The sequence below is a fragment of the Nonomuraea cypriaca genome, from assembly GCF_015645445.1.
Lineage (GTDB): Bacteria > Actinomycetota > Actinomycetes > Streptosporangiales > Streptosporangiaceae > Nonomuraea > Nonomuraea cypriaca.
The window spans coordinates 1-51,429 of the sequence record NZ_JADOGI010000051.1 but is presented as its reverse complement, the minus strand read 5'-3'; the positions used below and the strand labels follow the sequence as shown (position 1 = coordinate 51,429).

Annotated in this window: 46 protein-coding genes and 1 pseudogene; 25 read left to right on the top strand and 22 right to left on the bottom strand. The window is 69.2% G+C overall.

What is annotated here, in order from left to right:
* A partial coding sequence (locus ITP53_RS18820; protein WP_195896710.1) for a flavin reductase family protein occupies positions 1-602 on the bottom strand: 602 nt, incomplete at its 3' end.
* Positions 603-1,837: 1,235 nt separating this feature from the next.
* Between ITP53_RS18820 and ITP53_RS18815 the strand changes: the two genes are divergently transcribed.
* From ITP53_RS18815 to ITP53_RS18805, 3 genes are all read left to right on the top strand, one after another.
* Positions 1,838-2,587 (top strand): GntR family transcriptional regulator, encoded by a 750-nt coding sequence (locus ITP53_RS18815; RefSeq protein WP_195896709.1) that lies wholly within the window; start codon positions 1,838-1,840, stop codon positions 2,585-2,587.
* A gap of 200 nt (positions 2,588-2,787) precedes the next feature.
* Entirely contained in the window at positions 2,788-3,390 is a 603-nt protein-coding gene (locus ITP53_RS18810) for a GNAT family N-acetyltransferase (protein WP_195896708.1), read from the top strand.
* Positions 3,391-3,562: 172 nt separating this feature from the next.
* Positions 3,563-4,243: a copper homeostasis protein CutC gene (locus ITP53_RS18805; protein WP_195896707.1), complete on the top strand. Its 681-nt coding sequence runs from the start codon at positions 3,563-3,565 to the stop codon at positions 4,241-4,243.
* A 25-nt stretch (positions 4,244-4,268) separates the two neighbouring features.
* Here ITP53_RS18805 and ITP53_RS18800 read toward each other — a convergent pair whose 3' ends face one another.
* The gene (locus tag ITP53_RS18800; RefSeq protein WP_195896706.1) at positions 4,269-5,417 is read right to left on the bottom strand and encodes a DUF6986 family protein; all 1,149 of its coding nucleotides are present in this window, start codon (positions 5,415-5,417) and stop codon (positions 4,269-4,271) included.
* Positions 5,401-6,702, bottom strand: coding sequence for an FAD-dependent oxidoreductase (locus tag ITP53_RS18795; RefSeq protein ID WP_328814993.1), 1,302 nt, complete (start codon positions 6,700-6,702; stop codon positions 5,401-5,403). Before ITP53_RS18795 ends, ITP53_RS18800 begins: the two co-directional genes overlap by 17 nt.
* Before the next feature lie 314 nt (positions 6,703-7,016).
* Here ITP53_RS18795 and ITP53_RS18790 point away from each other — a divergent pair, with 314 nt between their 5' ends.
* The 3 genes from ITP53_RS18790 (at position 7,017) to ITP53_RS18780 (ending at position 10,125) form a co-directional block, all read left to right on the top strand.
* Positions 7,017-7,493 (top strand): hypothetical protein, encoded by a 477-nt coding sequence (locus ITP53_RS18790; protein WP_328814992.1) that lies wholly within the window; start codon positions 7,017-7,019, stop codon positions 7,491-7,493.
* A 152-nt stretch (positions 7,494-7,645) separates the two neighbouring features.
* The gene (locus ITP53_RS18785; RefSeq protein ID WP_195896705.1) at positions 7,646-8,302 is read left to right on the top strand and encodes a hypothetical protein; all 657 of its coding nucleotides are present in this window, start codon (positions 7,646-7,648) and stop codon (positions 8,300-8,302) included.
* 80 nt (positions 8,303-8,382) lie between these two features.
* On the top strand, positions 8,383-10,125 hold the full coding sequence (locus tag ITP53_RS18780; RefSeq protein WP_195896704.1) for a proline--tRNA ligase: 1,743 nt from the start codon (positions 8,383-8,385) through the stop codon (positions 10,123-10,125).
* A 132-nt stretch (positions 10,126-10,257) separates the two neighbouring features.
* On the opposite strand, the gene ITP53_RS18775 is transcribed toward ITP53_RS18780, so the two are convergent.
* Entirely contained in the window at positions 10,258-10,746 is a 489-nt protein-coding gene (locus tag ITP53_RS18775; protein ID WP_328814988.1) for a ferritin-like domain-containing protein, read from the bottom strand.
* 20 nt (positions 10,747-10,766) lie between these two features.
* Positions 10,767-11,225 (bottom strand): hypothetical protein, encoded by a 459-nt coding sequence (locus ITP53_RS18770; protein ID WP_195896702.1) that lies wholly within the window; start codon positions 11,223-11,225, stop codon positions 10,767-10,769.
* Positions 11,226-11,536: 311 nt separating this feature from the next.
* Here ITP53_RS18770 and rimP point away from each other — a divergent pair, with 311 nt between their 5' ends.
* From rimP to truB, 8 genes are all read left to right on the top strand, one after another.
* Complete coding sequence (gene rimP / locus ITP53_RS18765; RefSeq protein ID WP_195896701.1) at positions 11,537-12,031, top strand: ribosome maturation factor RimP; 495 nt, start codon at positions 11,537-11,539, stop codon at positions 12,029-12,031.
* Between the two features lie 11 nt (positions 12,032-12,042).
* Positions 12,043-13,047 (top strand): transcription termination factor NusA, encoded by a 1,005-nt coding sequence (nusA, locus tag ITP53_RS18760; RefSeq protein WP_328814985.1) that lies wholly within the window; start codon positions 12,043-12,045, stop codon positions 13,045-13,047.
* Positions 13,031-13,330 (top strand): YlxR family protein, encoded by a 300-nt coding sequence (locus tag ITP53_RS18755; protein WP_195896700.1) that lies wholly within the window; start codon positions 13,031-13,033, stop codon positions 13,328-13,330. The genes nusA and ITP53_RS18755 overlap by 17 nt, the downstream gene beginning before the upstream one ends.
* A 125-nt stretch (positions 13,331-13,455) precedes the next feature.
* Positions 13,456-16,572, top strand: a complete 3,117-nt coding sequence (gene infB, locus ITP53_RS18750; protein ID WP_195896699.1) for a translation initiation factor IF-2 — start codon at positions 13,456-13,458, stop codon at positions 16,570-16,572.
* A gap of 120 nt (positions 16,573-16,692) precedes the next feature.
* Positions 16,693-16,989, top strand: a complete 297-nt coding sequence (locus ITP53_RS18745; RefSeq protein ID WP_195896698.1) for a DUF503 domain-containing protein — start codon at positions 16,693-16,695, stop codon at positions 16,987-16,989.
* A 39-nt stretch (positions 16,990-17,028) separates the two neighbouring features.
* Positions 17,029-17,493 (top strand): 30S ribosome-binding factor RbfA, encoded by a 465-nt coding sequence (gene rbfA, locus ITP53_RS18740; RefSeq protein ID WP_195896697.1) that lies wholly within the window; start codon positions 17,029-17,031, stop codon positions 17,491-17,493.
* Positions 17,490-18,551, top strand: coding sequence for a DHH family phosphoesterase (locus tag ITP53_RS18735; protein ID WP_328814981.1), 1,062 nt, complete (start codon positions 17,490-17,492; stop codon positions 18,549-18,551). The genes rbfA and ITP53_RS18735 overlap by 4 nt, the downstream gene beginning before the upstream one ends.
* The gene (gene truB / locus ITP53_RS18730) at positions 18,551-19,423 is read left to right on the top strand and encodes a tRNA pseudouridine(55) synthase TruB (protein ID WP_195896696.1); all 873 of its coding nucleotides are present in this window, start codon (positions 18,551-18,553) and stop codon (positions 19,421-19,423) included. Before ITP53_RS18735 ends, truB begins: the two co-directional genes overlap by 1 nt.
* Before the next feature lie 7 nt (positions 19,424-19,430).
* On the opposite strand, the gene ITP53_RS18725 is transcribed toward truB, so the two are convergent.
* The gene (locus ITP53_RS18725) at positions 19,431-20,450 is read right to left on the bottom strand and encodes a TRM11 family SAM-dependent methyltransferase (protein ID WP_195896695.1); all 1,020 of its coding nucleotides are present in this window, start codon (positions 20,448-20,450) and stop codon (positions 19,431-19,433) included.
* A gap of 104 nt (positions 20,451-20,554) precedes the next feature.
* On the opposite strand from ITP53_RS18725, the gene ITP53_RS18720 reads away from it, so the two are divergent.
* The 6 genes from ITP53_RS18720 (at position 20,555) to ITP53_RS18695 (ending at position 27,576) form a co-directional block, all read left to right on the top strand.
* A complete protein-coding gene (locus tag ITP53_RS18720) occupies positions 20,555-21,481 on the top strand; it encodes a bifunctional riboflavin kinase/FAD synthetase (protein WP_195896694.1) in 927 nt (308 codons plus the stop codon).
* Between the two features lie 375 nt (positions 21,482-21,856).
* On the top strand, positions 21,857-22,126 hold the full coding sequence (gene rpsO / locus ITP53_RS18715; protein WP_195896693.1) for a 30S ribosomal protein S15: 270 nt from the start codon (positions 21,857-21,859) through the stop codon (positions 22,124-22,126).
* Between the two features lie 313 nt (positions 22,127-22,439).
* Complete coding sequence (locus ITP53_RS18710; protein WP_195896692.1) at positions 22,440-24,773, top strand: polyribonucleotide nucleotidyltransferase; 2,334 nt, start codon at positions 22,440-22,442, stop codon at positions 24,771-24,773.
* 49 nt (positions 24,774-24,822) lie between these two features.
* Entirely contained in the window at positions 24,823-26,133 is a 1,311-nt protein-coding gene (locus ITP53_RS18705; protein WP_195896691.1) for a M16 family metallopeptidase, read from the top strand.
* A 50-nt stretch (positions 26,134-26,183) separates the two neighbouring features.
* Positions 26,184-26,921 (top strand): 4-hydroxy-tetrahydrodipicolinate reductase, encoded by a 738-nt coding sequence (gene dapB, locus ITP53_RS18700; RefSeq protein ID WP_195896690.1) that lies wholly within the window; start codon positions 26,184-26,186, stop codon positions 26,919-26,921.
* A gap of 181 nt (positions 26,922-27,102) precedes the next feature.
* Positions 27,103-27,576, top strand: a complete 474-nt coding sequence (locus tag ITP53_RS18695; RefSeq protein ID WP_195896689.1) for a GNAT family N-acetyltransferase — start codon at positions 27,103-27,105, stop codon at positions 27,574-27,576.
* 153 nt (positions 27,577-27,729) lie between these two features.
* Here ITP53_RS18695 and ITP53_RS18690 read toward each other — a convergent pair whose 3' ends face one another.
* Entirely contained in the window at positions 27,730-28,467 is a 738-nt protein-coding gene (locus ITP53_RS18690; RefSeq protein ID WP_328814974.1) for an aminoglycoside N(3)-acetyltransferase, read from the bottom strand.
* Between the two features lie 270 nt (positions 28,468-28,737).
* Between ITP53_RS18690 and ITP53_RS57655 the strand changes: the two are divergent.
* A pseudogene (locus ITP53_RS57655) lies at positions 28,738-29,637 on the top strand (MFS transporter); the annotation flags it as partial.
* Between the two features lie 429 nt (positions 29,638-30,066).
* Here ITP53_RS57655 and ITP53_RS57650 read toward each other — a convergent pair.
* Both ITP53_RS57650 and ITP53_RS18680 read right to left on the bottom strand, forming a co-directional pair.
* Complete coding sequence (locus ITP53_RS57650; protein ID WP_236050963.1) at positions 30,067-32,055, bottom strand: tetratricopeptide repeat protein; 1,989 nt, start codon at positions 32,053-32,055, stop codon at positions 30,067-30,069.
* A 192-nt stretch (positions 32,056-32,247) separates the two neighbouring features.
* Positions 32,248-32,406 (bottom strand): hypothetical protein, encoded by a 159-nt coding sequence (locus ITP53_RS18680; RefSeq protein ID WP_195896686.1) that lies wholly within the window; start codon positions 32,404-32,406, stop codon positions 32,248-32,250.
* Positions 32,407-32,602: 196 nt separating this feature from the next.
* Here ITP53_RS18680 and fxsT point away from each other — a divergent pair, with 196 nt between their 5' ends.
* Positions 32,603-35,122, top strand: coding sequence for an FxSxx-COOH system tetratricopeptide repeat protein (gene fxsT, locus ITP53_RS18675; protein ID WP_328814971.1), 2,520 nt, complete (start codon positions 32,603-32,605; stop codon positions 35,120-35,122).
* Positions 35,123-35,128: 6 nt separating this feature from the next.
* Here the strand turns inward: fxsT and ITP53_RS18670 are convergent, their stop codons facing one another.
* From ITP53_RS18670 to ITP53_RS18640, 8 genes are all read right to left on the bottom strand, one after another.
* Entirely contained in the window at positions 35,129-36,406 is a 1,278-nt protein-coding gene (locus ITP53_RS18670) for an HEXXH motif domain-containing protein (protein ID WP_195896684.1), read from the bottom strand.
* Positions 36,407-36,411: 5 nt separating this feature from the next.
* Complete coding sequence (locus ITP53_RS18665; RefSeq protein ID WP_236050962.1) at positions 36,412-37,647, bottom strand: FxsB family cyclophane-forming radical SAM/SPASM peptide maturase; 1,236 nt, start codon at positions 37,645-37,647, stop codon at positions 36,412-36,414.
* A gap of 101 nt (positions 37,648-37,748) precedes the next feature.
* Entirely contained in the window at positions 37,749-40,487 is a 2,739-nt protein-coding gene (locus tag ITP53_RS18660; RefSeq protein ID WP_195896683.1) for a hypothetical protein, read from the bottom strand.
* Positions 40,480-41,496: a hypothetical protein gene (locus ITP53_RS18655; protein ID WP_195896682.1), complete on the bottom strand. Its 1,017-nt coding sequence runs from the start codon at positions 41,494-41,496 to the stop codon at positions 40,480-40,482. Before ITP53_RS18655 ends, ITP53_RS18660 begins: the two co-directional genes overlap by 8 nt.
* Positions 41,493-41,615, bottom strand: a complete 123-nt coding sequence (locus tag ITP53_RS59325) for a hypothetical protein (protein WP_268961075.1) — start codon at positions 41,613-41,615, stop codon at positions 41,493-41,495. The genes ITP53_RS18655 and ITP53_RS59325 overlap by 4 nt, the downstream gene beginning before the upstream one ends.
* Positions 41,616-41,691: 76 nt before the next feature.
* A complete protein-coding gene (locus tag ITP53_RS18650) occupies positions 41,692-42,699 on the bottom strand; it encodes an adenosine deaminase (RefSeq protein ID WP_195896681.1) in 1,008 nt (335 codons plus the stop codon).
* Between the two features lie 60 nt (positions 42,700-42,759).
* Positions 42,760-43,635 carry a 1,4-dihydroxy-2-naphthoate polyprenyltransferase gene (locus tag ITP53_RS18645; protein WP_195896680.1) on the bottom strand — a complete coding sequence of 292 codons (876 nt, stop codon included), beginning with the start codon at positions 43,633-43,635 and terminating at the stop codon, positions 42,760-42,762.
* 16 nt (positions 43,636-43,651) lie between these two features.
* Positions 43,652-44,260 (bottom strand): GNAT family N-acetyltransferase, encoded by a 609-nt coding sequence (locus tag ITP53_RS18640; RefSeq protein ID WP_195896679.1) that lies wholly within the window; start codon positions 44,258-44,260, stop codon positions 43,652-43,654.
* 318 nt (positions 44,261-44,578) lie between these two features.
* Between ITP53_RS18640 and ITP53_RS18635 the strand changes: the two genes are divergently transcribed.
* Positions 44,579-45,601: a hypothetical protein gene (locus ITP53_RS18635; RefSeq protein WP_195896678.1), complete on the top strand. Its 1,023-nt coding sequence runs from the start codon at positions 44,579-44,581 to the stop codon at positions 45,599-45,601.
* A 498-nt stretch (positions 45,602-46,099) separates the two neighbouring features.
* On the opposite strand, the gene ITP53_RS56110 is transcribed toward ITP53_RS18635, so the two are convergent.
* Positions 46,100-46,243 (bottom strand): PHP domain-containing protein, encoded by a 144-nt coding sequence (locus ITP53_RS56110; RefSeq protein ID WP_207756106.1) that lies wholly within the window; start codon positions 46,241-46,243, stop codon positions 46,100-46,102.
* Positions 46,244-46,504: 261 nt separating this feature from the next.
* On the opposite strand from ITP53_RS56110, the gene ITP53_RS18625 reads away from it, so the two are divergent.
* Positions 46,505-46,921 carry an ASCH domain-containing protein gene (locus ITP53_RS18625; RefSeq protein ID WP_236050961.1) on the top strand — a complete coding sequence of 139 codons (417 nt, stop codon included), beginning with the start codon at positions 46,505-46,507 and terminating at the stop codon, positions 46,919-46,921.
* Here ITP53_RS18625 and ITP53_RS18620 read toward each other — a convergent pair.
* Both ITP53_RS18620 and ITP53_RS18615 read right to left on the bottom strand, forming a co-directional pair.
* On the bottom strand, positions 46,888-47,364 hold the full coding sequence (locus ITP53_RS18620; RefSeq protein WP_195896676.1) for a GntR family transcriptional regulator: 477 nt from the start codon (positions 47,362-47,364) through the stop codon (positions 46,888-46,890). The genes ITP53_RS18625 and ITP53_RS18620 overlap by 34 nt on opposite strands.
* Before the next feature lie 39 nt (positions 47,365-47,403).
* A complete protein-coding gene (locus ITP53_RS18615; protein ID WP_195896675.1) occupies positions 47,404-47,919 on the bottom strand; it encodes a GntR family transcriptional regulator in 516 nt (171 codons plus the stop codon).
* A gap of 79 nt (positions 47,920-47,998) precedes the next feature.
* On the opposite strand from ITP53_RS18615, the gene ITP53_RS18610 reads away from it, so the two are divergent.
* Positions 47,999-48,373: a hypothetical protein gene (locus tag ITP53_RS18610; RefSeq protein WP_195896674.1), complete on the top strand. Its 375-nt coding sequence runs from the start codon at positions 47,999-48,001 to the stop codon at positions 48,371-48,373.
* Between the two features lie 788 nt (positions 48,374-49,161).
* Here the strand turns inward: ITP53_RS18610 and ITP53_RS18605 are convergent.
* Both ITP53_RS18605 and ITP53_RS18600 read right to left on the bottom strand, forming a co-directional pair.
* Positions 49,162-49,833, bottom strand: coding sequence for a JAB domain-containing protein (locus ITP53_RS18605; protein WP_195896673.1), 672 nt, complete (start codon positions 49,831-49,833; stop codon positions 49,162-49,164).
* A gap of 394 nt (positions 49,834-50,227) precedes the next feature.
* The gene (locus ITP53_RS18600) at positions 50,228-50,944 is read right to left on the bottom strand and encodes a GntR family transcriptional regulator (RefSeq protein ID WP_195896672.1); all 717 of its coding nucleotides are present in this window, start codon (positions 50,942-50,944) and stop codon (positions 50,228-50,230) included.
* Positions 50,945-51,429 lie beyond the last annotated feature (485 nt).

Here is a 51,429-nt window from a genome sequence, read left to right as displayed (position 1 = left end):
GGGTCGGTGAAGCGGCCGTACGCGCCGCGGAAGAAGACCAGCGGGCCGCCTTCCGCGTGCGTGTCGAGTTGCAGCACCCTGGCCACCACGATCATGTGGTCACCGGCGGGGTGCTCGGCTTCGACCGCACAGTCGATCCAGGCCAGCGCGCCGTCGAGCACCGGGTTGCCGCCGGGGGAGCGGGTCCACTCCAGGCCGGCGAACTTGTCGCCGCCCCTGGTCGCGAGCTGTGCGCACACGGCCTGCTGCTGCTCGGCCAGCACGTTCACGGTGACCGCCTGCGCGTCGCGCACCCGGGGCCAGCTGGTGCTGGTGTGCGCCACGCAGAACGCCACCAGCGGCGGGTTGAGCGAGACCGAGGTGAAGGTGTTGGCCGCGAGACCGCACGGCCGGCCGCTCACCGGGTCGAGCGCCGTGATCGCCACCACGCCGGTCGCGAACCTGCTCAGCACCTGCCTGAACCGGCCGCTGTCGAGGTGACCGTTCGGACTGTGGTGGGCGGCGGGGCCGGGCGGGGTGACGGCTCCGTTGCGGACCCTGCGGGGCGTCGGAAGGCCGCGACAACCGTCCGGCGTGACGAGCCGGGCAGCGTGTGTGCTCATGGGGTCCGCCTCCTAGTTCCACGGACGGCGCCCATTGTAACCAAGCGCTTGCTTGGACGGTAGGAGCGCCGCGAAAACCTGTCAACCCGCCGCACCGGCGATCCGGAAGGACCGCCGGGATGCCGGAAACCTGCATGGTCATCCACTCCAGCGGAAAACCTCCCGCTAGTTGACCTTGGTCCGGGAATTGGATTGGTACCAGAAAACCCCACCAGTCCCACCATCACGAAGCTGCCCCCAGGTTGGCCTCCGAGGGTCGATGATGAGGCGTAGGCGTCAACGTGGACAGCTCGGGACTGGGTGACAGACGTGAGCGAAACAGACTCGGTAACAGGAGTGACCACACACCTGCGACCACCGATCCCCCCTGCCCGCCAACCACCGGCACCAACCGGTGGATCGACGGCACCACCCGGCAGATCATCGGTGCGACACAGCAGGCCATCGGCCACCTGGCCAGTCATCGGCACCACCCAGCAGGCCATCGGAACCACCCAGCCGGTTACACCTTTCCGTCGCGGCGCCCGGCCCCGCACACCGGAGGAGCGTCTCCCTGGACGGAGCCCAGCCATGGTCGGCGGGCGGGGCCGGCTTGGCCGGCCGTAAAAGAAGAAGAGGGTCCCGCGCGCGGCAGTCGCAAGAGAAGAAGGAGAAGACCTTTGCACCGAGATCCTCCAAAACCTCGCGGGAAAGCGCGCCCTGGCGGGCGTGGGGGACCCGCCAGGACGCGCTTCCTGCCCCGTGTGCGGCGGCGCCAGGACTCCGGCGAGGGATGGAGTCCTAGACCGTTGGTCCGCGCACGGAGTCGATGGGGGAGTTCGAAGGCTCCTGCCGCCGGTAACGTGCGGCGATGCGTCGAGCTGCACCAACCGGGTCATCAATGGGGTGCGTGACGGGGGCGCCACCCTCCTCATTCCAGACAAAGGATCCGTCGTTGCACCACACGGTCAGCTCAGTCAACACCGAAAGCACGGACATGCCATTGCTCTGGTAGGTGTGGGTTAACCGCTGGCGACGCAACGCGTAACGCAGTAAACGTGTTGCATCACCGGGTTCATGCCAGGGCAGGTATGGCGTACCCGTGCGGACCGGCAACACTGGCCTCCACCCCCTCACCGGCCTTTAGATGGATTTGTACCAACGAATGGATGATGGGCCGGGCGAGGGGGTTTGGTCAAGGGGTTGTGGCCTGCTAGAACCAGATCGTCTAAATTGTTGGAACAAAAGGGGTGAAAGTGGCAAGGTCGGTGCTGTATCAGCAGGTGGCTGCGGAGTTGCGACGCGCCATCTACTCGGGTGTCCTCGGCCCCGGGGCGCAGCTTCCGACCGAGGCACAGCTCATGGAAGACCATGGCGTGAGCAGGAACACCGTACGACTGGCTCTAGGGGAGCTGGTCAACGAGGGGCTTGTTACGCGCACGCCGCGACGCGGAACCGTGGTCAGAGACCGTAGACCGCTGCTGATCCATCCGCAGCGGGAGCTGGAGCCACAACCCACAGGGGAACTGCGGGAGGCCTTCGCCTATGCCGTGGCGGAGGAAGGCCGCGCGCCAAGCCAGTACATCGAGGTGCTGACCGTGTCTCCCGTCGAGGAGATCGCCAGCAGGCTGGAGTTGGCGGATGGGGAGTTGGCGGTGGTGAGACGCCGTCTGCGGTTCGTGGACGGACAGCCGTACAACACCAACGACTCCTACTTTCCCCGCGATCTCGTTGCCGACTCCGAGATCGCCAGGCCCGGTGACATCGCGCGAGGGGCGAACCGGGTGCTGGAAGAGCTGGGTCATGCGCAGATACGCGTCGTCGACGACATCTGGGCCCGCATGCCCAACCAGGAGGAGGCCGAGCGCCTCCAACTCGAACTCGGCACGCCGGTCATGGTCTACGTCCGAGTTGGATACGACGGGGCCGACATGCCAGTGCGTGTCGCGGTGTCGGTGCTGCCCGCCGACAAACATTTGATCAGATACGAGCTCGATCGCCGCTAGAGGGCTCGCATGAAGGGGTGATCCCGCCGGCCGGGTGCAGCGAGAAATAGCCGCCTCGCTGGCCTAGGGGAGTCGTGCATACTCCCCTAAATCGCCATTTATCCATATATATCGGGTTGAGGTCCGATTTCGCCCCCGCGCGACATTGCGTCATCACGCTGTGTACATGCGCGGACACCCAACGCAACGGGAGTTCAATTATGCACACCAACACCCTGCTTCACCCCCTCGCGCTCCGGCGAGCCGAACCAGCCGACCTTCCCGGCGTACTCACGCTGCTCGCGGACACCGCCGAGTGGCTCTACGCACGGGGGGTACGGCAGTGGCCCCGCAACGGGTTCGGCCCCGAGCGGATCGAGCCGCTGATAGAGGAGCGGGTGCTGTACCTGCTCGACGACGAACTCAGGTACCTCGATCCCGACGAGTCTGCCCCGCCGGTGGCCACCATAGCCCTCGACGACCACGCCGACCCGGAGTTCTGGACGTTCGCCGACGAGCCGGGCGCGGCTCTCTACATCCACAAACTGGCGGTGGCCCGGCCGTGGTCCGGCAGCGGCCTCGGCGACGCCCTCCTCGACTGGGCCTGCGCCGCCGCCCACACCTCCGGCCTGCCGTGGCTGCGCCTCGACTGTGCCAAGGGGAACCCTCGACTGCAGGAGTACTACCGCAACCGCGGCTTCCAGCACATCCGCACGGTCGACCTGCCGCATCGCTCCTCGGGCGCCCTCTTCCAGCGCCGCTCGGAGGAGGCGCCGACCACGGTCTTCCGTGACCTGACGGTCGCGGAGCTGATCAGCGCCTGATTCCCCATGGCCCGGCCTCCCCGCCCGAGGCCGGGCCCCCACCATGCCCCCGAGCGGCATCACCGCCTGAAGGGCCACGCTTCCTCCCGGTGGGGAGTTCTGCGGTCGAGTAGGGCGGGATTTCGCTCCTTTTGCGACGGAAAGGGGCAGAGCACCCTATAACCTCTCCACCATGACCGGATCCCTGCTCGAGGTGATCGCGCTGAACGTGCGCGACGCCGTGGCCGCTGAACAGGGCGGAGCCGACCGGCTGGAGGTCGTCGCCGACATGGCGGCCGACGGGCTGACCCCCGCTCCCGAGACGGTCGCCGCCATCGCGGCGGAATGTCCGTTGCCGCAGATGGTGATGCTCCGTTGCGACGCCAACTTCGCCGCGGACCCCGACGTGCTGAGCCGCCTGAGCCGTGATGCCAAGGCGCTGGCGCAGGCGGGGGCGGCCGGGTTCGTGTTCGGTTTCCTCGACGGCGCCGGCGCGGTCGATCTGGGCGCCACCGAGGCGCTCATCCACGCCGTCTCGCCGCTCCCGTGGACCTTCCACCGGGCGGTCGACCACGCGGCGGACATCCAGGCGTCCTGGCGGGCGGTGCGCCTGCTGCCCAACCTCGCGACCGTGCTCACCTCCGGCTCGCCGACCGGGGTCGGGCAGGGCCTGCGGGTGCTGAAGGCCAGGGCCGGGGCGGGCGACGGCTCCATCATCCTGGCCGGCGGCGGACTCAAGCCGGCGCACGTGCCCCCCCTGCTCGACTACGGCATCCGCGCCTTCCACGTGGGATCGGCCGTCAGGGCGAGCTGGTCGGACCCGGTCGAGTGGCGTCTGGTACGCCAGTGGCGCGCCTTGGTAGAACGCGACTGACCGATGAGGACCGCAGCGGAAGAAATCAGGGGAGGGACAGAGCCGCGTCGGCCCGGCGCAGGGCGGCCACGAGGGTGCGGATGGTGGCGGGTTCGTCCATGACGCCACCCCCGGCCTCCCGCTGCTCCTCCCACGCCCGCACCCGCTCCCGATAGGAGTCGTAGCGGGCCAGATGGAAGGCGTAGACGGTGGCGTACCTGCTCACCAGGTGCGCGGGATGCATGTCCCACCCCTGGTAGAAGCCGTGCCGCAGCGAGTGCCTGACCAGCTCCGCGTGCCGCCGCCACAGCGCGTGCACGTCCCGCGTCAGGTCGGAGGCGGGTGAGGCGGCCAGCGAACCGTCCGACAGTTCGACCGAGGTGCCCGCGAACGCCGTCTGCATCACATGACGGGCATGGTCGCAGGCCGGATGGTCGAGCCGCTGCTCGTGCGGTGGCAGGCCGAGGGCGGCCGTGTAGTCGAAGACCCCGAAATGCGCCGCCGCGAGCCGCCCGCCCAGTGACTCGGGCAGGTCCCCGCGCAGGAACGCCAGCGTCTGCGGCGCCTCCACCTGCATCTCGAACCGCAGCCGCACCCCCAGCCGGCCCTCCAGCCGTTCCAGCACCCCCACGAACTGCCCGAGATATTCCTCCATGAGGACTTTGGGAAAGGTCACGATGAACCCCGCCGGCAGTTCGCCCACCCGCGCGACCACCCCGGAGAGGAACCCGTCCAGCGTGCGCACCGCCCGCTCCGGATCACCGTCGGCGAACGACTTCACCCGCGGCCCCCACCGTCGCGGCAACACCCCGGCGGCGTGCGCGTGGGTGACCGCCTCGACGGCCCGCGCCACGTGCTCGTCCTCCACCTCGGACGGCCGTACGCCGTACCCGTCCTCGAAGTCGATCCGCAGGTCCTCGATCGGCTCGTACGAGAGCTTGCGCAGCACCCGTTCGTGTACGCCGGCCGCCAGGCCGGCGGGCAGCCCGAAGACGGCGGCCAGCTCGGCGGGCTCGGCCAGATGCGCCTTGACCAGGGACGACGCCTGATCACGCCACTCGGCGACGGTGTTGGCGGTGAACCGGTCGGCGGGGACGTACACGGTGTGGACGGGCTGCCGGCCGGGCTCGGCGGCGGGGTAGCGGGCCCGCTGGATCCGGTACGCCTCCTCGAACCCCTCAGGGACGGCAGGCACGGAGCATGGCCTCCAGACCCACGAGCTTGACGCGTTCGCCGCGGTCGAGCGACCTGGCCAGCTCGGCCTCGGCCGCCTCGATGGACAGCCACTCGTCGTACGTCACCGGCCGCACGCCCTTCGACTCCAGCAACGCGTCGATGCGCCCGTGTGGGACGCGTTCCGCGCCTTCCAGGTCGGAGAGCAACGTGCGGACCGTTTCTGCGGCGTCGGACTTGTTGGTGCCGATCACCCCGGTGGGACCCCGTTTGAGCCAGCCCGACACGTATTCGCGGTCACGCACCCGGCCCGCGTCGTTCGGCACGGTCATGGTCTTCTTGGAGAACGGCACCCCGGGCAGCGGCACGCTCTGGTAGCCGACCGAGCGCAGCACCATGCCGACCGGCAGCGTCTCGAACTCGCCCATGCCCTCCACGCGCCCGTCCTCCGACAGGCGGGTGCGTTCGAGCCTGAGCCCCTCGACCCGCTCGGCGCCGAGGATCTCCACGGGCCGCAGCCAGAAGCGCACGTCGAGCCGGCGCGGCCGGCCGACCGGCTGGCGGGCGGCCCACGACTGCAGCACCTTGATGTTGCCCTGGATCTGGCGCGGGAAGTCGCCGCCCAGGACGGTGGCCTCCTCGGGGCGTACGCAGACGTCGGCGTTCGCCAGTTCGCCCAGCTCGCGCAGCTCCTTCAAGGTGAACTTGGCGTGCTCGGGACCACGGCGGCCGATCATGTGAATGGCCTTCACCTGGCTCTCCGAGAGGCGTTCGAGCACGTCGTGGGGCACGTCGGTGGAGCTCAGCTCGTCGGCGGTCTTGGCCAGGACGCGTACGACGTCCACTGCCACGTTCCCCACACCGATGACCGCGACCTCGGAGGTGTCCAGCGTGAACTGCCCTGGATCGACGTCGGGGTGACCGCAGTACCAGTTGACGAAGTCGGTCGCCGCCACGCTCCCCGGCAGGTCCTCGCCCGGGATCCCGAGCTTCCTGTCGACCATCGCCCCGGTGCAGTAGACCACCGCGTCGTACGTGCTCAGCAGGTCGTCCACGGACACGTCCGCGCCGAGCCTGACCCCGCCCAGGAAGCGGACCTGGGGCAGTTCGAGCACCCTGCGCAGGTAGTTCGCGATCGACTTGATCGAGGTGTGATCGGGCGCCACGCCATACCTGACCAGCCCGTACGGGGTCGGCAGGCGCTCGACGACGTCTACCTCGACAGGCTCGGAAGACTGCTTGACCAGGGCCTCTGCCGTGTAGATCCCGGCGGGGCCCGACCCGATGACCGCCACGTGCAACGCCACGCTGCCTCCTAAGACCCGGTTGCCCGAGACATGCGTCCCACCAGATACAACCGGCAAGTGTGATCGATGTATCCCCGATCGCCGGTGCGGATGAACCCGTACCTGGCGATTACCACGCCAACGTAGTCCTCGGAGGGCCGCTGGGGGGCCGCTCGGTCGTACGGATGAAGGACGGATGAAGGCGGGAACGGCTGGGGTCACAGGGCGACCCGTCGGCGTGTCCCGGGTGGTTGACCAGGCGCTCGCTTGGTAGTACAGCGTATCGGCGGCAAGTACTTGCGAGAAGGGCGCGCGCCAGATCAGAGTGGATTCTCGTGAAGCGAAAGCACGCGCTGCGACGGCCGAAGGACGGACCGCTCACCGGCACCGGCGACGACCTCTCGCTCACGAGTGCCCGAAGATATGAGGCGTTCGGCCGGGTGATGGCGGCGCTGGCGACCGAGGCCGACTTCATCGAGTCGTGCCGCGATCTCACCTGGTGGCGCGGCTCCGACCACAGCTGGCACGTCGAGTGGCGCGACGGCCCCTATGCGTCCGAGGTGGCCTCCCTGCTCGCCGAGCAGGTGCGCGACCCCGACTACGACGGCTCACTCGTCACCGAGGCCGGTCCTGGCAGCGACGGTTCGGCGGTGCTCGACGTCATGGGCGTGCGGTTCGAACTGCGCGCGATCGACCCGATGGGGCGGGCCGGCGTACGCACCCGCCCGGGACTCTGGCGCCTGAGCGAGGCCCTCGACACCACCCGCCGCACCAACGCCCGCCACCCGTGGGAGGAGCTCCTCGGCGGCTGAGCCGAACGGGTCCGCAGCGGAAGATCAGCAGAGGGCAAGAGATTGCCCGATTTTGAGACGAATGCCCGAATTTTGCCTTTTTGGGAGGTTCGCATAATCTGACAGTGGTCATCCCCGAGAAACCCAAAGGCAGGGCTGACCAGGGAATGGAGATGGACACCACCACGATCGACTACGCCGACCTCGCCGAGTACGACCGGCGCCAGCGCGGCATCGAACGCCATCTTCTTGCAGCCTTCGCGGGGGGACTGGTCATCGGCCTGGCCGGCATCCTCATCTCCGGCACGGGCCCAGGATGGGCCGGCCGCATCTACGACCCGTACGCCTACCTGGCCCTGTCACTGGTCGTGGGCGCCACCGCGTCGGGGTTCGGGTGGGCGCTGGTGACGACGTTCCTTGCGATGATCTCCACGCTGGTCGCGGCCATCGGCGCGAGCGCTGTCGGCGGCGGGGATCCCCTGGACATCGCCGGGCTCGACTGGGCCCTCGTCCTGCTCGTCGGCCTGGGCCTGCTGGCGTACCTGACCCGCAGGCACGACGGCTGGGGCGACCTGGCGGCCGGCGCGGTCGTCGCGGCGCTGATCGGCGACGCGGTGGACCGCGCCGGGCCCGGGTTGACCGAGAGCGAGCAGTCGCTCTGGCCAGGTCCCGCGCTGGCGGTCGGCCTGCCGGCCATCGCCCTGATGCTCGTCCTGCGCAGGAACGCGCGCGGACGGCTGCGCGCGGTGCTGCTCTCGGCGATGTTCGCGAGCGTGTTCACGGGATGCCTGGTGGCCTTCGTGTCCGGCTGGAGCCCGCTGGCGGTGTGATCGCCGGATAACGCCGAGCGCCGAGCCGCTCCGAGTCGATAGCCTGTAGTCCTCACACCAGGTTCGACCAAGGAGTAGCCGTGTTGCTGCGCATGTCGTCGTTGTTTCTTCGCACCCTGCGGGACGACCCGGCAGACGCGGAAGTGCCGAGCCACAAGCTCCTGGTCCGCGCCGGCTACATCCGCCGCGTGGCGCCCGGCATCTACTCCTGGCTGCCCCTGGGCAAGATCGTCCTGGAAAACGTCACCAGGATCGTCCGCGAGGAGATGAACCGCATGGGCGGCCAGGAAGTGCTCTTCCCCGCCCTGCTGCCCCGCGAATACTACGAGGCCACCGGCCGCTGGACCGAATACGGCGACAACATCTTCCGGCTCCATGACCGCAAGGGCGCCGACTACCTCCTCGGTCCCACGCATGAGGAGCTCTTCACCGACATGGTCAAGGGCGAATACTCCTCCTACAAGGACTATCCGGTCACCCTCTACCAGATCCAGACCAAATACCGGGACGAGGCCCGGCCCAGGGCGGGCATCCTGCGCGGCCGCGAGTTCCTGATGAAGGACTCCTACTCCTTCGACCTCGACGACGACGGGCTCAAGCGCTCCTACGAGCAGCACCGCGAGGCCTACATCCGCACCTTCGACCGGCTCGGCATCAACTACAAGATCGTGTTCGCCCAGTCGGGCGCGATGGGCGGGTCGGCGTCGGAGGAGTTCCTCGCGCCCACGCCCACGGGCGAGGACACGTTCGTGGCCTGCCACTCGTGCGGCTACGCGGCCAACGCCGAAGCCGTCACGACCCCCGCCCCGGCCGCCCGCCCCATCGACGGCGCGGCGCCGCTGAAGGTCATGGACACGCCCGACACCCCGACCATCGAGTCGTTGGTGTCGTACGTCAACGAGCACCACGGCCTGTCCGTCACCGCCGCCGACACGCTGAAGAACGTCGTCGTCAAGGTCGCGACTCCGGGCTCCGACAAGGTGGAGACGCTGGTCATCGGCGTACCCGGGGACCGCGAGGTCGACTTCAAGCGCCTGGAGGCCGCGCTGGCGCCCGGCGAGCCCGCCATCTTCGAGGCCACCGACTTCCCCAAGCACCCCGGCCTCGTACGCGGCTACATCGGCCCGCAGATCCTGCGCGAGCTCGGCATCCGCTACCTCGTCGACCCGCGCGTCGTCACCGGCACGTCCTGGGTGACGGGGGCCAACGAGCCGGGCAAGCACGCCGCCAACGTGGTCGCCGGCCGCGACTTCACCCCTGACGGCACGATCGAGGCCGCCGAGGTGCGCGCCGGAGACCCCTGCCCGCGCTGTGGCGCGCCGCTCTCCATCGACCGCGGCATCGAGATCGGCCACATCTTCCAGCTCGGCCGCAAATACGCCGACGCCGCCGGTCTCGACGCGCTGGGTCCCGACGGCAAGCCGATCCGCGTCACGATGGGCTCCTACGGCATCGGCGTCTCGCGCGCGGTGGCGGTCATCGCCGAGCAGGCGCACGACCGGCTCGGGCTGGTGTGGCCCCGCGAGGTCGCCCCCGCCGACGTGCACATCGTCGGCACGGGCAAGGACAACCAGGTGGAGGCGGCCCTGAAGCTGGCCGGCGAGCTGGAGTCCCGCGGGCTGCGCGTCCTGGTCGACGACCGGCCGCAGGTGTCGCCCGGCGTGAAGTTCAAGGACGCCGAGCTGCTCGGCCTGCCCACGATCGTGGTGGTCGGGCGCGGCCTGTCGCAGGGCGTGGTGGAGCTCAGGGACCGGGTCTCCGGCGAGAAGTCGGAGATCCCGCTCACGGAGGCCGCCGACCGCATCCTCGCCACCACCACCTGACCCACTCCCGAGCCACCACCTGCGGCGCCGCTCTGCTGCCGCACCGCCACAGCCGACCCGCCACTCGTGGTGCCGCCGCTCGCTGCCGCAAGGCAGTGTGTTCTGGCGGGCCCGCATCGGGCCCGTCGGGGACTACCCTCCGGTCTGTACCTGTACCGGTGAGGGGGTCGGCGGCGCCGCGACGGGGCGGCCGGGGAACGCCGCCGGCTGGTCGGGACGGAAGGTGTACGACCGGGTCACGGCCTCCTGCATGGCCAGCGCCGCGTACCGGCGCAGCGACGCGTCCCGCGCCGCGGCCAGCTCCAGGTAGGCGGCCGTGACCCCGGTCTCCAGGTGCACCGCCAGCTTGACGGCCAGCGTGGCGTTGCCGGGGAAGAACGGCAGCGCGTACGACGCGTCCGGCTCGGCCGGTCTGCCGCCCCGCGCCGTGATGTACGAGCGCAACTGGTCACGCCGTGCCCGGTGGGCGTCGAAGGCTGAAGTGATCCTTTCTCGCAGCCGTCCGGAGGTCCGCGCCCCGATCAGCCCGTACGCGAACAACGCCGCGTGCTCCGCCGCCAGCGCCTTGCGCAGCTTCTCGACGTCGCCCGGGTCCGTGGCGACGTTCGCGCTGACATTCACGGGGACATTCATGTGGACGCTCACAGCGACTTCGGCAGGGCGGCGGCGTGGGCGGCCTCGCAGGCCCCGATGCTGGCGATGAGCTGCGCCAGGCCGGGCGAGACTCCGGCGAGCTGCCGGGCCCGCAGGGCGGCGGCCTTGCGCTCCAGATCCCGCAGCCGCGGCAGCGACGTCTTGGGAGGAGGGGAAGCCGTCGGCGACCCGGTGGCCGACGGGACGGTCACGTGTTTACGCAGCTCGTTCAGATGAGCCTGGTGACGGTCACGGAACGGCGCGAGCTCGTCCGCCCCCCCGGAGATCAGCGACGAGTAGAGCGCGATCGTCCGCTGTTTCTCCGCCACCAGCGCTTTCAGCAGCACGGTCTCGGCGGAGTCCGGCGTCGGAGCAGGTGGTTGCGGCGGGCCGGAGGCGCCGCAGGCGGTGAGAGCGGCCGCTCCGCCCGCCAGTATGGCTCGCCGGGAGAGGTGACGCGCGCGCACGGGCAGGGACCTCCAGCTGATTACGGGCAGACCGACCAGAAAGCTGCTCGCGCAGTGCCGTCCCGCTGCCATGCCGGATCGATGCGCCGGCGGCGGTCCGCCTGGCGGCCTTCTCATCGGTAGCATCGTACGGTCTGGCGCCCAGGATCGCCGTCAGGCGACGCTCCGCCATTCGACCGGCCCGAGTGGCGCTCTTTCCGTGCCTCCATACGGATAGGGTGTCAACTGTCGTCGCTGGCTGAACGGCCGGACGGCGGAGAGCCCGAGGCGAGGTCCGCCCGGCTGAGACATGACAAATAGGGGAGGTCGATATGGGCAGCGCATCACCCCGCGACCACCTGATGAAGCTCCTTGAGCCCGTGGTCAGCGCGGAGGGCCTCGACCTGGAGGACGTCACCGTCACCCAGGCGGGCAAGAGACGGCTGCTGCGCGTGATCGTCGATCGCGACGGCGGCGTGAGCCTCGACGACGTGGCCGACGTGAGCCAGGCCGTCTCCACGGCGCTGGACGAGGACGACGCGATGGGGCAGGCGGCGTACACCCTGGAGGTCTCCTCACCGGGCGTCGACCGGCCGCTCACCGAGCCGCGCCACTGGCGTCGTGCCGCCAAGCGGCTGGTGAAGGCCGAGATGAGAGACGGCACCGAGATCGAGGGCCGCATTCTGGCGGCGGACGAGAGCGGCGTCGACCTCGACGTCGCGGGAGCCGCGCGCAGGTTGGATTACGAAGACCTGGCCCGGGGACGGGTGCAGGTGGAGTTCCGCCGGATTGACGACGTCGACGACGTCGACGGCGACGAAGGCTAGGGGGAGCCGTCGTGGACATCGACATGAGCGTCCTGCGCAGCCTGGAGCGGGAAAAGGACATCTCCTTCGACTTGGTCGTCAAGGCGATCGAGGACGCGCTGCTGATCGCGTACTTCCGGACGGACGGCGCCGCCTCCAAGGCGCGGGCCGAGCTCGACCGGAGCACCGGTCACGTCACCATTTGGGCCGCGGAGCTGGACGAGGAGGGCGAGGTCGTCAGGGAATACGACGACACGCCGGGCAACTTCAGCAGGATCGCCGCCACCACCGCCAAGCAGGTCATCCTGCAGCAGTTGCGCGACGCCGAAGACGAGATCAACTTCGGTGAGTTCGCCAGCCGCGAGGGTGAGCTGGTCTCCGGCGTCATCCAGCAGGGCAAGGACCCGCGCGTGGTGCTGGTCGACCTCGGCAAGATCGAGGCCGTGCTGCCGCACGCCGAGCAGGTCCCCGGCGAGGAATACGTGCACGGCGAGCGCATCCGCGCCTACGTCGTGCAGGTGAAGAAGGGTCACAAGGGCCCCTCGGTCACCTTGTCACGCACGCATCCCGGGCTGGTGAAGAAGCTGTTCTCGCTCGAGGTGCCGGAGATCGCCGACGGCACCGTCGAGATCGCCGCGGTGGCGCGCGAGGCGGGCCACCGTACGAAGGTCGCCGTGCGGTCGCGCAAGCCGGGCGTCAACGCCAAGGGCGCGTGCATCGGGCCGATGGGCTCGCGCGTGCGCAGCGTGATGACCGAGTTGCACGGCGAGAAGATCGACATCATCGACTGGTCCGAGGATCCAGGCGATTTCGTCGGGAATGCCCTGTCGCCCGCTCGCGTTTCCCACGTTGAGGTTCTCGACCTCGAAGGACGGGTCGCGCGGGTCACCGTGCCCGACTACCAGCTGTCGCTGGCGATCGGGAAAGAGGGACAGAACGCCCGGCTGGCCGCGAGACTCACAGGGTGGCGGATCGACATCCGGCCGGACACACAGGCCGAAGATGCCGCCGGTTCCGTAGATGCGTCGACACGGTAAGCTGGAATATGGTGGCCACGCGGGCCCTCAGCGCACCTGTGTGGGCTGCAGGGTTCGCACGGCTAAGTCCGAGCTGCTCCATCTGGTGCGGGTTGAGGACCAAGTGGTTCCTGACCTGCGAGGACGGCTTCCTGGCCGGGGTGCATCACTGCATCCGTCCTTGAGCTGTCTTGAGCTTGCCGAGCGTCGCCGAGCGTTTCCGCGCGCTTTCCGCGTGCCGGGGCCGCTTGACATGTCGCCCGTGCGGGCGCACCTGGAGGGAGAACCACGAAATGTCATGTAGGACGCCGAGTTGATGGGCGGAGTCAGATTGCTATGAGCGCCTGATGAGCACGCGGCGATGAAGACGTCAAGGTAGCGACGGTCCGGACGGCACAGCCAGCCTCCCGGGCCGAGTAAGGGAGTGCAGTGGCGAAGGTCCGGGTATACGAGCTCGCTAAGGAGTTCGGCGTAGAGAGCAAGGTCGTCATGGCCAAGCTCCAAGAGATGGGAGAGTTCGTCCGTTCGGCGTCCTCGACCATCGAGGCGCCGGTGGTCCGCAGGCTCACCGAAGCTTTGGGCGCATCCAAGGGTGGGCCCTCTAGGGGCGGCGGTTCGCCGTCCAACAAGCCGCAGCCGCCGAGGGCTGCGCCCCGGCCGGCTGACAGCCAGGCCGGCAACGGCGCCGCACAGGCACCGGTTCCGTCTCCGCCGCGTCCGGGTCCCAAGCCCGGTCCGCGTCCGAGTCCGAGTCCAGCCGGAGGCGCGCAGCAGCGCCCGCCGGTCCCCATGCCCCACCAGCAGCCCGAGGCTGCCCGTGGTGAGGCACCCCAGCCCCAGGCACCGCAGGCGCGTTTCGAGAGCGGCGCGCCCGCTCGTCCGACTCCGGGCCCGCGGCCTGGACCGGCCGCCCGTCCGGGTCCCAAGCCCGGCCCCGCGCCCCGTCCGGGGCCCCAGGGTGGTGGCGGTGGCGGTTCCGCGCAGGCGCCGCGCTCCGGCGCGCCCGCCGGTGGCGGCCCGCGTCCCGGTCCTGGACCGAAGCCGGGTCCGCGTGGCCCGCGTCCTGGTAACAACCCGTTCTCTTCCACCGCCAGCGGCATGGGCCAGTCCCGTCCGCCGCGCTCCGGTGGCGGCAACCGCGAAGGCGGCGGCGGCCCTGGCCAGCGCGAGCGTCGTGACGGTCCGCCGCGCGACGGCGCGCTCCCACGCCCGCCGCAGGGTCGTGGCGGCGGCGAGGGCAGGCCCGGCACCGCCGGTCCGCGTCCAGGGCCGCCCGCCGGCGGCGGCTCGCGTCCCGGTCCGGGTGCGGGCGGTCCCCGTCCCGGCGGGCCGCGTCCCAACCCGATGATGATGCCGCAGGGCCGTCCTGCCGGCCCCGGTGGTGGCGGCGGCGGTGGCGGCGGTCGTCCCGGTGGCGGTGGCGGCGGCGGTCGTCCCGGTGGTGGCGGCGGTGGCCGTCCCGGTGGTGGCGGCGGCGGTCGTCCTGGTGGCGGTGGCGGCGGTTTCGCCGGTCGTCCTGGTGGCGGCGGCACCGGCCAGCGCACCGGCACCGGTGGTCCCGGTGGCGGCGGCGGTTTCGCCGGTCGTCCCGGTGGCGGCGGTCGCGGCCGTGGCGGCGGCACCGCGGGGGCCTTCGGGCGTCCCGGTGGTCGTCCCACGCGTGGTCGCAAGTCGAAGCGGCAGAGGCGCCAGGAGTTCGACAACATGTCGGCGCCGGCGATCGGCGGTGTGCAGGTCTCGCGCGGCAACGGCGCGACGATCCGGCTGCCGCGCGGTGCTTCGCTGTCCGACTTCGCCGACCGCATCGGCGCCAACCCCGCCTCGCTCGTGCAGATCATGCTGCACCTGGGCGAGATGGTGACCGCGACGCAGTCGGTCAACGAGGAGACGCTGCAGCTGCTCGGCTCCGAGCTCGACTACAACATCCAGGTCGTCAGCCCGGAGGAGGAGGACCGCGAGCTTCTCGAGGCCTTCGACATCGAGTTCGGCGAGGACGAGGGCGACGAGGGCGACCTGGCCGCGCGTCCGCCGGTCGTGACCGTCATGGGTCACGTCGACCACGGTAAGACCAAGCTGCTCGACGCCATCCGCAAGACCAACGTGGTGGCGCGCGAGGCGGGTGGCATCACCCAGCACATCGGTGCTTACCAGGTCGCGGCCGAGCACGAGGGCCAAGAGCGGAAGATCACCTTCATCGACACCCCGGGTCACGAGGCGTTCACCGCCATGCGTGCCCGAGGCGCCAAGTCCACCGACATCGCGGTGCTGGTGGTCGCGGCCGACGACGGTGTGAAGCCGCAGACGATCGAGGCGCTCAACCACGCCCAGGCGGCCGACGTGCCGATCGTGGTCGCGGTCAACAAGGTCGACAAGGAGGGCGCGGACTCCAACAAGGTGCGGGCCCAGCTCACCGAGTACGGCCTGGTGGCGGAGGAGTACGGAGGCTCGACGCTCTTCGTCGACATCTCGGCGAAGAACGGCACGGGCATCGACGAGCTCCTCGAGGCGATCGTGCTGACCGCCGACGCCGAGCTCGACCTGCGGGCCAACCCGTCGATGGGCGCCCAGGGCATCGCGATCGAGGCGCACCTCGACAAGGGCCGCGGTCCTGTCGCGACCGTCCTGGTCCAGCGCGGCACGCTGCGCGTCGGCGACTCGATCGTGTGTGGCGAGGCCTACGGCCGCGTCCGCGCGATGCTCGGCGACAACGGCGACGCGGTCGAGGAGGCCACGCCGTCCCGTCCGGTCCGGGTGATGGGTCTGACGGCCGTGCCAGGTGCCGGTGACAACTTCATCGTCGTCACCGACGACCGGATGGCCCGGCAGATCGCCGAGCAGCGCGCGGCGCGCAAGCGCAGCGCCGACATGGCGAAGTCGAGCCGCCGCCTCACCCTCGAGGAGCTGTTCAGCAACCTCGAGAAGGGTCGCGTCGACGAGCTCAAGCTCATCATCAAGGGTGACGTGTCCGGTTCGGTGGAGGCCCTGGAAGACGCCCTGCTCAAGATCGACGTCGGCGACGAGGTCAGGCTTCGTGTCCTGCACCGCGCGGTCGGCGCCATCACCGAGTACGACGTCAACCTGGCCGTCGCCGACGACAACGCGGTCATCATCGGCTTCAACGTCCGCCCCGAGCCTCGGGCGCGCGACCTGGCCGAGCGCGAGGGCGTCGACATCCGCTACTACTCGGTCATCTACCAGGCGATCGAGGAGATCGAGGCGGCCCTCAAGGGCATGCTCAAGCCCGAGTTCGAAGAGGTCCAGATGGGCACGGCGGAGGTCCGCGAGATCTTCAAGGTGCCGAAGATCGGCAACATCGCCGGTTCGCTGGTCCGCTCCGGTTTGATCGTCCGCAACAGCAAGGCCAGGGTGATCCGCGATGGCGTCGTCATCGCCGACAACCTGACCGTCTCGTCGCTGCGTCGCTTCAAGGATGACGCGACCGAGGTCCGCGAGGGCTTCGAGTGCGGCATCGGGGTCGGCTACAACGACCTCAGGATCGACGACACGATCGAGACGTTCGAGATGCGGGAGAAGCCGCGCGTGTGACACGCGGCCGGGCGCCCGGCGGGACATCCGCCGGGCGCCTCTCGCACGCCCAGGCCTGGTACCCACCGCAGCAGGCCGGTCGTGCGCTCAGCACACCAGGCAAAGCGGTGGTAGCCAACGATGTATGTGGGTGCTCTTACCCTGGACATCCTGCTCGGCGACGTCAGATCGCTGAAGCAGAAGCGCTCTGTCGTCCGGCCGCTGATCGCCGAGCTGCAGCGACGTTATCCGAGCATCGCGGTCGCCGAGACCGGCCATCTCGACCTGCATCGGCGCGCTGAGGTCGGCGTGGCGGTGGTGTCAGCCTCCGCGGGTAACTGCAACGAGGTGATGGACGCGTGCGAACGCATGGTGGCCTTCCGCCCCGAGATCGAGCTGCTGTCGGCCCGGCACCGGCTCTACAACGACGAAGATTGAACGACTGCACGGCCAGGTCGTGCGTGAGGGGGAGCGAACATGGTGGATGCCGCACGAGCGCGCAAGCTCGCAGACCGCATCCAGCAGATCGTCGCGGAGATGCTGGAGCGGCGGATCAAGGATCCGCGCCTGGGCTTCGTCACCGTGACCGACACGCGCATCACCGCTGACCTGCGCGAGGCGACGGTCTTCTACACGGTGTTCGGCTCCGACGCGGAGCGGGCCGACAGCGCGGCGGCTCTCGAGAGTGCCAAGGGCATCATCCGTTCCGAGGTGGGCCGCCAGACCGGCGTTCGCTTCACCCCGACGCTGACGTTCAAGCACGACCCCCTGCCGGACAGCGCCCGCCAGCTCGACGACCTGATCAACGCCGCCAGGGCGCGGGACGCCGAGGTGGCGCGCAAGGCCGAGAACGCCTCCTACGCCGGCGAGGCCGATCCCTACCGCAAGCCCGACGAGGCTTTCGAGGAGGGGGCCGAGTTGCGCAGGGAAGACCCGGCGTGACTCCCGACGTGCGCGACCGGGCCGAGCGGCCGCACCGCGTGGATCCACGCGGTGCGGACGCCGTGAGCTCCTGCGCGACCGAACCCTGCGCCGTGCCGGAGGCCGCGTGGCGCCGGGCGCTCAAGCTCATCGGGCAGGCCGACGAGATCGCGCTGTCCTGCCACGTGTCGCCCGACGGCGACGCCCTCGGGTCGATGCTGGCCGTGGGGTTCGTGTTGCGGTCGATGGGCAAGCGCGTCGTGGCGTCGTTCGGCGACCGGCAGTTCGCGGTGCCGCGGCTGCTGAGGTTCCTGCCGGGGCAGGACATGCTGGTGCCGCCGAAGGACTATCCGGCGGCGCCCGAGCTGATGATCACGTTCGACTCGTCGACGTTCGAGCGGCTGGGCCTGCTGCGCGACCACACCGCCGCCGCGCGCGAGGTCATCGTGGTCGACCACCATCTCTCCAACGCCGGGTTCGGCACGGTGGGTCTCATCGACGGCACGGCCGCGGCCACGGCGATGCTGGCCGAGCAGCTCATCTACCGGCTCGGCGGGCGGCTCGACCGCGACATCGCCACGTGCCTGTACGCCGGTCTGGTGACGGACACCGGGTCCTTCAGGCACTCCTCCACCACGCCCGCCGTGCACCAGATGGCCGCCAGGCTGGTGGCGACGGGGCTGCGTACCGACGAGATCGCGCGGGAGCTGTGGGACCGCTCGCCGTTCGGCTATCTCAAGGTGCTGGCCGCCGCGCTCGACCGGGTGACGCTGGAGGACGGGCTGGTGTGGACCTACGTCACGCGGGTCGACCGGGCCGCGTACGGGCTGCCGTACGCGGAGTTGGAAGGCATCATCGACATCGTCCGGCGTACTGACGAGGCTCAGGTGGCGGTCGTGCTCAAGGAGGACGACCAGGGCGCCTGGCAGGTGTCCATCAGGTCCAAGGGCGCCGTCGACGTCGGGGCAGTGAGCGCGGCGCTGGGCGGCGGCGGCCACCACAACGCGGCCGGCTACACCGCGCACGACACCGTTGAGGAGACCATGGTGAAGTTCCGGCGCGAGCTGGGGAAGGCTTGATGGCCGGGAGCGGTCTGATCATCGTGGACAAGCCCGCGGACTGGACCTCGCACGACGTGGTGGCCAAGATGCGGCGCATCGCGGGCACCCGGCGCGTCGGGCACGCGGGCACGCTCGACCCGATGGCCACGGGCGTGCTGGTGATCGGCGTGGAGAAGGCCACCAGGCTGCTCGGGCACCTGGCGCTGACCGAGAAGGTCTACGAGGCCACGATCCGGCTCGGCGTGAGCACCAACACCGACGACGCCGAGGGCGAGGTCACCGCGACCGCGCCGGCGACGGGGGTGACGCCGGCCGAGGTCCACAAGGGCGTCGCGGCGCTGACCGGCGAGATCATGCAGATCCCGCCGCAGGTCAGCGCGATCAAGGTGAACGGGCAGCGGGCCTACAAGCGGGCCCGCGCGGGCGAGCAGGTCGAGCTGGTGGCCAGGCCGGTCACCGTGCACGGGTTCGAGGTGCTGGACATCAGGCCAGGCGGCGAGGTCGTGGACGTGGACGCCGTCGTGACGTGCTCGTCCGGCACCTACATCCGCGCGCTGGCCCGCGATCTCGGGGCGGCGCTCGGGGTCGGGGGGCATCTGACGCGGCTGCGTCGTACACGGGTGGGGCCTTATGACGTGTCGCTGGCCAAGACCGTTGAGCAGCTCGCCGAGGAGTGCGTGATCCTGCCGATCGGTGAGGCGGTGGCGGCGGCGTTCCCGCGCAGGGACGTGACGGCCGAGGAGGCACGCGTCGTCGGGCACGGCGGGCGGCTGCCCGCGGCGGGGCTCGGGACGGGGCCGATCGGCGTGTTCGGCCCGGACGGTGAGCTGCTGGCGCTGGTGGAGGAGCATGGCGGGACCGCCAGGCCCATCGCCGTGTTCGCCGGTTAGGCGCCTGTCAGGCGGGTTTGCGGGCGACGATGATGTCGCGGACGATGGCCTGGTCCACCCAGTGCTCGAAGTCGGGGTAGTCGATCACCTGGAGCCCGGCCCCGATGAGGAGGTCCGCCAGGTCGGCGCTCTTGCCGCCGTAGGTGTTCCAGGCGATGCCCATCGCGCCGCCGGGCCGCAACAGCTCCGCCCAGACCGGGACGGCCTGTCTGAGCAGCTCCAGCGGGCTGCGTGACAGGCCGCTGCCGCCCTTGCTGCCGTGCTGGACGCCATAGGGGGCGTCGGTCACCACGACGTCGAACGAGCGCGGCTTGAAGAACTCGCGGCTCCTGAGCGTGTCGGCGTTGACCATGGTGACGTGCTGCACGTCACCCGACTTGACCGCCTCCTTCGACAGGCCGAACGTGACGTTCAGCCGCCGCCCGACCAGGGCCCGCTCCCGGCGCACCGGCACGGTCTCGGCCGTGTGCTTGAGCTTCTTGTTGCGTAGCCAGGTCTTGATGAAGCCGGTGTACGCCTCGAAGTCCTTGGCGTCGACGTCGATGCCGTAGGCGTCGTAGCCGTACATGAGGGCCTGGTTGAGGGTGGTGCCACGGCCGCACAGCGGGTCGAACACCGTCAGCCGCTCGCCCAGCTCCCTGTCCCCGGCCAGCACGGTGACATTGAGCAGCAGCTTCGTGAAGTGCTCGTTGGTCTTGCCGGCGTATTTCTGGATGGTGATGAGGTCGCTGCTCAGCCGGTCGAGCGGCTTCATGGCCAGCGGCCTGAGCAGGTCGCCCTCCATCGCGAAGACGGCGTAGACGGAGGAGAGGTTGGACAGGAGCGAGACGTCCGGCTGGGTCAGGGGCCGCGCGGTCTCGAAGGCGACGTAGGGGACGCCGCCGATCTGGGTCTCCTCGCTGCCCAGGACCTCGCCGGCCAGCGCGCGGGAGCTGAAGACGGCCAGCTCGCTCCTGGTCAGCCGGACGGAGCTCTCCCCGTAGACCCGGTTGAAGGCAGGCAGGATCAGAAGCGCGTAACGAGGCATGATGCCCGATGATATCCCCCTCGATTGGAGGGAACCGCGACGCGCATGGCAGGCTGGTGTGCGATTGATCCGGGGCTGATCCGAGACTCATCCGGGACGAGCGAATGGGGCCTAGCGTGCAGGGTTCGGGAAGGTCTGTCGTCACGATCGGCGTGTACGACGGGGTTCACCGTGGGCACCAGCGGGTGATCGAGCGCGCGGTCGCCGTCGCCCGTGAGCGGGGGCTGCGCAGCGTCGCGGTCACGTTCGAGCCGCATCCCGACGAGGTCGTGCGGCCGGGGTCGCACCCGCAGCGGCTCACGAACCTGCGGCGCCGGGCCGAGTTGCTCGCCGGGCTGGGGGTGGACGAGGTGGACGTGGTGGAGTTCACGCTCGGCCTGTCGCGGACCAGCCCGGATGACTTCGCCCAGAACATCCTGTCCGAGCGCCTGCGGGCCGCCGCCGTCGTGGTGGGGGAGGACTTCGTGTTCGGGGCCAAGGCCGGCGGCGACGTCGAGACCTTGCGGACTTTGGGCGATAAATACGATTTTGTGGTGGAGATTGTGCCCACATTTGACGCGATCTCCTCGACCGCGATCCGCGAACGCCTCGTGGCGGGCGACGTCGTGGGCGCCAGGGCGCAGCTCGGGCGGCCGCACCGGGTGGAGGGCGTGGTCGTACGCGGTTATCAGCGGGGGCGGCAACTCGGCTTCCCGACGGCGAACGTCGAGACGCCGCAGCACACCGCGATCCCGGCCGACGGGGTCTACGCGGGGTGGATGGAGTGCGTGGCGGTGGCCAACATGCCCGCCCTGTACGAGGGGGAGCGGTGGCCGGCCGCCATCTCGGTCGGCACGAACCCGACGTTCGAAGGGGTGCCGCGCACGGTGGAGGCGTACGCGCTCGACCGCGACGACCTCGAACTTTACGGTGCCCACGTCGCCGTCGAATTCGCCGCCCGCCTGCGTGGCAACACCCGGTTCGAGTCGATCGATGCCCTGGTGTCGCAGATTCGCGCCGATGTCGATGCTGCTCGCCGTCTTGCCCGTTGAGGCCATCATCTTCTACGCGTTGCCAGCGTCGGCCACACGCCGACGTCGGCTCGCGTCCGTCCAGGGAAACGGCCGCTGACCGGTCAGTGGCGCGCCACCGTTACGGAGCGTCCTCTTCACCGGCTGGGTGGTTCTCCCGGTCACCGGGTTGGGTGGTTTTGGCTGGTGGGGTGGGCCGATGTGGTTTTGGGGCTTGCTATCTCGGGGCTGATGAGCTATCCCTGAGCACTGGATGCTAGGTGGTAACCTTGCATGTCGGCTCTGTGACGGCGCGCTGCGCGCTGCCCATGACGGCCTTCACGCGGCGACTGTAGGCACGCACGGTCGTACGCGCTCATATCTCATTCGCGCGTGTCCGTAGATCGAAGGAGAGCCGTGTCCCTCGACACCGCTGCCAAGAAGACCATCATCGGCGAATACGCGACGACCGAAGGCGACACCGGGTCGCCCGAGGTGCAGATCGCGCTGCTGAGCAAGCGCATCAGCGAGCTCACCGAGCACCTGAAGACGCACAAGCACGACCACCACAGCCGTCGTGGTCTGCTTCTGCTCGTGGGTCGCCGGCGTCGCCTGCTGAAGTACCTGCAGAAGGTCGACATCCAGCGTTACCGTTCGCTCATCGAGCGGCTCGGCCTGCGCCGATAACATGGAAAGGGAGCGGCGTCCGTGCCGCTCCCTTCCCATATGGGTAGGGCCATATGGTCAGGAGCGTCCGGCGCGTGGCGGCGTGAAAGCGAGTCCGCGCCTGACGTACAACTGAAGATCCGAGACACACAGCCCCCGCGTCCGCTCAGCACCATGCGACCCGCGACGCCTGCGGGCCGGTCCTCGGTAGTGGCTTCCGGTAGGACAGAGACAGTGATCCTTGACCGGGTGCTTCGATCGAAGACCGGCGCTGCACCTAACGAGGGTGCCGGTGAGAAAAGGGCGCGGGTGACCGACCACAAGGAGGTCCCCCGTGGAGGGTGTCCACACTGCTGAAGCCGTCATTGACAACGGCTCATTCGGCACGCGCACGATCCGTTTCGAGACCGGTCGTCTCGCACGCCAGGCGGCGGGTTCCGCCGTCGCCTATCTCGACAACGACACGATGGTGCTCTCAGCCACCACCGCGTCCAAGTCCCCGAAGGAAAACCTCGACTTCTTCCCGCTCACGGTCGACGTCGAGGAGCGAATGTACGCCGCGGGCCGCATTCCCGGCTCGTTCTTCCGCCGTGAGGGCCGTCCCTCCGAGGACGCCATCCTCACGTGCCGCCTGATCGACCGGCCGCTGCGCCCGTCGTTCGTCAAGGGCCTGCGTAACGAGATCCAGGTCGTCGCCACCGTGATGGCGCTCAGCCCGGACCACCTCTACGACGTGGTGGCCATCAACGCCGCGTCGCTGTCCACGCAGCTCGCGGGTCTGCCGTTCTCCGGTCCCATCGGTGGCGTGCGGGTCGCGCTGATCGAGGGCCAGTGGGTGGCCTTCCCGACGCACCACGAGCTGGAGCGGGCGACGTTCGACATGGTCGTCGCGGGCCGCGTCCTGGAGGACGGCGACGTCGCGATCATGATGGTCGAGGCCGAGTCCACCAGGGACACGCTCAAGCTGGTCGCCGACGGCGCCGTCGCGCCCACCGAGGAGACCGTCGCGCAGGGCCTCGAGGCCGCCAAGCCCTTCATCAAGGTGCTGTGCGAGGCGCAGGCGCGCATCGCGCAGGTGGCGGCCAAGGACACGGCCGAATACCCGATCTTCCTGGACTACCAGGACGACGTGCTCGACGCGGTCAACGCCGCGGTGAAGACCGAGCTGACCGCCGCGCTGACCATCGCCGGCAAGCAGGAGCGCGAAAACGAGCTGGACAAGGTCAAGGCGCTGGCCGGCGAGAAGCTCCTGCCCGAGTTCGAGAGCCGGGAGAAGGAGATCTCCGCCGCGTTCCGCTCGGTGATGAAGAAGCTCATGCGCGAGCGGGTCGTCAACGAGGGCGTCCGCATCGACGGCCGCGGCACCAAGGACATCCGCGCCCTGTCGGCCGAGGTGCACGTGGTGCCCCGGGTGCACGGCTCGGCGTTGTTCGAGCGCGGTGAGACCCAGATCATGGGCATCACCACCCTCAACATGCTGCGCATGGAGCAGGTCATCGACACGCTCAACCCCGACCGGACCAAGCGCTACATGCACAACTACAACTTCCCGCCCTACTCCACCGGTGAGACCGGCCGGGTGGGCTCGCCCAAGCGCCGCGAGATCGGTCACGGCGCGCTGGCCGAGCGGGCGCTGATCCCGGTGCTCCCGACCCGCGAGGAGTTCCCGTACGCCATCCGCCAGGTCTCCGAGGCGCTCGGCTCCAACGGCTCCACCTCGATGGGCTCGGTCTGCGCCTCCACGATGGCGCTGCTCGACGCCGGCGTGCCGCTCAAGGAGATGGTCGCGGGCATCGCGATGGGCCTGATCGGCGAGGGTGACACCTACGTCACCCTGACCGACATCCTCGGCGCCGAGGACGCCATGGGCGACATGGACTTCAAGGTCGCCGGCACCAAGGACGTCATCACCGCCCTGCAGCTCGACACCAAGCTCGACGGCATTCCCGCCTCGGTGCTGGCCGCCGCGCTCAAGCAGGCCAAGGGCGCCCGCCTGGCGATCCTCGACGTGATGCAGGAGGCGATCGCCTCCCCGGCGGAGATGAACCCGACCGCGCCGCGCATCATCACCATCAAGGTCCCGGTCGACAAGATCGGCGAGGTCATCGGCCCGAAGGGCAAGATGATCAACCAGATCCAGGACGACACGGGTGCCGAGATCACCATCGAGGACGACGGCACGATCTACATCGGCGCCACCGACGGCCCGGCCGCCGAGGCCGCCCGTTCGGCGATCAACGCCATCGCCAACCCGCACATGCCGGAGGTCGGCGAGCGCTACCTGGGCACGGTCGTCAAGATCGCCGCCTTCGGCGCGTTCATCTCGCTCATGCCGGGCAAGGACGGCCTGTTGCACGTCTCCCAGATCCGCAAGCTGCACGGCGGAAAGCGGATCGAGAACGTCGAGGACGTGATGAGCGTCGGCGAGAAGGTCCAGGTCGAGATCGCCGAGATCGACGGCAGGGGCAAGCTCTCGCTCGTCCCCGTCGAGGTGATCGAGAAGGAGGCCGCGGAGAAGGAGGCGAGGGCCGGCGACTCCGAAGAAGCCGGCGAAGGTGGGGAGCCCGCCGCGCAGCAGGAGGCCGCCGAGGACCGGCAGGAGCGTCCCCGCCGCACCCGGACGCGCGTACGCGCCCGTGGCAACGAGGGGGACGACCGGAACTCGTGACGGAGCCTACGATCAAACACGACGCCGCGGGGTCGACGCGGGAGGCGCCGTGACGACCTCCACGCTCCACCCCGGCAAGGACGGCGCCGGGGTGGTGAGGCGGACGGTCCTCCCAGGCGGGCTGCGCGTGGTGACCGAGACCATGCCGACCGTGCGCAGCGTCGCGGTCGGCATGTGGGTCGGCATCGGCTCGCGTGACGAGGCCCCCGAGCACATGGGGGCCACCCACTTCCTGGAGCACCTGCTGTTCAAGGGCACCCCGACGCGCGACGCCATGGAGATCTCCGCCTCCATCGAGGGCATCGGCGGTGAGATCAACGCCTTCACCGCCAAGGAGTACACCTGCTACTACGCGCGCGTCCTCGACGAGGACCTGCCGGTGGCGGTCGACGTGCTCGCCGACGTGGTGACCAGTTCGCTGGTGACCGACGAGGACGTCGAGTCGGAGCGCGGCGTGATCCTGGAGGAGATCGCCATGCACGACGACGACCCCTCCGACGTGGTCCACGAGCAGTTCGCCGCCGAGCTCTACGGCGACTCGCCGATCGGCCGGCCCATCCTGGGCACGGTCGAGTCGATCAACACGCTGGGGCGCGAGCGGATCGCAGAGTACTACCACCGCTACTACCGGCCGCGCCGCACGGTCGTGTCCGTGGCGGGCAACGTACGACATGAAGAGGTCGTCGAGCTGGTCACCAGGGCGTACGCACGGGCGGGGGCGCTGAGCGGCCCCGCCGAGTTCGCCGCGCCGCGCACCAGCGGTCCCGGCACCGCCTCGCGCTCGGGCGTACGCGTGCTCGACCGGCCGACGGAGCAGGCCAACCTGGTGCTCGGCACGACCGGGTTGTCCCGCACCGACGACCGCAGGTTCGCGCTCGGCGTGCTCAACGCGGCGCTGGGCGGCGGCATGTCGTCCAGGCTCTTCCAGGAGATCAGGGAGAAGCGCGGCCTGGCCTACTCCGCCTACAGCTACACCTCGGCCTACGCCGACACCGGCCAGTTCGGCATCTACGTCGGCTGCCTGCCGTCGAAGATCGACGATGTGCTGAAGATCTGCAGGGACGAGGTGACCAGGGTCGTCGCCGAGGGTCTGGGCGCCGACGAGATCATGCGCGGCAAGGGGCAGATGCGCGGCGGGCTCGTGCTCGGACTGGAGGACACCGGCTCGCGCATGTCGCGGATCGGCAAGAACGAGCTGGTCTACGAGGAGCTCATGTCGGTGGACGAGGTGCTGGCGCGCATCGAGTCCGTCACCCCCGACGAGATCTCCGAGGTCGCCGCGGACGTGCTCAACCGGCCGCTCACGCTCGCCGTGATCGGCCCTTACGGTGACAAGGACTTCACCGACGCCATCCACTGACCTGGCCTGATGCGCAGGGGCGGTTTTGCCCTTGGTATAGGGTTGGCCTTGTGATCAAGGTAGGTGTGCTCGGCGCCCGCGGTCGCGTGGGCGTCGAGGTGTGCAAGGCGGTCGAGGCGGCCACCGACCTGGAGCTGGTGGCCGCGCTCGACAAGGACGATTCCATCGAAGGGCTCGCGGGCGCGGAGGTGGTGGTCGACTTCACCCATCCCGGTGTGGTCATGGGCAACCTCGAATGGGCGATCTCCCACGGCATTCATCCGGTGGTGGGCACGACCGGGTTCGACGAGGGCCGGCTGGAGACCGTACGCGGGTGGCTGGCGGGCTCTCCCGGCACCAACTGCCTGATCGCCCCCAACTTCGGCATCGCGGCCGTGCTCATGATGCACTTCGCGCAGCAGGCCGCCCGCCACTTCGAGTCCGTCGAGATCGTCGAGCTCCACCACACGGGCAAGGCCGACGCGCCGTCCGGCACGGCTCGGCGTACGGCTGAGCTCGTGGCCGAGGCCCGGAGCAAGGCGGGGCTCGGGCGGATGCCCGACGCGACGAGCACCGAGCTCGACGGCGCCCGGGGGGCCGACGTCGATGGCGTGCACGTGCACGCGGTGCGCCTGTCCGGGCTGATCGCGCACCAGGAGGTGCTGCTGGGCGGGGACGGTGAGATCCTGACCCTCCGGCACGACACGATGAGCAGGGCGGCGTTCACGCCGGGTGTGCTGCTCGGGGTGCGCAGGGTGCGTGAGCTGCCCGGCCTCACGGTCGGCCTGGAGCCACTGCTCGACCTCTGACGGCACCGCTCGCGTGCCCTGACCCTGGCCCTGGGGCCGGTGCCCTGACACGACGTGCCCACAACCAGGACGGTCGTGGGCACGTCGTGAGGAGAGGGTCCCGGCTCCGCACAGCCGGGCCTACGATCATCAACACTAATACGAGCGGCGAGATCCACCCGAAACATGAGATCGTGTCGCCATGGTGCGATGGGCTGAAGCCGGTGAGCTTGCCGGGCTGGTGTCCGTGGAGCTGGCCGCGGATCGGTTGTTCGAGCAGGTGGGCATCACGTTCCCGCCCGGCACCACGATGATCGAAGAGGTGGACGATCCGGAGACCGTGCTGGTCGAGGGCGATCCTCCGGCCGGGTTCGCGCTGATCGGGTGGGTGGACGGCAACGTGCATCTCGACCAGCTCGCCGTACGCCCCGAGCGGATGCGCCAGGGCATCGGCGGGCGGCTGGTGGCGGCGGTGATCGACCACGCGCGGGCGGCCGGCGCGCCGTACGTGACGCTGACGACCTACCGCGACGTGCCGTGGAACGCCCCCTGGTACGCGCGGTACGGCTTCTCGGCGCTGCCCGAGCCCGAGTGGGGACCCGAGCTGCGCGCATTGGTGGAGCACGAGCGCGAGCTGGGCATCGAGGTGGCCCCCCGAGTGGTCCTGCGCCACTGACAGGCTGGTCCCGGGCGGGCCGGGATGCTGGCGGGTGGTCTGGTCCCGGGCGGGCCGGGATGCTGGCGGGTGGTCTGGTCCCGGGCGGGCCGGGGCGCCGGCGGGTGGCCTGGTTCGGAGACGGGGGCGTGTCGTCTGGTCCGGGCTGGGGCGTCAGCGGGTTGTCTGATCCGGGGTGCGGTGGGAGGTGAACCAGTCGGTGGCGTGGTCGACGGCGGCCACCAGGGAGAACAGGCGGGCCTGGGCAGCGCCCACGCGGCCCCGCCGGACCGCGCCGGTCGCCTCGAAGCCCGCCCCCAGCACGCCGAAGTCGCTCGCGTCCACGGTCACGTCCTCGAACTCGCACCACACCCGCCCGTCCCCGTCGTCCACCACGCCCCGGTAGGTGCGCCGCGGCGGATGATCGGTGTAGCGGTACTCGGCCAGGTGGAAGGCGGTGCACCGCTCGAACCCCACGCCGAGCAGCAGGACGAGGGCGTCGGCGTCGTAGAGCCTGGCGAGGGGTGAGCGCTCGCCGAGCAGGCAGTCGCGGGCGTGGCCGGCGGTGATCGCCGCCGCCTGCGGCCCGACGGCGGCGAAGGACGTGTGCGGGTGCGCGCTGCGACGGGCGCCTGGCAGGGTGCGTACGTGTTCGGCGACGCGGCCCGTCAGCTCGGAGGGCGTCGAGTCCAGGTCGTAGGGCGGCATGCGGGAGCGATGGCCGGCGACCTGGTCCGCGCTCATCCCGGCCACCGCGCGGCGGTAGACGGGAGAGGTGTCGGAGTTGGACGGCGTGCCCGAGGGCACCACGAGCGTGCCGTCGTCGCCGAGCAGGGCGCGGAGCGCCGCGACGACCGTGGCCGCCCCGCCCTCGACATGACCGAGGCTGCTGAGCGACGAATGCAGCAGCACGACCTGCCCCCGACCAACACCAAGTCCCGAAAAGTCGCGACACAAATGGCCAAAGCCTGGCATACCGTAAATATCCCTACGTGAGGCCCTTTATGATCACGCCGTATCCCACAAGCGACTATGAGCCTTAATTCTCCTGTTCAACGGCACGGTTGTTGATCGTTCATGCTGCTGCGCGGTTCAGGATCGGTCCCATATACTTCACGGGTCCAAACCGCAATGCCACGGTAGGCAATCCCCTTTCTTTCCAGCAAGAGGCCGGTTTCGCGCATGCCCACCCCCCTACGGGACCATAAGGTCAGGCCCGACGAGGCACCGGCCGGGGCGGGGGGCGTGAGCGAGACAGATTCGTTGCCAGATATCCCGGTCCTACCGAAAACTGCCAGACTTGCCCTTGTTTGGGCTGGTTCGGCCATTTCCACGGTGGGCACGCGTACGCTCGCCGTCGCCTATCCGCTCCTCGCACTGGCGCAGACGGGGTCGCCCACCGCCGCTGGCTGGGCGGGGTTCGCGCTGACGATCCCGATCCTGGTCTTCTACGTTCCCGGCGGGCTCCTGGTCGACCGGATCCCCCCGCGTACGATCATGTTGTGCGCGGAGCTCGGCCGCTGGCTGAGCGTGGCGTCCGTGCTGGTCGTGATCCCGTTCGAAGGCCCGTCGCTGTGGCACCTGCTGGGGGCCGCCGCCGCCGAGGGCACGCTGTGGGTCCTCTACACGCTGGCGGAGGCGGCGCTGCTGCCGTCGCTGGTGCAGCCGGTCATGATGCAGCGGGCGCTGGCCAAGAGCGAGGCGGCGAGCCATCTCGCGTCGATCGCCGGTCGGCCGCTCGGCGGATACCTCTTCGGCTTGGGGCCTTATATCCCTTTTGCCATGAACACCGCGCTCTTCGCCGTCTCCTGGGGGCTGTTCTTCAGCCTGCGTCGCGGGTCCGTGCGGAGGTCGGCCAACCGGGCGCTGCTGAGCGATCTGTCCGCGGGTTTCCAGGCGCTCAGGAAGCAGCGGTTCCTGGGCGGCGCGATCACCGTGACCACCTTCACCAACCTCATGGTCAACGCGCTCATCATGGTCTTCGTCGCCGGCTCGGCGGGCATGTCGTCGCTGGAGATCGGGCTCGTGCTCGCGGCCGGCGGGGTGGGCGGGGCGCTCGGCTCGGCCACGGCCTTCTTCCGTCGCCCCCAGCGCGAGGTGCTGCTCGGCCACACGTGGATCTGGGTGCTGGCGCTCTTCCTCGCCGCGGTCGGGGCGGCGGTGGAGGCGCGCTCGCTGCTGTTCGCGGCCGCGTTGTTCACCACCGGGCTCGGCGGCGCGCTGAGCAACGTGGCGATCAGGTCCGTGGAGGTCAACAAGGTCGATCCGGGTACGCTGGCCCGCGTCGTGGGCGTCTCGCGCCTGTCGTCGCACGGCTCGTTGTGCCTGGCGGCCCCGCTCGGCGGCCTCCTGGTCACCTGGTGGGGCGTGACCGGTGGGGCATGGGTGCTGTTCGCCGTCATGCTGCTGGCGGCGGTGCTGGTGACGAGGGTGCCCTGGTTGCGGCACACCTTCACTCCGCCGTTGCCCGACCTGCCGGACGACGCCGGTCTCGTCCGGGCGCCTGTCGCGTTACCGGGCGCCGACCAGCCGCCTGGCGTCCTCGGCCATGTGGGCGGGCAGCTTCGGCGTCTTGGCGTCGATCGCCTGCTTGGCCAGCTCAACCGCGGAGTTCGTCTTGCCGGCGAGTTGCTCCACCCGCGCCGCGTACAAAAGCAGGGGGCCGTGGTGGTCGACGGACTCCGCGAGCGCCTCCACCATCTCCTGCTGCGCTTCCTTCATGCTGTCGGTCTGCGCGAGCGCGAGGGCGTGCGCGACCTTGGCGAAGGGCCAGCGCAGGGGCCTGGCCCGGTCCAGATCACGCAGGGCGGCGCGGGCCTGGCCCATGCCGGCCAGGATCTGACCCCGGCTGAGCAGGGCGTCGGTGTTGTCCCCCTCCCGGTCGAGCACGTCGTTGAGCACGCCCACTGCCGCGTCAGGGTGGCCGCCGTGCCACAGGGCCCAGGCGAGCTCCGTCTGAATGGTGAGGTCGGCCGGCACGCGGACCATCGCGGCGTGTAGCTCCTTCACGGCCTTCGCCGGGGAGCCCTGAGCCAGGCGCAGGCGGCCGATGGCCGTGAGCAGCGGCCCCACGGCGGCCACGGCTCCGGCGGTCTCGAAGCTCCGCGCCGCCGCGCTGTAGTGAGTGATGGCGTCGTCCAGGTCGTCGTGCTCGTGCGCGACGTTGCCGAGCAGCGACTCGATCTGCGCGCGCAGTCGCAGGTCGTGCTCCTCGGATCCGGCCAGCGCCTCCTCGCCGAGCCTGGCGGCCAGCAGGAGATCGCCTTCGCGCAGGGCGTCCTCGGCCTCGTGGAGAAGGCCCTCGGCGCCCAGCCGTGCCGGCGGCTCGTCGACGTGCTGTTCGTCCCCGTGTTTGACGGGCTGGAGCAGCCGGTCGTACGCCGGTTCGTACGAGCTCACGCCCAGCCGCTGGTCGACCCGGAGCAGGTGGCGTTTGACCAGCAGCGCGATCACCGTCCTGCCGATGCCGGCCGTCTTGATCGAGCTGTGCCTGACCGGCTGCCTGCCCCCCGCCCCGTCGCCGAACGTCAGCCGCAGCCACGTCCGCAGCCTGCGGCCGTCGCCGTCGAACCGTTCGGCGGCGATCTCCCTGATCTCCCTGTCGTAGTGGTGCGCCAGCGCCTTGTCGGCGAACAGTTGCACGTCGGACTTGGTGATCTCGGTGGCTCGCGGGGGCAGGGCGTTCCACATGGCCTCGCAGACGACCTGGAGGTGGACGGGCTCCACACCCGCCCGCTCCGCTACGGCACTCGTACGCGCCCTGATCTTGACCAGGTCGCGTACGAGCAGGTCGGCCGAGCCGCCGGTGAACGCGCGGCCGGTGCCCTGGAGCGGCCGGTTCACCGCCTCAAGCGCGCCGTCGAAGCTCAGGGCCTCCAGCGGGAAGCGCTCCAGCGGCCCGCCGGCGAGCTCCCGCTCGTACGGCAGCAGGCCCGTCAGCCGGTCGCCGCGGATCGACAGGAGCAGCCGGAGCCCCGGGTCCGCGCGCAGTGCCTCGGCGAGTTGGGCGAAGAACCAGTCGCGGTAGAGCCGATTGCGCCGGCCGCCGTCGAACAGCTCCTCGACCTGGTCGACGGCGACCAGGGTGAGGGCCGGGTCGCCGTAGGCGTCGCGCTTGACGGGCCGCGCCCGCAGGAACGCGGGGATCGTCAGGCCCGCCAGCCGGGTCGGCGGCACCGGCGGGGACCAGGACATCAGCAGGGCCAGCACGTAGGGGTTGTGCGGCGGCAGCGCGGCCTGGGGGAAGGCGGATCCGTAGGAGACCTGGCCGAGCGGCAGGACGTCGGTGCGGCTCGGGCTGCGCAGCGGCATGACGCCGGCCTGGATCAGCGAGGTCTTCCCGATGCCCGAAGCGCCGTACAGGACGGTCAGCCGCTGGGTCTGCCACAGTTTGCGGATCTCGTGGGATTCCTCGTCACGTCCGAAGAATCTGTGGTGGTCCTCAGCGCGAAAGACGCGTACACCTCTGTACGGCGCCGGCGTCGCCTGCTGTGCATTCATGCCGGAAGTCACCATGCCGATCCCATCCGCAGCCGCATGTCACCGCACATTTCCTCCGTGGCGGTCAAGGAGGTCGATATCTTCGCACGCGCGGCGCGGTTCGCACATCCTCCGCAGGGACAAGGTGCTCTCCGGGCGCACCGCAGTGCTCCCGGTTTACACCCCTATTGGGAAAGATGGGGGAGATGCTCTCTAGATCGAATTCGAGAAGGCGGCCACCTGCTCCTTGTCGTCACCGAGGCAGGACGCCACCGCCGCCCGCAGCGCCGCGCTCTCCATGTCCTGGAGGTGGCGCAATGACACGTGGGTCACGTCGATCAGTGCGCTGGATCCGTACTGTCCATCATGCATGTGCGCTCCCTCTGTTTCGGGCCACCCGAATATCCACATGACGTACAGGCGCTAAATGGGCGTGCGCATCTTCGAGCTCGACCAAGATCGCGCATGATTCTTATTATGATTCTGTGATAAGCGAGTCGACTAATCAACCTCTAGGATGGGCGTACGATCAGCCGACTTTCTTCGGGCGGGGAGCGGGAGGAGCGACGTGGCCGAGAATTCGCACTCCATACCAGCGCAGGTGCCCAAGGTCTGGGAAAGGGTGCCCAAACGCAACCCGAACTTCACCGGCCGCGCCGACCTCCTGAGCGCGCTCAGGAAGAGCATCAACACCGTGACGGCCGTGGTGGCGCAGCCACGGGCGCTCCAGGGGCTCGGCGGTGTGGGCAAGACACAGCTGGCCATCGAATACGCCTGGCAATACCGAGCGCACTACGACCTGGTCTGGTGGGTGTCGGCCGACCAGCCGATGCTGGTCCCCTCCGCGCTCGCCGCGATGGCCCCGGAGCTCGGCCTCCCCTCCTCGACCAGCACCGGCGTCGAGCAGGCCACCCAGTCGGTGTTACGCACGCTGCAGAACGGGACGCCCTACCGCAGCTGGCTGGTGATCTTCGACAACGCCGAGGACCCCGAGTACATCAAGGACTACATCCCCAGAGGTCCCGGTCACGTCCTCATCACCTCGCGCAACTCGCGCTGGAGCGACCACGAGGCCACCATTCAGGTGGACGTGTTCAAGCGTGAGGAGAGCATGGCGTTCCTGCGCAGGCGCCTCGCCGGCGCGGTGAGCGAGGCGGAGGCCAACCAGCTGGCCGAAATGCTCGGAGACCTGCCGCTAGCCCTGGAGCAGGCCGCCGCGCTCCTGTCGCGCACGCTGATGTCGGTGGACGAATACGTCGGCCTGCTGGAGAAGCAGACGAGCCGGCTGCTCAGCCTGGAGAAGGCGCCCACCTACCCGCAGTCCATGACAGCGGCGTGGCAGGTGTCGGTCTCCCAGCTCGAAGACCGCATCCCCGAGGCCGTCGAGTTGCTGCGGTGCTGCGCGTTCTTCGGCCCCGAGCCCATCCCGCGCGACGTGTTCCGCCGCGGTAACCGGGCGGTCGGCCCGCGGCTGGCCCCCATCCTGTCCGACACGATCCTGCTGACCAACGCCCTGAGCAACCTCGAACGCCTGGCCCTGGTCAAGGTCGAGCCGTCCACCCGAACCCTCCAGGTCCACCGGCTCAACCAGGCGCTGCTGCGCGACGAGACCCCGGAGGACGCCCGCGCCGAGTTGCGGCACGAGGTGCACCTGCTCCTGGCGGGCAGCGCGCCCAACGACCCCGACGACACCAGCAAGTGGCCCGCGTTCGAGGAGCTCGCCGCCCATCTGGAGCCGTCCGGCCTGATCAAGTGCCAGGAGCCGGCCGTCCGCAAGTTCGCCCTGGACCTCGTGCGATATCTGTACCAACGAGGAAGTTACAACCCGGCCCAGATCCTGCTGGACCAGTACATCCAGCGGTGGTCGGAAACGAGCGGCGAGCGCCACTCCGACGTCCTGGTCGCCCGCATCCATCTGGGTAACGTCTACCGCGCGCTGACCCTCTACACCAAGGCCCACGAGCTCGACTCCCAGACCCTGGAGATGATGCGCGAGTCCCTCGGCCACGAGCACACCGAGACGCTCTGGGCGACGAGCAGCTACGCCTCCACGCTCCGCGGCCGCGGTGACTTCCTGCTCGCCAGGGAGGTCGACGAGGAGGCGCGCGAGGCGTACGAACGGCTGATGGGCAAGGAGGACGTCAGGACCCTGCGCGTGCTCAACAACCTGGGCGTCGACTACATCCTCACCAGTGAGTACGCCAAGGCGCATGAGGTCCTCGAAGAGGTCCACCTCAAAATGAGCAGCGCGGAGGGACTCGGGCGGCGCCTGCTGCTCCACTCGTGGAGCAACCTGGGCCGGGCCGTGCGGCTGAGCGGCCAGTTCGAGGTGGCGACCGACCTGGCGGAAGAGGCCTACGGCTACGGCGTGGCGCAACTCGGCGACGACAACCCCGCCACCCTGCTCGCGGCGAAGGACTTCGCGATCTCCCTGCGCAGGAGCGGCCGGGCGCCCGAGGCCCTGGAGCTCATGCTCGACACCTACGCCCGCCTGCGCCGCCTCTACGGAGACGCGCACGCCGACACGATGGCGGCGGCGCTCGGCCTGTCCAACGCCCTGCGCGTGAGCGGTCAGCACGACGAAGCCCTGGAGATGGTGCATCGCGGCCTGACGCACTACCAGGACGTGTTCGGCCCGGATCATCCGTACACCCACGCGGGCAAGATCAATCTGGCCCTCCTCACCCGCCTGGGCGGAAACGCCGCCGCGGCGCGGGAGATCAGCGAGGACGCCCTGGCCGGCCTCGCTGAGCGGGTCAGCCGCGACCACGACTACGCCCTGACCTGCGCCATCAATCTGCAGAACGACCTGGCCGCGCTCGGCCGGCACGACGCCGCGCGCCGCCTGGGCGAGGAGACCCACCGGCGCGTCCAGACCTATTTCAGCCCCGACCACTACCTCAGCCTCGTCTGCGCCGCCAACCTGAGCCTCGACCTGCGGGCCACGGGCGCGGAGGAGGAGGCCGGCCGGTTGCTGGCGGAGACGACGCGGCGCTTCGATCTCGTCATGGGGCGCGAGCACCCCGACTCGCTCGCGCTGCTGGCCGGCGAGCGGATCGACTGCGACTTCGACCCGCCGCCCATCTGATCGCCGTCACGGCTCGGTTCCGGCCCACGCCTTCTTGTGGTCTTCGGACCGCAGGCGGGCCTGGGCCGCGGCGGCGGGCGTCACCGGCTCCGCTCGCCAGCGGCCGAGCGTGTCACGCAACCTGCCGACGAAGTGCGTGCCCGCCTCCGTCAGCGCGCCGCTGTCCAGGAGCGTGCCGGTCACCTGGTACGCGGCCTCGCGCCACCGGGCGAACTCCACCTGGGCGTGTGATCGGTGCTCGGGCTCGCCGGTGTGCCGCCGCCAGAAGCCGGCGACGCCCGCGTGCGCGTACGCGCCGTGCAGCAGGCCGAAGGCCGGGCGCGGGTCCGGGCGCCACGGCGCGTAGTAGCGGCGCCCGTCGTCGGGGATGATCAGCTCCACCACCTCGCTCAGGGCGTTCAGCTTGGCGTGCTGGAGCTCGTGCGCCAGGGTGAGCGCCATGCCGATCCCGTCGGCGGGGTCGGACAACGCGATCGTGCCGAACGTGTCCCGCGCCGAGGCGCTGTGCGCTTCGAGCGAGGGGGTGACGACGGGGGTGAGCACGGAGACCGCCGTCGCGATCTCGCCGCCCACCGTCAGGTGGCGGGCCCGCAGGATCTCCCATGCCTCGCGCAGGCACGCGAACCACCGCTGCCGTCGCCCCTCGGTGAGGCGCTCGTCCACGTCGTCGCCCGGCCACCGGTACGGGTCGAGGTCGTCGATGGTCATCACCACGTCCGGGGCGAGGGTGACGCGGTGCAGGACCCGCCAGCCCGGCCCGTCACGCGACAGGTCGATCCGGCGTACGTGACCGCCGGCACGCAGCTCCGCCCCGCCCCCCACCGGTTCCACGGACACCGTGGCCACCTCGGGAACGTCGCCGGGCAGGGCCAGCAGGCCCAGCGAGGGCAGCATCAGCTCGCCGCCGGCCACCGGCGTGTCCAGGCGGCAGGCCGTACGCGTGCGCACCGCCGCGGCCAGGGCGACGGCCGCCAGCCGGCCGGGATCCGCGTCGCCACGGCAGGTACGCAACGCCCACGCGCCCACCGCCGGATGGCGCAGGCACCGGCCGACCTCCTCCGGCGCGCCGGACTCCAGCTCCGACAGCACCTCGTAGGCGCGGGCGGCCAGGCCGGCGTGCGGGTGCCCGGTCCGCTGGGCCTCGGCGACGAGCAGGCGTACCAGGAGGCGGTGTTTGCTGTCCTCGGCGGCGCGTAACTCGCCCACGGCCTGCGCGCCGCCGCCGCCCGTGGCCAGCGTGGCGAACGCCGTGCCGGAGATCCGGTGCGGGGCCCTGCCGCTCATCGGGCTCATCCGCCTCCCCGGAGCCTGGCCATGTCCCGCTCGCATCGCGCGCCGATGTGGTTGATCAGCCGGTACAGGTCGGGGCAGTAGACCGACGGGCCGCTGAAGCCGGTGGCCGCGTTGTAGCGGTGGGCGTACAGGCCGCCGCCGCAGGTGGAGACGATGGCGCAGCGCCGGCACGTGGGGGAGAGCGCCAGCTCTCCCACCTGCCGGGCGGCGATCGCGGGATGCAGCAGCGCCTTGTCGAAGGGGTCGCGCAGGATGTGCAGGCCGCCGGTGGCGGTGGCGCCCTGGTAGGTGCTCTTGAGTATGTCCGACTGCTCGATGCCGCCGTCGGTCTCGATCACCACCATGCGCACGGGGGACAGTCCGATGGTCTCCGCGCGTGAGGAGCTGCCCATCAGTTGCCGCATGATCTCCCTGAAAAGGCGGATCTCGGTCTGCAGCACGGGGCTCTCGTACCAGAGGTCGAAGATCTTGATCAACCAGTCCGCGTACGGCGTCGCCGCCGAGCCGGGCTCGCGGAACGGCGGCGGGGACGTCCAGTTGCCGTGCGGCAGCAGGAAGTCGATGGCCGGCGGGTCGAACTCCAGCAGCGCCTCGTACGTGCGCACCGGATCGTTGCGCACGTCGACCGTGCACAGGATCCCGCTGAACAGGTGATGGTACGGCCCCGAGGTCAGCCGGTGCAGCGACTCGCTCACCAGGGCGTGGCTGCCGCGGCCGTCGGCGAAACGGCGGTGGCGGTCCTGGCCTTCGGCGTCCCCGTCCAGGCTCACCCCGACCCGGATCTCCAGCGACTCGAACAGCCGCAGGAAGTCCTCGTTGAGCCGTACACCGTTGGTCTGGATGTTGACGTTGACCCTGGTGCCCGTGTTCACCGCGCCCCGCACGCCGCGTACCAGGCGGGAGATGAGGTCGGGGCCCGCAAGCAGCGGTTCGCCGCCGTGCAGGATGACGTCGATCTCCGCGAGGTCGTGGGCGGAGGCGTGCTCGGCGATGCGCTCGGTCACACGGTCGGCTACGGCGTCGGACATCCTGCGCGGCTGGTCGCGCCAGCTCTGGTCCGCCATCTCGTACACGTAGCAATGGCGGCAGGCGAGATCGCAGCGGCTGTGGATCTTCAGGATGAACTGCTGGAAGGCCAGTGGTCTCCAGCCACCGGCCAGCAGCGCGTCGACGTCGAGGAATTCCGGGAACCCTTGGGTGAGCAGCGGTTCCGAATCAGGGCTTCCTAACAACGGCTACCTCTTATGCGTCGTGCGCTCCATGGCGTCGCCACTCGCGTGGCGAGGAACGCTGGACCCCCTCGCGTCTATCTCTCCATGACTTCGCGAACGAGTCAAGATTTATGGCGATAGGCGCGAATTTCTTCTTGGTAATACAGCAACTCCTCGAAAAAGAGGTACAACTGGTCGAGTTCGGGAATGACGGGGAGCCAGTCGTAGGCGCCCAGCCCGTCGCGTTCGAACGGGGACAGCAGCCGGGCGGCCGCCCTGAGCTCGTTCGGCGTGATCGTGCCCGGCGCGAGCTGCTCCAGCCCGCCGCGGTACGCCCGCGCGAGCGGATGTGACAGCCCGCGTACGCCGAGCGCGGCCAGCACCGTCTCGGCCGGGTGCTGCGACCGCACGCCGGCGGCCAGCTCAGGCGCTCCCGGGTTGGCCAGCGCCACCAGGACGCGCAGGTCGGGCGGAAGATCGCGAAGGGTTCGCGGCGGCCGCTCCAGCTCCGCGAGGTGCTGCCTACGCGCCAGGAGCATCAGCACCTCGGGGATCCGCTCGCGCATGCCGAGTTGCACCTCCTCCACACAGTCGGCGGGCGTGCGCTCGGTCATCGCCAGCCGGCGGCCGAGCGCCTGCCGGACGAGCGGGAGCGGCTCCATCAGGATGGCGTGGACCAGCGCCCCAAACCCCCGGTCGGGGTCCTCCGTCCAGGCGTAGGCGAAGCGGGCGGCGGGGTCGGCGGCGTCCCGCTTGGCGTGCGGCCGCAGCTCTCTGGCGAGCTGGTCGAGGTCGTCCCTGGTCTCGAGCCCGGTGCGGGCGCGGCGCAGCCTCATCGTGGCCAGCCGGCCGCCGGCGTAGACCATGAGGCCGCTGCCGACCACGGTGCCCGCCAGCAGCACCCCATTCATGATCTTCGTCGTTGAGATCTGGACGGCCACGAGCGCAGCCACGGCGACGGCGACGCTCACGACCAGCAGATAGAGGTGCAGATGCCAGTCGTGGACGACACGCCGGCGGGCCTTGATGAAGCCGGCCCAGTCCGTCTCCGTCCGATCCGCCCTGACCTGGTCGATGCGCTGGGTCAGCTGGGCGCGCCTGGCCCGCCAGCCGGAGGTCGCCGGCTCCTGGAGCTGCCTGGCCGCCTCGCCGAAGTCACGGCTGAGCGCGGCCGACTCGCCGCTCCGCTGGGAGCTGAGCACCTCCAGGTACGCCCTGAGGTCGCGGACCGCCTCGCTGAGCTGGGCCGGGTCCGACGCGGGCCGGTTCGGGGCGGCCAGCGCCGAGCCGATCTGCCGTACGAGCTCGTCCAGCCCACGGGAGAAGGCCGGGGAGCCGTCGGCGACCAGCACCGTGTGCACCACGCCGCGCAGGGCGGACAACACCGGCGGGCTGACGTAACCGGTGACGACGAGCGCCGTGAGCGCGGCGCGGTTCTTGGGCAGCAGGTCACCGCCGGGGGCGACCAGCTCGACGGCGTTGGCCACCTCGTCGTCGAAGAAGACCGCCTCGCTCAGCTTGATGACCGCGCGCGGCGCCCGCCGGTCGGGGAGCTGGAACGCCGTCTCCCCGACCCGCGCGGCGTCGAGCCCGGCCGCCAGCAGCCTCGCCTCGACGAGCATCCCCAGGTCGGCCAGCCCGGGGGCGTGCTGGTAGCGCACGGCGGTGGCCGCGACCAGCTCCGCGTCGATCTCCATCTCCTCATTCGCACCGGCCGCCTCGAACGCGGCCCAGGCGAGCTGGAGCAGCAGGCGGACGTTGCCGCCGCTGTGTCGCAGCAGCTCCAGCAGGCCGCCGTCGGTGATCGGCCAGATGCCCGCGCCGGGGTCCTGGCGGACGGCCTTGACGTAGACGTGGAGCACGAGCCTGGCCTCGTGGGGTTCGAGCGGCAGCAGGCTGTGGGCGCCGGGGCCGATGCGCTGGTGCAGGTCAGGCGGCATGGCCTCCCATCCCGCCACGCTGGCCACCAGGAGCAGCATCCCGCCGGCCCGCGGGATCACCTCGACCAGGCTCTGCAGCAGCCCGAGGTTCGCCGGCACCGGCACCCCGTCATCGAGCAGGAACTTCTCGCACTGGTCGAGGACCACCGCGAAAGGCCGCCCGCCGCGCGTCATCAGCGTGGTCAGGAGCTGCAGGCCGTACCTGCACGTCTCGGGGTCGTCGATCCGGCCGCCGACCCCGAGCGCGCGGGCGGTGTCGGGCGGGATCGACCGGCCGCACAGCCAGTCGTAGGCGGCGTCGGAGAACTCGGGCCTGACCAGGTACGACAGCGCCCGCTGGAACCGCTGCGCGTCGCCCGTCACGGCGGCGATCTCCCTGGCCTGCGCCTCCAGCACCCGGCCGCCGTCGACCAGGTGGTCGGCGAACAGCTTGAACACCCGGGCCGGGTCGGCCCCGATCGCGGCCACGACCTTGCTCCTGTCCTCAGGAGCGCCCGCGTCCGCGGCCTGGTCGCCGGCCAGCGTGCCCAGATAACGCAGGATCGCGTCCGTGAGCAGCGGCTGCGAGAGCTGGCACACCAGGCGCCGGTACGCGGCCACGAAATCGTCGTCCTGGAAGCGTACGTAGAGCTGGACCGCGTCGGGGTCCTCCCGGACGAGGCAGGCCATCAGGTGGCGGGCGGCGTGAGTCTTGCCGATGCCGTGGGGGCCGTACAGGCAGCCGACGCCGCCGGTGCGGGTGGTGGCGTTCCTGAACGCGCGTACGTAGTCCACGGCCAGGCGCTTGGCGTCGCGTACGCCAGCGAGCAGCGCGGTCGGAGTGTGCTTGGCCCAGTCGAGCAGCACGTCGGCCGGAACGCTCTCCTCGGCGCTGGAGGTGCCCCGGGCCGGGAACGGGTTGCGGGTGGGGTATTCAGGCATCGAAGCCTCTCGTTCCATACCATCGCTCGCCCTGCCACATCTTCAGCCGTAGCCACTTCCCGCGGATGCTCAGGTCTTCGTTGGGCCACGGATCGTCCCTGTCGTACTCGCTGAGCCGGACGTCGAGCAGCACGCGGAGATGGTGCAGGGCCTCGCCGATCGTGTACGGCCGCCCGTTGAAGACCTCGCGCACGGCCTGCGGATCGAACGGGACGGGCGGCCGGCCGGTCCACCGGTGCTCGGCGAGGGCCGCGATCTGGGTGGGAGTCAGCGTGGGCAGGTCGACGATGTGCCCGCGTTTGGCGAACTCCTGCCGGTCCGTCTCCGTGAGCTGGACGGTGTCCGCGTGCCGGTAGTCGTCGACGGTGAACACCACGAGCGTGCTCGTGTTCTCGAACACCTTGGTGCTCTGGGTGATCAGCTCCTTGGTGGCGACGCCTTCGTACCGGATGCCGAAGCAGATCTTGTGGCCGGCGTCGGCGAGCGTGCCCGCCGCGTACTCGGCGATGCCCTGCAGGTCGTAGTCGTCCAGCGGCGACTCCCGCGGCCTCCTGCTCAGCTCGGCGAACATGTCGGCCAGGTCAGGAGGGATGGCGACGTGGCACTGCCGCATCTTGTTGCGCAGCCAGAGCAGGGTCGAGCGCAGCGTCTTGTAGGCGTCGTGCGTCATCTCGCCGGCCTCCGGTGAGTGCGTGAGCAGCATGCAGGGGGCCGGGTGAGCGGCCCTGGCGAGCTTGTAGAGGTACATGACGTGGTTGGCCAGGGACGTGCGGCCGCTGTTGCCCACCCCGTTGATCAGGAAGAACGCCGGTCCCTCCGCGCCCACGGCCCGCTCCACGGCCTTCTTGATCGCGGGGAGGTGGACGAAACCCTCGAGTTCGAGCAGTCGCTCGTGGTCGGTTTCGCGGGTGAGGGGGTCCAGAGGCTGGGTGGAGTAGGGATTTCCGGACGGGAGGCCGTACAGGTCGTAGCGGACGTTGGCGGGGTGCGCGGGGTGCATCGCGCTCACCCGCCGATCACGGGCGTCCGGGTGGCGGAATTGGTCATGGCCGAAACACGCGGATCGACGTGACCCCGGAATTCTCGCCGGCTGACCGGCGCATTCGAGAGCGTCGCGATATCGGCCATGGTGTCCCTCCAGCAAGAGGATGCATCCTCTACGCCTCGTAATACGAGGGGTTATCGAACTGTGATGACGGTGCCGTCAGCCTTTTCCTGTGACGTACGCGTCGAGCTCGGCCAGATAGGCGTCCTTGAGGTGCCTGGGCAGCCAGGTGATCTCGAAGGCGTTGCGTTCGAGCTGGGCCAGCTCCGCCTCGGTGAGCTGGAGCGCGTGCTGGAGCGCTTCGAGGTTCTCCAGCACGTAGCCGTCGAAGTAGGCCGGGTCGTCGGAGTTGATCGTCACTCGTACGCCGAGGTCGAGCAGCTTGCGGATGCCCTCGGCCTTCATCGAGTCGGTGACGTAGCCGTTGGAGATCGGGCAGCAGGTCAGCCCCATGCCCCGGGCCAGCACCAGGTCCACCAGCCGCTGGTCCTCCAGGATGTTGACGCCGTGGTCGATCCGGTCGACGCCGATGTCCTCGACGGCCTGGCGGATGTGCTCGATAGCGTCGTCCTGGTCGACGTCGCAGTGCATGGTCAGGAGGTAGCCCTCCTGCCTGGCGCGCGCGTAGACGGTCGCGAACTTCACCGGCGGATTGCCCCTCTCGTCGGAGTCGAGTCCGACGCCGGCGATCCACTCCCTGTACGGCAGCGACTCCAGCAGCGTGGCCATCGCGTACTCGGCCTGGAAGTCGCGCAGGAAGCACATGATGAGCTGGGCCCGCACCCCCAGCTGCGCCTGCGCGTCCATCAGCGCCCGCCGCAGCCCGCGGATCACCACGTCGAACGGCACCCCGCGCGAGGTGTGCGCCTGCGGGTCGAAGAAGATCTCGGCGTAACGCACGTTCTGGGCGGCGGCCCTGCGGAGGTAGGCCATGGCCAGGTCGTAGAAGTCGGGCTCGGTGCGCAGCACCCGCATGCCCTCGTAGTAGATCTTCAGGAAGGAGGACAGGCTGTCGAACGTGTAGGCGGCCCGTATCTCCGCCACCGAGGAGTACGGCAGTTTCAGGCCGTTGCGACCGGCCAGCTCGAACTTGAGCTCCGGCTCCAGCGTGCCCTCGATGTGCAGGTGCAACTCGCACTTCGGCAGGCCGGCGATGAACTCTCTCACGTTCTTCACCTTAGAAGACGATGTGCGGCTTCGCTTCAGAAGGCGATGTGCGGCTTCGCTTCAGAAGACTATGGCCAGCCCGAGCGCGAACAGAGCGCCGTACGCCATCTGCAGCTTGCCCGTCTGCTGCAGCACCGCGATCAGCGCAGGACCCACGGCCTTGGCGAGTACGGTCCTGATCGGGGTGATCGCCAGCGGCGCGGCCAGCAGCACGAGCGCCGCCCACGGCGTGACCGGGATCATCGCCGGCGCCACCAGGAACGGCACCACCTGACACGCCACGTAAAGCGTACGCGTGCGGTCGGCGCCCAGCACGACTGCCAGCGTCCGCTTGCCCGCCTGCCCGTCGGTTCCGACGTCGCGCAGGTTGTTGACCACGAGCATCGAGCACGACAGCAGCCCCACCGGGATCGACGCGACGAGCGCGGGCCAGCTCAGCTGCTCGGTCTGCACGAACGCCGTGCCCACCACGGGCACGACCCCGAAGAACACGAACACGGCCGGCTCGCCCAGCCCGTGATAGCCGTACGGGTGCTTGCCACCGGTGTAGAACCAGGCCGCCGCGATCGCCGCCGCGCCCACGAGCAGCACCCACCACGCCTGTGTGACCAGGACCAGGACCAGCCCCAGCACCGCGGCCAGCGCGAAGCAGCCGAGCGCGGCGGCCAGCACCTGCCGCGGCGTGGCCGCGCGCGAGCCCACCAGCCGCATCGGGCCGACCCGCTGGTCGTCGGTGCCGCGGACACCGTCGCTGTAGTCGTTGGCGTAGTTGACGCCGATCTGCAGGGAAAGCGCCACGAACAGTGCCAGGATCGCGCGCCACCACACGAAGCCGTCCTCGCCGATCGCCACGCCGGTGCCGACCATGACGGGCACGACGGCGTTGGGCAGCGTGCGCGGGCGAGCGCCGGCGATCCACTGGCCAGGGGTTGCCATCTCGTTCCTCTAGCCTCTAGCTGATGTCGGTCGTGAGCCTGACCATACGGATCGGGCGGCCCATGTCGAGCACTCTTTCCGCCATGTCCTCGCCCCAACCGGCCGACTCCAGGAAACCGAGCACCGCGTGGTTGTCGGCGAAGACCCAGGTGACGATCTGCTGGAAGCCGTCCTCGCGCAGGTGGTCGACGGTGGCGTTGAGCAGGCGGCTGCCGTGCCCGCGGCGGACGAAGTCGGGGTCCACCAGCAGCGTCAGCATCTCGGCGACCACGGTGGGGTCGAGATCGGGGTCCTCGGCGGGGGCATGGGAGGCCAGGCCGACGACGCGTTCGCCGCCGCGGGGAGTGGTGAGGGCGGCGCTGCCGCCCGCGCCGAGGGCGGGGAAGCCCTCGGTGTCGAGGATGGTCTCCACCGCCACCAGCACCCGGTGCCTGGGCGTGGGCGGGGCGACGATCGCCTCGTCCCACTGGCGCAGCCACATCTTCTCCGCCGCCGCCCCGGTCATCTGCTCAAGGGGCCCCTCGGGGAGAAACTCCCGGTAGCCGTAGCGCCAGGCGCGAATCTGGGTATTCGCCACCTGGAGCACATCCTCGCGCCGGGCCGCCCGGACGCCTACGTCTGCCATCTCGGCCCGCTCCTTCGCCTGCTGTCCATGCCACAAGGCACGAGTTACACCGTATCGGTGTTTGACCCTTGGAGACGACGCGAACCCCGCTTCCTCGCCCGGTAAGGGCGTGTCTCGGTAGAGGTGCCGCATAACGCCCTGAAACGCCACAAGCGGGACCCGGCGATGCTTGATGCGTACGGCGGATCCAACTCGCCCAGGCCCTCCTGGGCGGGCCTGGCGGTTGCGGCAGTACTGGTCCGCGTTGCCATCACCCAGCGCGCCCGTACTTGAAAGCCGTGACGCCGCCGCGCAGGATAGGAGTGGAGGTGTCACAACATGGCGGACCTCACGATCCCAGAGGGCGGTTTCTGGCCGGCGCCGGAGATCCCGCAGCCCAACATCTATCCCATGGAATGGCGAGTCGAGACGGAGAAACTCGCCGCCATCTACGAAAAGTCCAAGCGCGTGGTCTGGAACCCGGCCGACCTGCCCTGGGACGGCCTCGATCCGGCGGACTTCACGCGGGAGCAGCGCCTGGGCATCATGTACTGGTTCGCCGTCCTGGCGAACTTCGACGCCTCGGGACCGGCCGTGTTCGCCCGCGCCACCATCCAGGCCTTCGAAAAGCACGAAGAGGACCCGGTCAGGAAGTGCTTCTTCTCCATCACCCGTGACGAGATGAACCACGAGGAGTGCTGTCAGCGCACCATAGCCAAGCTCTGGCCCGGAGGCCCGCTCAACTGGGCCCCGTCCGACGATCTGGAATCAGCAGCGCACAACAACATCGGCTGGCTCTACCACAACGGCGGCCGCTACTGGAACGGCTACACCTCGGCGGTCGGAAAGTATTCACTCCCGGTGCTCTTCACCAGCTTCATGATGGGTGAGATGGCCGCCTCAACGCTCTTCAGAGGGATGGCCTCGGGCACTCATCACCCGGTCTTCAGCGAGATGTTCCAACGCATAGGCCGAGACGAGTCCCGCCATCTGCAAATCTGCATGACCATTCTGGAAAACGAATGGCCTGGCCTCACCGACGATACGCGTATCCTCATCACCCGCCAGCTCAGAGCCGGTTTCGTCTTCCTCAGCATGATCCTCTGGGAGCCTCCTGAAGGCTTCTGGGAGCTCCCGCCGTACTTCCTGCACAACCACCGCGTCCTCATGGACCACGCCAGACAAGCGGGGCTGGGCGTGTTGTCGTACGACGAACAGGCCGAGAACTGGCGTGTGGCCATGGCCAGAATCCGCGCGATAGTGGAACGCTGGGGCATCGCCTTTCCCGCGATCCCGGAGCTGGACCTGGAGGGCGTACAAGTCGACTTCATCGACCCGGAGGACATCATCCCCGTCTTCTAGCGGCTTCTAGCGGTCCAGAAGTCATGGGGATGGCGGCCGGGCCGGAAGCCTTGAGCCTCGACCATCGCCGCCGCGTCGGTGAAGCCGTACGCGATCGCGGCCGGGCTGTGGGCATCGCTCCCAAAGGTGACCGTCTGTCCGCCTTCGTCGCGCCACCAGCGAACGATCTCCGGACAGAACCGCCTGCGCGTGTTGACTTCCAGGGCCCGGCCGCTGTCGGCGAGCGCCCGCAGGGCATGACGGAATTCCTCCTGGAACGCGTTCGGATCGAACGGCCCGCCCTGCGCCGGCCAGGTGCGGATCGGTAGTCGATGTGGGCGAGCACTGCGGCTCGCCCAGTTCGACTCCGCTCATGATGCGAAGGCCCCGGAAACCGATCGCGGCACCGCTACACGCACTCCAGATACCCGTCAACGTTGAGTTTCGGCGGAGCCACCGTTCCTTCTGATGTGACGAACACCTTGAGATGCTCATGTTCATCGAGGTCGCCGGCCCGGGTCAGGCCGTGAAGTCCACGTGCTCGGTGAACGCAACCGCGGGAAGACCGATCTCCACCGCCCGCGCGCAGGTCCGCTCCATCGCGCCGTCCGGCGCATCCCAGGACCACTCGCTGTGCACGTGACCACCCGCGGGCAGCGCCACGATCTCCCCTTTCGGCCTCCCCTTTCGGCGCCGAGCGACACATCCACGAACCCACGACGTCGCAACCTGCACCCTAATACGGCCCCGGCACCATTCCTCCGACTCTTCCAACGGGCCTCCGGCCCGCTGCGGTCTGGAGCTCGCACCTGGGTCCCCGATGACCACCCGCAGCCCTGTGCGCTTACGGTGCGCCGCCATCTGCCGCCCTGTACATGTCCGGCGCAGGAGCCGGAAGGTTAACGTTCCTCTATGTGGCCCCGCATGGACGGACTCAGAGTGCTGGAACTAGGCACTCCCGGCAAGCTGCGCACCTTGCTGACCGACCTGACCCTGTCCGGCAAGAAGACCGCTACGGCGGGCCTCCTGGACGTGGACTACCACGCCGAGGGCGAGGAGCTCGAGCACGTCGGTGAGCACCTCATCCTCGTGGACGACGCGGGAGCGAACGCGGCCGAAATCGAGGTGACCGGCGTGGAGCTGACGCCATTCGCGGAGGTCACCTGGGAGTTCGCCCAATCTGAGGGTGAAGGCTACGTCTCGATCGAGGACTGGCGGGACAGCCACCGCCGCTACTGGTCGTCAGCCGAGGGATATGAGGTGGAGGACACCACGACGGTGGTCTGCCTGTGGTTCCGCATCGTGAGTCAATCCGGCCACCGTTCCTCGGCCGCGACGTAGCTGCCGCGATGCGGGACGCTGAAAACCCATCCCTGCTCACGCAGGAGTGCCACGGCCCTGCGTACGGTCTCGCGCGCGGCACCGTACTGCCGTACCAGTTCGACCTCGCTGGGAATCGGACCGCCGGGGTCGAGTTCGCCGGTTGAGATGCGCTGCCGGATTTCTTCGGCGATATGCCGATAGAGCGGCGTCTGGCGCCCCCGAGGACCGGTCTCGCCGGGAACGCTCACAAATGTGCCTTCTCCTTGGCGGGTGTGGACGATCCCCTGATTACGCAGCACGCGAATTGCCCGGCGCGCGGTCGTGCGGGCCACGCTGAACTCTCGCTGAATCTCCGCCTCGCTGATCACGAGATCTCCCGGAGAGAGCTCGGACACGATGCGTGACTTGAGGACTTCGCTGATCTGAAGATAGAGGAAGGTGTCACCCTCGCGATCCAGCACCCGCCAAGGATATCCAGCGGACCAGACCTTGCGGGCCGCTTAAGGATTCTTGCTCGTGCGCCACTTCTCGGGAGGTTCCACAAAAGAGCCCCGATAAGGAACGGTGAAGACCAGGCCCTGTTGCCTGAGATGCGCGACGGCCTGCCGTGCGGTCACCTTGGCGACGCTGTATTGCCGCATCAATGCTTTTTCCCCAGGGATTGCCCTGTTGGGTGGAATTTCGCCGTTCTCGATACGTGTCGCGATCTCTTCGGCAATCTTCTGATAGATCGGCATATTCTTTGGCGATCGCGGCGTGTCTGGCTGCCCGACGAACGTGCCTTCGCCTTGAACCGTGTACGCCAACCCCTGCTCGCGTAGCTCCCGCGCCACCCGACGGGCGGTGGTGCGCGCGATGTCGTAGTGCTTCTCGAGCGTGGCCTCGCTCGGTACGGGGTCTCCCGCTTTCAGCTCGCCGCGTTTGATCTGGTCGCTGACCAGGTCGGCGACCTGCTTGTAGATGGGCACGGGTCCTTCGCGATCCAGCACGTTCGGAGTATAGACGAAACCGTACATGCCTGCTCAAAGTAGACGTATTGAAGGCGTATGGATACGTTCTCTAGACCAAGAGATACGGGTGCGCTATGGTTCTCGCATGAGCTGGGAAGTGGGTGACTATCACGGCCATCACGTACCGGCCGAAAACGACACGCCCGACCTCGAATGGGCCCCTGAAACGCCCAGGGGCAACCGGGTCCGCGTCCGTGACTACACGTGCGAGTGCAAGCCGATCGTGTACGAGTTCTGTCAGGCGGGTGGGGTGTCGTTCATCCGTAAGATCACCCTGATTGACGGGGAGGTGACCGTTGTAGAGTTTTCCAGCAGGTCCGATGCCACCGTGCGAGCTGTCTGGTTCCAGTTGTGTGCCGATGCCGGCCACCCGCCCGCGGGGTGCCCAAGGTGCAGGGACCTTTCCCATCGTCACCCGCCCGATCACCTGCCACGCCACCATCGCGCCCACGTCACTTGAGCCGACCCGCTATGTCCGGCACGCACTCTTATCATCGAGTGGGCTTTGGGTCTTGCGGTAAAGGCTGCCAATAATGTGTCCGGATGGGCGCGTTATGCAGTTGCCTGTGCGCATTGGCCCAGGCCTCACCCATCACCCATCTGACATTTATGCGACCCGCGCGTTATCGTAAATGTCTCATATCTGCACCGGCTTGGTGTGCGTTGCCCACGCCTTGGCCGGGCCACATGAAGGAGATCGCGATCATTGGTGAAATGGTGACGGCCACCGCACGCTCCTTCGACGACGCAGTGAATCGAAGGACAGCCGGGCGATGGCCGCACACAACAGTGTGGCACCCAGCCGTTGGCTGGTGCGGCGAATGTGTGATTGACGCCCCGGTTTTGTCGCGCTCCATGAGTGCGGCAACGACGTCGGCATTGACGGTGATTGGCCTTTGCCGACGAGCTTGGTGAGCGCATGGACGCTGTGGTGGATAGCGTTCGTCCGACAACCCGGACATGCCGCCCGCGATCGTGACCGACGAGGGGGACTCGTCCTGCGCGTGGTCCCAGGTGAGGCACTCGGGCCGACGTTTCCGAATGCGATTCACCTGGAATCCGCGCGAACGCACGGACACGGTCCCGAGCCCCTCGTAAGGCACAGGACCGCGCCACGACGAGTAGTGGCCGGCTGACGTCCATAACGGCCTACCCGCGCGATTAGGTTCTCATGGTCGTTCCTTGGGAACCTGCTGTTCGGAGCTATACAGGGGATCATTCCTTTTGAGTGAGGGTGCGTTTATGGTCTTAGGTGGCACCGGTTTGGGTAGGGATGCGGCGCCAGGCCGCGTCGGTGACGATCAGGTGGTCGAGAAGGCGGAGCCCGACCGTGTCGGCGGCCACGGCGAGTTGGGCTGTCGCCTCGAGGTCGGCCTCGCTTGGTTCGAGGGAGCCTGCTGGATGATTGTGGGCAAGCCCGAACACGGCACCCCCCGAGGTGAGCACTTCCGTGACCACTTCGCGGATGGGCAGGACCGTGTGGTCGGACCCGCCTTCGGTCAGCACCAGGCGCTTGAGCACCCGGCCGCGGGCGTCGCACACCACCATGACCAGCCGCTCCCGCACTCGGCCTCGCAGTAGCGGAGCGCACTGGTTGGCCAGGTCAGACGTGCTGGTTATTCGTACGCGCTCGGGCCACGCCTCCGCCCGCCGTACGAGATGAAAGGCCGCGGCCACTCTCGCGGCCTTGGCCGGACCCACACCGGGCACGGTCAGTAACCGATGTGGGTCGGAACGCCCGAGCCCATCGAGATCTCCGCAATGCTCGATCACTTGAGCGGCCAGTTGCAGGGCACTCCCCCCGCGAAATCCGGATCCGAGCAGTACGGCCAGCAACTCCCGATCCGCCAGGGCACCGGCGCCGCTGGACATGAGCCGTTCGCGCGGCCGGTCGCGCTTGGGCAGGTCTTTGACTCGCATCGGCAACCTCCGCAACCGTTCTATCAACGGGCACCGACAACCTCGGGACCTGCGCGTTCATGGTCGAAGCCGATTGCCCCATTCGTAGCCGCACGCGCGAAAAGTCAGCCAGAAAAAAGGCCGGCGGATGAGTCGACCCCAAGCTGAGCAGCGCCTCGGCGAGCTCATGGAGAGCCGGGTCGTGTGGCACGGACAGCCGGGTCGTGCGGCAGGGACAGCCGCGAGCCCGGTTGTGTGGTCGGGACAGCCCCGAGCCTTTCTGAGCCCCCATCGGGAGATGGAGGCAGGGCATGCGTCGGCAAGGACTTGATCGCTGTACGGGCCGATCGGTCGTGAATGCCGGGCCGGAGGTGGGCTCCGGGCGAGGAGCCGGGCTCGCCCGGAGCGTTCCGTCCTAGATGGGCATGCTGTACGTGACCCGGAACCGATCGCCCGGGATGACGATGTCGCTCGTCTCGACGGGACGATCGCCGGCCCAGTGGGTGCGTTCGACGTGCAGCACGTTGACACCGGCCGCCAGATCCAGCGCGTCGCTCTCCGCAGGCCGGGGGACGCGGGTTTGTACGCTCTCGACGATCTCGGTGATCTTTATGCCGTGCGCGTACATCCTCGCGACCAGACTCCGTCGTTCCTCCTCCGTATGCGGCGTGAACTCCAACGGCTCATAGGAGGTGGCGAGTTGGAGCGGTCTGCCGTCGCCGCGGAAGACGTAGTGGGTCTTCGTGAGCGTGGTCGACTCTTTGAGCCGCAACCGTCTGGCGATGTCCGGACCGGCTTCGGCCGGCTCGCTGTGCCAGTCCCATGTCACGCGCCTGCCCTGCGACTGCAGGTCAGCCGCGAAGGGGGCAGGATGATCAAGGAAGCGCCATCGATGCAGCGGTGTTAGGTCAGGGCGTTCCCTGACGTAATGGCCCGAGCCCACGCGGCCGATGATGAGGCCCTCGCTCGCGAGCACGCGTAGGGCGTGCCGAGCAGCGGTCTCGCCGACCTGATACTTACGGGTCAGCTGCGCCCGTGACGGAATGGGCGCGCCGGGGGGAAGGGTGCCGTCGGTGATCTGTCGCCGAATGTCTTCGACGACACGCAGGTAGACCGGATCTGAGGTGGCCACTAGTCCATCCCTGGGGGTTCGTGTGAGGCGTTGCCCCATGTTGCCGTATTCGGCAGGTAACCGACCGTCATCGATGACCGTTGGAGCCCCAACTTTGCGCTAGCGGAAAATTATCGGAGAAACCCTGTAACGCCGATGTAAGGCCTGCCGATTCTCCGGTAGAGGTCGTCGATGTGTGTACCCCCGAGCACATATCGGCGGCCTCTTCCCATGCCCACCTCCTGGGCGGGCAGCGATTCCGGCCGCCTTGCTGACGTGGTTGGACTGTGCTTGAGGGGTACGTGGCAGTCTTTGCGATCTTCTTCGGCGCCACGCCTGTGACCGTCACCAGTTCCACGGACTCACCCTCGGCCACCGGCCTCAATCTTTCACGATCTTGAGTGGGTCTGTTCCGCCTCTGGTTGATCATGGTTTAGGGCGCCGTCAGGGTTGACGAGCATGCCGGAAGCCCGGCGGGGCGCGCCGGTATGGGCCCTGGTGTCCCC

Coding starts and splice junctions, on each gene's coding strand:
- ITP53_RS18745 (WP_195896698.1), top strand. CDS start 16,693: ATGTATGTGGGTGCTCTTACCCTGGACATCCTGCTCGGCGACGTCAGA.
- ITP53_RS18660 (WP_195896683.1), bottom strand. CDS start 40,487: ATGCCTGAATACCCCACCCGCAACCCGTTCCCGGCCCGGGGCACCTCC.
- ITP53_RS59325 (WP_268961075.1), bottom strand. CDS start 41,615: ATGGCCGATATCGCGACGCTCTCGAATGCGCCGGTCAGCCGGCGAGAA.
- rbfA (WP_195896697.1), top strand. CDS start 17,029: ATGGTGGATGCCGCACGAGCGCGCAAGCTCGCAGACCGCATCCAGCAG.
- ITP53_RS18720 (WP_195896694.1), top strand. CDS start 20,555: ATGGGGCCTAGCGTGCAGGGTTCGGGAAGGTCTGTCGTCACGATCGGC.
- ITP53_RS18785 (WP_195896705.1), top strand. CDS start 7,646: ATGGACACCACCACGATCGACTACGCCGACCTCGCCGAGTACGACCGG.
- ITP53_RS18670 (WP_195896684.1), bottom strand. CDS start 36,406: ATGAGCGGCAGGGCCCCGCACCGGATCTCCGGCACGGCGTTCGCCACG.
- truB (WP_195896696.1), top strand. CDS start 18,551: ATGGCCGGGAGCGGTCTGATCATCGTGGACAAGCCCGCGGACTGGACC.
- ITP53_RS18725 (WP_195896695.1), bottom strand. CDS start 20,450: ATGCCTCGTTACGCGCTTCTGATCCTGCCTGCCTTCAACCGGGTCTAC.
- ITP53_RS18810 (WP_195896708.1), top strand. CDS start 2,788: ATGCACACCAACACCCTGCTTCACCCCCTCGCGCTCCGGCGAGCCGAA.
- ITP53_RS18625 (WP_236050961.1), top strand. CDS start 46,505: ATGGACGGACTCAGAGTGCTGGAACTAGGCACTCCCGGCAAGCTGCGC.
- ITP53_RS18695 (WP_195896689.1), top strand. CDS start 27,103: ATGGTGCGATGGGCTGAAGCCGGTGAGCTTGCCGGGCTGGTGTCCGTG.
- ITP53_RS57650 (WP_236050963.1), bottom strand. CDS start 32,055: ATGAATGCACAGCAGGCGACGCCGGCGCCGTACAGAGGTGTACGCGTC.
- ITP53_RS18605 (WP_195896673.1), bottom strand. CDS start 49,833: ATGCGAGTCAAAGACCTGCCCAAGCGCGACCGGCCGCGCGAACGGCTC.
- ITP53_RS18680 (WP_195896686.1), bottom strand. CDS start 32,406: ATGCATGATGGACAGTACGGATCCAGCGCACTGATCGACGTGACCCAC.
- rimP (WP_195896701.1), top strand. CDS start 11,537: ATGGGCAGCGCATCACCCCGCGACCACCTGATGAAGCTCCTTGAGCCC.
- ITP53_RS18615 (WP_195896675.1), bottom strand. CDS start 47,919: ATGTACGGTTTCGTCTATACTCCGAACGTGCTGGATCGCGAAGGACCC.
- ITP53_RS18610 (WP_195896674.1), top strand. CDS start 47,999: ATGAGCTGGGAAGTGGGTGACTATCACGGCCATCACGTACCGGCCGAA.
- ITP53_RS18635 (WP_195896678.1), top strand. CDS start 44,579: ATGGCGGACCTCACGATCCCAGAGGGCGGTTTCTGGCCGGCGCCGGAG.
- ITP53_RS18755 (WP_195896700.1), top strand. CDS start 13,031: ATGCGTCGACACGGTAAGCTGGAATATGGTGGCCACGCGGGCCCTCAG.
- ITP53_RS18645 (WP_195896680.1), bottom strand. CDS start 43,635: ATGGCAACCCCTGGCCAGTGGATCGCCGGCGCTCGCCCGCGCACGCTG.
- ITP53_RS18640 (WP_195896679.1), bottom strand. CDS start 44,260: ATGGCAGACGTAGGCGTCCGGGCGGCCCGGCGCGAGGATGTGCTCCAG.
- ITP53_RS18805 (WP_195896707.1), top strand. CDS start 3,563: ATGACCGGATCCCTGCTCGAGGTGATCGCGCTGAACGTGCGCGACGCC.